We start from the raw sequence: 56,627 nt of genomic DNA, 5'->3' as shown, positions 1-56,627 counted from the left end.
GCAGGAGCCTGGCAGCGGCTGATCGACGGCACTGGCGATGGCCGCGACAGCATCGGCATGCAACTGATCGACGCGCTGATCGAACAACGCCCGCTGCTGGAGCTGGAAGTACGCCTGCCGGCGCCGCTGGGCGGCGAGTTGCATCTGTGGCTGATGGCACGCCTGCCGCAGCAGCGCCGCGACTACCAGGCGGTCATTCTCAGCATCAGCGACATCACCAGCCGCAAGCAGGTGGAACTGTCGCTGCTGGAGCGTGAAAGCTTCTGGTCGGATGTGGTGCGCACCGTCCCCGACCAGTTGTACGTGCAGGACGTGCACAGCCAGCGGATGATCTTCAGCAATCGCCACCTTGGCCAGACCCTGGGTTACGACCGTACCGAGCTTGCGCAAATGGGCGACCGCTTCTGGGAGTTGCTGCTGCACCCCGAAGACGCCGCGCACTATCAGGCCTTGCGCCAGCAACAGCGTGACAGCGGCCATGACCAACCGCTGCACTGCCAGTTGCGCTTCCGCCACCATGATGGCGGCTGGCGCTGCTATGACATCCGCGAGCAGGTGCTGACCCGTGATGCCGAAGGCCTGGTAACGCGCATCATCGGCGTGGGCAAGGACGTGACCGTGCAGATCGAGGCCAGCCAGTCGCTGCGCGACAGCGAACAGCGCTACCGGATGCTCGCCGAAAGCATCAGCGACGTGATCTTCTCCACCGACAGCCTGCTCAGGCTCAACTATGTCAGCCCTTCGGTGCAGAGCGTGCTGGGCTACCGGGCTGACTGGATTTTCGCCAACGGCTGGCAGTCGATCGTCGCCAACCCGGCCCAGCTCACCGGCATCTACAGCCTGATGGAACGCGTGAGCAAGGCCATGGGCGACCCGGTTCAACTGGCCCAGCTGCGCAGCCAGCTGCCGACCCAGCTGTTCGTGTTCGACTGCCTGCGCGGCGATGGTCGCAAGATCCCCATCGAACTGCGCCTGGTGCTGGTGTGGGACGATGACCAGCGCTTCGAAGGCGTGCTTGGGGTGGGCCGTGACATCAGCCAGCAACGGCGTGCCGAAAAAGACCTGCGCATGGCCGCAACGGTATTCGAGCATTCCACTTCGGCCATCCTCATCACCGACCCGGCCGGCTATATCGTGCAGGCCAACGAGGCGTTCAGCCGCGTCAGTGGTTATGCCGTCAGTGAAGTGCTCGACCAGTTACCGGGCATGCTCACCGTCGACGAACAGCAGGAAGGGCACCTGCGCTATGTGGTCAAGCAACTGCACCAGCGCGGCAGCTGGGAGGGCGAGGTGTGGCTCAAGCGCCGTGACGGCGACCACTACCCGGCATGGGTCGGCATTACTGCGGTACTGGACGACGAGGGCGACCTGGCCAGCTACGTGTGCTTCTTCACCGACATCAGCGAGCGCAAGGCCAGCGAACAGCGCATTCACCGCCTGGCCTACTACGACGCCCTCACCCACCTGCCCAACCGCACCCTGTTCCAGGACCGCCTGTACAACGCCCTGCAGCAGGCGGAGCGGCAGAAGGCCTGGGTGGTACTGATGTTCCTCGACCTGGACCGTTTCAAGCCGATCAACGACTCCCTCGGCCATGCCGCGGGCGATCGCATGCTCAAGGACATGGCCCTGCGCCTGCTGGCCTGCGTGGATGACGACGACACTGTGGCGCGCATGGGCGGCGACGAATTTACCCTGTTGCTGCAACCGCGCCCCAGCCGCGAGCTGGCACTGAACCGCGCCATCCACGTGGCCGAGAACATCCTCGGCAGCCTGGTGCGGCCATTCGTGCTGGAAAACCGCGAGTTCTTCGTCACTGCCAGTATCGGCATCGCCCTCAGCCCGCAGGATGGCAGCGAGCTGAGCCAGCTGATGAAAAACGCCGACACCGCCATGTACCACGCCAAGGAACGCGGCAAGAACAACTTCCAGTTCTACCAGGCCGAGATGAACGCCAGCGCCCTGGAGCGGCTGGAGCTGGAAAGCGACCTGCGCCACGCTATGGAGCAGAACGAATTCATCCTCTACTACCAGCCGCAGTTCAGTGGCGACGGCAAACGCCTGACCGGTGCTGAAGCACTGCTGCGCTGGCGCCACCCAACCCGTGGCCTGGTACCGCCAGGCGACTTTATCCCGGTGATCGAGGAACTGGGCCTGGTCGTGGACGTGGGCGACTGGGTCCTGCGCGAGGCTAGCCGCCAACTCAAGGCCTGGCACAAGGCCAAGGTGCGGGTGCCGAAAGTGTCGGTGAACATTTCGGCGCGGCAGTTCTCCGACGGCCAGCTGGGCACGCGGATTGCCAACATTCTTGAAGAAAGCGGCCTGCCGCCGGCCTGCCTGGAGCTGGAGCTGACCGAAAGCATTCTGATGCGCGAGGTGAGCGAGGCGCTGCAGATTCTTGCCAGCCTGAAAAACCTGGGCCTGAGCATTGCGGTGGACGACTTCGGCACCGGCTACTCATCGCTCAACTACCTCAAGCAGTTCCCCATCGACGTGCTCAAGATCGACCGCACCTTCGTCGACGGCCTGCCCGAGGGCGAGCAGGACGCGCAGATTGCCCGGGCGATCATCGCCATGGCCCACAGCCTCAACCTGGCGGTAATCGCCGAGGGCGTGGAAACCCACGAGCAGCTGGAGTTCCTGCGCGAACATGGCTGCGACGAAGTGCAGGGCTACCTGTTCGGCCGACCGATGCCGGCACACCAGTTCGAGGCGCAGTTCTCCAACGAAACGCTGTTCATGTTCCATTGATGCGGTACCTGCACTGGCCTCATCGCCGGCAAGCCAGCGCCCACAAGTGATGCATCAGCCTCAAGGCCAGCGCAAATCCTGTGGGGGCCGGCTTGCCGGCGATGGGGCCATATGCGCCCCAAAAAACGGACCTGAAAGTCAACTCGGACGCCCGCCCAGCCCAGACACGGCGCGGGATGCAACATGAGCCCCATTGGTCCGCGACTTGATGCCACTTCATATGCCAGCCGCGAATCAATCGGTTAGAATGCCCCCCCAAACTACCCCGATCCTTGAGGACCGCCATGTTCAGCCGTGATTTGACCATTGCCAAGTACGACGCCGAGCTCTTCGAAGCCATGCAGCAAGAAGCCCTGCGCCAGGAAGAGCATATCGAGCTGATCGCTTCGGAAAACTACACCAGCCCGGCAGTCATGGAAGCTCAGGGCTCGGTCCTGACCAACAAGTACGCCGAAGGCTACCCAGGCAAGCGTTACTACGGTGGTTGCGAGTACGTCGACATCGTCGAGCAACTGGCCATCGACCGTGCCAAGGAACTGTTCGGCGCCGATTACGCCAACGTCCAGCCGCACGCTGGTTCCCAGGCCAACGCAGCTGTCTACCTGGCCCTGCTGTCGGCCGGTGACACCATTCTGGGCATGAGCCTGGCCCACGGTGGCCACCTGACCCACGGTGCTTCGGTAAGCTCGTCGGGCAAGCTGTACAACGCCATCCAGTACGGCATCGACGGCAACGGGCTGATCGACTACGACGAAGTCGAGCGCCTGGCGGTCGAGCACAAGCCGAAAATGATCGTTGCCGGCTTCTCGGCCTACTCGCAGGTTCTGGACTTCGCCCGCTTCCGCGCCATCGCCGACAAGGTCGGTGCCTACCTGTTCGTCGACATGGCCCACGTTGCCGGCCTGGTTGCCGCTGGCGTGTACCCGAACCCTGTTCCGTTCGCCGACGTGGTCACCACCACCACCCACAAGACCCTGCGCGGTCCACGTGGCGGCCTGATCCTGGCCCGTGCCAACGCCGACATCGAGAAGAAGCTGAACTCGGCTGTATTCCCGGGCGCCCAAGGCGGCCCGCTGGAGCACGTGATCGCCGCCAAGGCCATCTGCTTCAAGGAAGCCCTGCAGCCTGAGTTCAAGGCTTACCAGCAACAGGTCGTGAAAAACGCCCAGGCCATGGCCAGCGTGTTCATCGAGCGTGGTTTCGACGTGGTGTCCGGTGGCACCCAGAACCACCTGTTCCTGCTGTCGCTGATCAAGCAGGAAATCTCCGGCAAGGACGCTGACGCCGCCTTGGGCAAAGCCTTCATCACCGTCAACAAGAACTCGGTACCGAACGACCCACGTTCGCCGTTCGTCACCTCGGGCCTGCGTTTCGGCACCCCAGCCGTCACTACCCGTGGTTTCAAGGAAGCCGAGTGCAAGGAACTGGCTGGCTGGATCTGCGACATCCTGGCTGACCTGAACAACGAAGCGGTGATCGACGCCGTACGTGAGAAGGTCAAGGCCATCTGCAAGAAGCTGCCGGTATACGGCAACTGATTGGCATTAGCCTGATGTGAAAAGCCCGGCCTCTGTGCCGGGCTTTTTCATGTCTATCGGAAACAGGGCCAAATGGGCATCCCGCTGAGGCTGCCCTAGCCTGCGGTCTCCTTACTACGCCCATCTGGAGCCCGCAATGGCCGATCATCAAGCGCTGTCCTTCACCGCTACCTTGTTAGTCAACGGTCACCCTCTGACCATCCTGAGCGAAGCCACCGAAGGCACCATCAGGGTTGCCCACCCCGACACTAACCTGGGGTTGATGGACGTGACCCATGCACTGGGCGTGCTTAGCACACCCGATGACGCTTGGGACGATGCCCGAGAAGCAGGGCATGTCGATTTTCACGTCACAGGCGACGTGGCGCCCGTGCTGTTCTACTTCCGTCACACCCCTGAAGGCTACCGCCTGTACATCAGGGGCGGCGAGCATGACGGCCAAGGCGTGTTCAAAAGCAAATATGGCGTTGCCATGGTCAGCCCTATTGAGGGCAGCGACCCGACCCCGTGGCAGATGCGCAATCCCCACACCCAGCACCCCCTCGACCTTGCAGGCATGGCTGTCGACTTTTCCATCATCAACCTGGCGTGCGCTGCGTCCGGGCAAAGCTTGGCCACCCATTTGATTGCCAATGGCGAAGGGGGCTATCTGATCACCCTGCGTTCCAAGCCTGCCACCAGCTTACGGCTGAACATTACCGAGCGCGGAGTGGACTGGGCGCGGCGCTGAGTCGCTTGCCCCACATGCGCAAACAGTGCCGGGGCTTTCGCATCAGGGAACGATCACCCGCTGCGGCGGTGTGGGAGGCGACTCTTAAGATCGCCTCTTTCCACAGCAAGGGTCATCACCATGTATAGCCACCGGCAACAATCATTCATCGCCCAGCTCAGTGCCCCAGGTGCGCACCTGAACTTCCTGGATGTGCTGCTGGGGCAGCCAGCCAGAATCCTGCTCGCAGGTAGCGGTGGTGGTGTTTTCAGTGGCAGGTTCAGCGAGCGGGATGACTCGCACCTGTTAGGCCACCTGCCCGTTGAAAACGCGCCGCCCCCTCCGACGCTGTACTTTCGCCACTCCGAAGAAGGTTACTACTTGTATGTAAGAACGCCTGGCAACCATTTCGGCAAAGGCATCAGCCGAGGCAGGCATGGGGAAATCGGTGCCTACCCAACCCAAACTCTCGCCCCCGCCTGCTTCGAGCTGCTCGGCCCTAACGGCGCGCTGATACTCTCGGACATTCCTGTGAACGCCTTCCACTGCGTGTTACGTGAGCGTGCCTCCGGTATGTGCCTGCATCGCCACAAGCGTTTCGACGCTGCGCACACCTATGTATTTGCCAAGCGCGATGAGAGGATGCGCCTGACCCTCAACATTCTGGAGCGTAACGCCGCATGGTTGAGCGACCCGGATGAGATATAGGTAGCTGGGGGGCCAAGGCCGCAAGAGCAATGATTCAGGCGAGCACCCAATGCCGCCAACGATTACCCTGTGCTCTTTAGCTTTTGAGCACAGGCCTCCTCTTGACCAGAGAACAACTCGAAACCCATCAGACCCTGATCTACTTCGCCGCAGTGTTTGCCGCCATCGCCTTCGGCTTGCTGGCCAGTGACAGCGCCCGCCACCTGGAGGCACTGGTCACCCCCGCCATCGCCGTGCTGATGTACGCAATGTTCCTGCAGATCCCTTTTCTCGACCTGCGCCAGGGCCTGGGCAACCGCCGGTTCATCGCTGCCCTGCTGGTCGCCAACTTCATCCTCGTGCCGCTACTGGTCTGGGGCATCACCCGCGGGCTGGTCGAACACCCGGCGTTGCTCATCGGCGCCCTGCTGGTACTGCTCACACCCTGCATCGACTACGTGGTGGTGTTCACCCACATCGGCGAAGGCGACTCGCGCCTGACTTTGGCCGCCACCCCCGTGCTGCTGCTGGTGCAACTGGTGCTGCTGCCGGTGTATCTGGCATTGATGCTGGGCGACAGCAGCCAGGTGGCCATCTCCATCACCCCGTTCGTGGAAGCCTTCGTGCTACTGATCGTGATGCCAATGGCCCTTGCGGTGCTGACCAGCGCCGGTGCCCGCCACTCGCGTAAAGTCGCAACCTGGAATGACGCCTGGGCGTGGTTACCCGTACCGGCGATGGCCTTGGTACTGATGGTTGTGATCGCTTCGCAAATTGCCGTGGTGCTACGTGATTTCGACCGCTTGCTGCCGGTGATCCCGGTGTACATCGGTTTCATGCTGCTGGCGCCAGCGCTCGGGTTCGTTTCGGCCCGTCTGCTGCGCCTGCCAGCCACCGAGGCGCGTTCGGTGATGTTCAGCGCATCGACCCGCAATTCGCTGGTGGTGTTGCCGCTGGCACTGGCCTTGCCCGAGCATTTGCGCACCCTGGCAGCAGCTGCCGTGATCACGCAGACGCTGGTGGAGCTGGTGTGCGAGCTGGGTTACGTGCGGGCCATACCTCGCCTGACCCGCACGTAAGGGGCTCAACTGACCACGTGCAGGTAGTGCAGGTGGCGCTCGTACTGGTCCAGGATGTCGCCAATCACATCTTCGCGGCTCCAGCCCATCACGTCGTAGTCCTGCCCGCCCTCACGCAGATACACCTCGGCGCGGAAATACTTGCGAGCATCGTTGTTATCGTCAGATTCGCGAAGGACGAAGCTGGGGGTATTGTACGCACGCGGCCGAACTTCATATTTGAAGCGGCCCTCGCCCGCGTGGGAAAGCTCGAGCGCGACCCGGCCATCGTCGCGTTCCTCAACCGTAACCTCGTAACCTTGCTTGCGCAGCTCCTGGGCCACTTCGTCGCAGGCGGGCTTGACCACATCATTGATAAAGCGGGTAACGTGGGCCCTGCGCGGCATCATGGCGATGTTGCGCAGGCGCCGTTGCCAGCCACCGTGATTCTGCCGGTGCTGGCGCTGGCCTGGCAGCGACTGGGTGCGCAGGCCACGACGGGTGGCATCCAGGCCCAAGGCCTTGAACAGGCCCCAGATCGCCACCAGCAGGATGACCGCGAATGGCAAGGCACTGGCGATGGTGGCTGCCTGCAGCGCTTTCAGGCCGTTGGCCAGCAACAAGGCAATGGCAACTGCGCCCATGGTCACCGACCAGAACACCCGCTGCCACAGCGGCGATTGGCCTTTGCCCGAGGAGGCAAGCATGTCTACCACCAGCGCCCCGGAGTCCGCGGAGGTGACAAAGAACACCACCACCATCAGCACCGCCACTAACGATACCGTTGTCGACCACGGGAAGTGTTCGAGAAACGCGAATAACGCAAGCGAACTGTCCTGATCGACAACCGCCGCCAGCTCCCTCACGCCCCCGTGCAGGATCATGTGAATGGCGGTGTCGCCGAACACAGTCATCCACAGCAGGGTAAAACCTGCCGGTACGAACAACACGCCGCAGACGAATTCGCGAATGGTGCGACCACGGGAAATACGCGCGATAAACAGCCCTACGAAAGGCGACCAGGACAGCCACCAGCCCCAGTACAGCAGGGTCCAGCCACCGATCCAGTCGGTGGGTTCGTAGGCGAACAGGTTGAATGTCTTGTTGACGATATCGGACAGGTACGCGCCGGTGTTCTGAACATAGGCCTGCAGCAGGAACACGGTCGGGCCAACGACCAGCACGAACAGCATCAATATCACTGCCAGGCCAAGGTTGAGCTCGGAGAGAATGCGAATGCCTTTATCCAGCCCGCTGGCCACCGACAGCGTGGCAAGGGCACAGGTGGCGGCGATGAGAACGACTTGCACAGTGGTGCTGACGGGCAAACCGAACAGCTGGTGCAGGCCGCTGTTGATCTGCAGCACGCCGTAGCCAAGCGAAGTGGCCACGCCAAATACCGTCCCCAGAATGGCAAAGATATCCACAGCATGCCCGATCGGGCCGTAGATGCGCTCGCCAATCAAAGGATACAGCGCCGAACGCAGCGTCAATGGCAGCCCGTTGCGGAAACTGAAGTAAGCCAGGATCAGCGCGACGATGGCGTAGATGGCCCAGGCATGCAGGCCCCAGTGGAAGAACGTGATGTTCATGGCTTCACGTGCTGCCGCGATGGTATTTGGCTCACCGACCGGGGGGTTGATGAAATGCATCACAGGCTCGGCTACGCCGAAGAACATCAGGCCGATACCCATGCCTGCCGAGAACAGCATGGCGAACCAGCTCTTGTTGGGGTAGTCCGGCTCGCTGTGGTCCGGGCCCAGCTTGATATCGCCGTAGCGGCTGACCGCCAGGAACACCACGCTGATCAGTACCAATGCCACGGTAAGGATGTAGAACCAGCTGGCGTTGGTGATGATCCATTGCTGCACGTCTTCGAACACACGCTGAGCGTGCTCCTGGAAAACCGTGGCGTACAGCACCAACAGCAGCACCAGAATGGCACTGGTAAAGAAAACGGGAGGGTTGATGGTGCTCCTGCGTTTTTGCTCTGCATTCATAGGCAGTATGACTCCTGGTGTTCAGCGCTGCGCATCAGGTGAGAGCGGTCAAGACTCGACCACCCTCGCCGCGTGGTGAATGAGAGATGCCCAAACCTTAGCGTCAGTTCAGGCATTTCCCAAAAATTACCGCTGCGCTTTCCTGCCAGCCCCGCGCTGAAACATCAGCCCAGGTTACGTTTGAGCTCGGCAATGTGCTCCGGGCCGATACCACAGCAGCCGCCTACCAGACTGGCGCCGCGCTCACGCCAGTCGGTGGCCCAGGCCAGGTAACCAGGTGGATCGAGGTCTTCGCGCAGCTCATCCAGGCCATCGTTGGCGGTGGCTTCCTTGGGCTGTGGCGGGAAGGCGTTGGCATAGGCACCGATTGCGATGTCGGCGTTGTGCTGCTGGGTGAGCTCGCGGGCGACATCGATTGCAGCACCAATCACTTCCGGCTGGCTGCAGTTGAACAGCACCGCCGCAGCACCCAGGCCGATCACGGCCTCGATGGCATCGGCTACCGGCTCGCCGGAGCGCAGCCGAGGCACAGCGTCCACCTCTTCATCCTGCAAGGTGAACGACACCCAGAACGGCCGGCCGTCTTCAGGCAGGTGCTGATGAATGGCCCGCACTTCGGCAATCGAGCTTTGGGTTTCTGCCAGCCACAAGTCCACATGAGGGGCCAGGCCTTGGAGCAGGGGGAGCAATACCTCGGCCACGCGCTCAGGCTGGAACAGGTCCGGGCGGTAAGAACCGAAAAGCGGTGGCAAGGAACCTGCCACCCTTACCGGGTGCGCGCCGGTATCGGCCGCATGCCGCGCGAGCTGGCCGGCGATATTGGCCAGTTGCTGCCCTTCCTTGGCAAAGCGCTCCTCGCCGATGTGGAAGGGCACTACCGCATAACTGTTGCTGGTGATGACTTGTGCACCGGCGGCGATAAACGCTGCGTGCACGCCAACCACCGCCTCCGGCGCCTCGCTCAGCGCCAGTGCCGACCATTCGGGCTGGCGGAATGGCGCCCCACTGCGCTGCAGTTCACGGCCCATGCCGCCGTCGAGAATGACCATCGCTCGCTGTTTCATATAACTTCTCTGCAGGTTCTTATGAATAAAATTCATTAGTTCATGAACGTTTATAACTATTAAATACCCTATCACTCCTTTGCCCAACATATCAGGTATGTACATGCGATTTTCTACCGTGCTCGGTGCGGGCCTCGTGCTGCTCGCCACTGCTTCCCAGGCCTTTGCTGGCGCCACGCTGGAGCGGGTTGAATCGCGCAAGGAACTGGTCAACGTGCTGATGGAAAGCTACCCGCCGTTCTCCTTCCTCAACGACCAGAACCAGCTGGACGGTTTCGATGTGGACGTGGCCAAGGCCGTGGCTGACAAGCTGGGCGTCAAGCTGCGCCTGGAAACCCCGTCCTGGGACGTGATCGCCGCTGGCCGCTGGAGCGGCCGCTACGACATCTGCATCTGCTCGATGACCCCGAGCAAGGCCCGCGCCGAAGTGTTCGACTTCCCGGTGGAGTACTACGCCTCACCGGCGGTGATCGTGGTCAATGCCAAGGATGAGCGCATCCATGGCGCCAAGGACCTGGAGGGCCGCAAGGTGGGCCTGACCAGTGCATCGAGCTACGAGAGCTACCTGAACAAAAATCTGGTCATTGAAGGCGACGAAGACAAGAAGCTCGAATACCCCTTCGACTTCGTGCAGATAGCGCCCTACGACACCGACAACGTCGCCTTCCAGGACCTGGGCCTGGGGGCTGGGGTGCGCCTGGATGCCATCCTCACCAACCTGGTGACCGCGCAGCCGCGCCTGAGCCAGGACAAGCGCTTCAAGCTGGCCGGCGCACCGCTGTATGAGGAGCCGAACTCGGTAGCCATCGAAAAAGGCGACCCTGAGTGGGACGCCAAGGTGCGCCAGGTATTTGCCGAGCTGAAGGCTGATGGCACCCTGGCCAAGCTGTCGCAAAAATGGATTGGCGCCGATATCAGCAAATGAGCAGCTTCCCCCCCTCCCCCAAGCCCGTGGTCAAGCCGGCGGGCGCCGGCCTGTTCAGCTTCCGTACCCGGTTACTGCTGACCTGGCTGGCGCTGTTCGGCCTGTTTGTGGCGTTTTTCCTCAGCTTTGACCTGAAGTTCTCGATCATTCTGGAGAAGTTTCCGAACCTCGCCGGCTTCAAGCTGGGGCCTAACGGCTTTCTCCAGGGCGCGGCGCTCACCTTGTTCCTGTGCCTGTGCTCAATGGTGGTCTCGGTGCTGCTGGGCTTTGCCGCCGCGCTGGCGCGGTTGTCGAACAGCGCCGTGCTGGTGGGTGTTGCCAGCTTCTACACCTCGTTCTTCCGCGGCACACCGCTGCTGATCCAGATCTTGCTGATCTACCTGGGCCTCCCGCAACTGGGCCTGGTACCGGGCGCCATCAGTGCCGGCATCATCGCGTTGTCGCTGAACTATGGGGCCTACCTGAGCGAGATCTTCCGTGCCGGTATCCTCGGGGTCGCGCGCGGGCAACGTGAAGCGGCGCTGGCCCTGGGCATGCGCACGCGGCAGATCTTCTGCCACGTCATCCTGCCCCAGGCCATGCGGGTGATCATTCCGCCCACGGCCAACCAGTTCATCTCGATGCTCAAGGACTCCTCGCTGATTTCGGTGATGGGCGTGTGGGAGGTCATGTTCCTTGCGCAATCCTACGGGCGGTCGAGCTATCGTTACCTGGAGATGCTGACCACGGCGGCGGTGATCTACTGGGTGCTGTCGATCCTGCTGGAGCTGGTGCAGGCACGGCTGGAGCGGCATTTCGGCAAGGCTTACCAGCGGTAGCGCCAGCGTTTGCCGCGCAGGGGCTGCCAGGCAGCCCCTCACGGCCATCGCTCAAAGCGTCTTCATCTCGGCAATATCCCGCGCCACCTGATCCGCAGAATGGTCGAACATCGCCTGTTCCTGCGCATCCAGTGGCAACTCGATCACCCGCGCCAGCCCTTGGTCTGACAGTACACAGGGCACACCCATGGCAATATCCGTGCGTCCGTACTCGCCCTCCAGAATCGCCACAGCCGGCAAGATACGGTTTCGCCCATTGGCGATGGCATCCACCATCTGCGCAATGGCCACGCCCGGCGCATCGCAGGCGCTGCCCAGCTTCTTCAAGCCCAGAATCTCGCCGCCGCCCTTGCGCGTGCGCTCCACGATCCGCTCTATCTGGTCATCGGACAGGAAGTGCGACAGCGGCACCGAGCCGATCTGGCAGTAGCGCATCAGCGGCACCATGCTGTCGCCATGCCCGCCGAGCACCAGCGCCGTGATATCCCGAGCGGAAAACCCGGTCTGCTCGGCAATGAAGCACTTCATGCGCGCGGTATCCAGCACCCCTGCCTGGCCAAATACCTTGGCGCGCCCAAGGCCGCTGAGGCTCCAGGCCCGATAAGTCAGCACATCGACCGGGTTGGACACCACCAGCACCGTGGCTGTCGGCGCATGGTGTTGGATGTCGGCCATGATGCTATCGAGAATGGGCAGGTTGATACTCAGCACATCCTGGCGCGACTGCCCGGGCTTGCGCGGCACGCCTGCGGTAATCACCACCAGCTCGGAACCGTCGAGCATTTCGGCTTGGGCACCACCGTAGACCCGGGTATCGGAACCAGACTCCACAGCGGCCTGCCACACATCCAGCGCCTTGCCCTGCGCCAGCTCGCCCTGTACATCCATCAACACCAGTTCACGGCACAACTCATCCCGGGCGATGATCTGCGCCGCCGCCTCGCCGACCAGGCCGGCACCCACGATTGTTAGCTTGTTCACCTGACACCTCCCAGCGGCGCGCGCCACCAGGAACACGCCTGCGTATACAGGGAAGTATTGACCGCTGAAGCGAAAAGACCACCCAAGGTGATGCCTGGCTTAATCCATGAAGCAGCGCCCCACACGATGCGCGAGTAGAGCCCGGCTCCCGCCGCTGCGCGGAACCAGTTCCGGATGGGTGTGCCATTCAGGTCAGCTTAGCCTGTCCGTCTTGCTCACCAACCGGAAACGCACCATGACCGATCACAAGAAACTTTCTTTCACCGCAACCCTGCAAATTGCCGGCTGCCCCCTGAATACCCTGGACAGCATGTGCACAGGGCCAATTATTCTCAGCAGTCCCATCAACAATTTGAATCCTGTCATGGATGGCGGCCGTGCCATTGGCATGTTCAATTGCTCAGACGAAGACTGGCACCTAGGTAGGGACAGCGGGCTGATTACCTTTGACAGGGGTGCCAGTGCGCAATCGCTGGTGCTGTATTTCCGCCATTTTGATGGCGGCTATCGGCTTTACCTACGCAGCGGCGAGCATCTGGGCGAAGGCGTATTCACCAATGCCAATGGCGTGGTAGATGTCCAGCCCATAAAAGCCAGCGATCCTTCCCTATGGAAAATTGTCGATGCCCAAACCGGTCAACCTTTCGACCTGACGCAGTGCGAAGGCCCTGATTGTGATATCAAGCTTACAAGCGCCGACGGGCACCCAGTCGAATCTCATTACCTCTACCCGGTCGGCGCATTCCTGGCTTGTTACCCCGCTGCACATCAAGGTGACCTGAGGTTGATCATTCAGGAGCGGGAAGTCGACTGGCTCAATGCAGACTGATCTATACCTGCGCACCAAACACCGGGCGTACGAGCAACTGCCCTGCTCAACAGCTAGCCGGCGGCGCACTGCGCGGGAAGCGCCAAACAGCAAAGCCCCACCCTGACCAGCCGGGGCCTGACCACTCTGCTCCATGGCGGGCCTCCGATTGGACGGAGACGAAGCGGGATTGGCTGACATTGAAGTCGCTAATGACCGCACAAAAAAAGCGCCTGCGATGAAGACTGGGGGCTGATGCGCCTTTCGATTCCGACCGGCCAAGGTCGCGTCGCTGATTCGGCGACTGAGGGTCTTTATTGCTGGGTGGCTGTTTTCGCAAGTTTTCGAGGGTACGAATGTACTGCGTATTTCGTAGAAAATTGCTCGCCACAAGCAACGCACACACACCAGGCCATATGCGGTCCGTGTAGGAGCTGGCTTGCCTGCGATGGGCTGCGCAGCAGCCCCATACCCCGCCCTGGCAGGAATAACCCACCATCGGCCTCAACAGAGGAGCCAGCTGCAACCCCCACATCTGGCCCCCACTCATCAACGACCTCCTCTAACCCTCCAACTCATGGCCGTTCCGCTCCATCACCTTCCCACACTGCTCACTGGCCAACCGGCTGATGATCCGAATCGCCTGATGGATACCGGCCGTGTTGCGAAAGCTCAATTGCGGGTTGTGTTCGCATTCCAGCATTTCATCGTGCTGGACCAGGGCCTCGCCTAGCAGTTCGAGGGTCCAGGCGTAGCTTTGGATGGTGGAGAGGCGCTCTTGGTCAGTCATGGCCGCACCTCCGAATGACCGGGGACGGAGTGGGATTGGCTGGGGGGGAAGTAGCTGATGGCCGTCGAAGCACGACGGTGGAGAACGAATGCGAGGGTCCTGCTTGGACTTGAGGTAAGCATGCATGAGGCTCCAAGTTTTGGTTGGAGCTGCCACGATCCTTCCTACGGGATTGGGTGGCAGCTGTGTGCGGGGTAGGAATACCGGGAAACTTGGAAACCCGGCCAGGCCGAAGCCTGCCCACACACAGCCGCCATGACACAGCACGGCAGACACAAAAAAGCGCCAGCTGTGGTGCAGGGGCGCCTAGTGCATGCGCCAAGTTTACCAACGGGTTCCTACGCCCGGTCACGGGATTTACCGTGACGCAGAGATTTAGCCTCACATTGCTTGGCGGGGCAAGTATGGAAGTTGTAGGAAAAGTCTCTGAATAATGTACGAACGGCGCCGAAGCAGCTGTCTTCGCGTCGGTGACAAATCCTTATAGGAAAATGAGATGAGACTTTATTTGCATCCCACATCAATCTCACTTTTCCTGACTGCTTTTCCGTGCCCGTGGCGATGGCGGCCTCGACACTGCCTTCTTCGCTTTGACCGCTGCAGGGCTTTTCCCTCTTTTCGGTCCGGCCACCACGTGGGAACCAGCCAGCGGCGCGGCCACAGCGATTGGCCCACCCGCCTGCAACTGGCCAGCATTGTTGCCGACGAGCGTTGCAGTGGGCTTATCTATAGCCGTCATCACCATACCCATCCGCACGCCAAAGAGGCGCAGCACGGCATCCAAAGTGCTGAGCTTCGGATTCGACTTCCCGCTTTCCAATTCATACAGGCTTTTCGTGGAAATCTTGCACATGGCCGCGAAGGTCTCTTGGTCAAGCCCGGTGACTTCGAGCCGCAGACGGCGGATGGATGCCCCAATGGGATCGAGCCCCGCCGCGTTGCGCTTGACGATATCCTCTACGAGCTGGGCGCGCTCTTCAGGCTGTAGTTTTTTCATCGCAGTCCCCACTCCACGAGTCGCTTATCCAGATTATTCACGGCGTACTCAAGAAGTTCGTTCGTCCTGTCCACGACCTCAGCTTGCGCGAAAGCCTAGTTCCGACTTGGCTGAAGGCCTGCCAACGACTCCTTGATGCGCAGATGCCCAATAGGGGCCGGCGTGAAGCGTTCTAGAAGATACAGAAACCGGCATTACTTTGCTGATTATCAGCTTCAGAACGGGTAAAACCGGCACCACACTGCCGATTATGGATTCACAGCGCGCGGAAAAGTGCTAGAGGTAGTTGCTGCACCCTGGGGAGCAGGAGCTGCCTGTGGTTTGGCCTTTGGGTTATAGGACCATGTTTAGTTGCGTTGGGTCAGGTGGTGGATGGCACGGGCTTCGCCCGTGTTCACGGTACAAGCCCGCTCTCACAGTGATTGTGCAGGCCTTCGGAGTCTGGGCAATACAATTGATACACAGTATGAGTCGTGCAAGCTCTTAGATCTGGAGCAAGGCAGTTGCTCGAGGGAAGCCGACAATCAGCTGTTCAAGATCAGCATGGGCTCGGAACCAGGCTTTCCATACTGATCTGGTATTGGTACTGGGTGGATCAAGCTCAGCCTGAGCGATCGATTGCGCTGAAGCCCGCTCATCGTGGTGCAACTGCCTGCCGAGCCATCCGCGCGTATCAGCGGAGCAAGCTACGAACCACCACAAACAGCACTACCAGGCTCATAAGCCCAGAAGCAACCAGCCAGCCTGTCGAGGCCATCGCTGGGAAAAAACCTGGGAAGAACAGATTCCTTCCAAACTTGACCAGCGCCAGACAAAGCCATGGCACCAGGATGATGTAAAGCAGTGGGATATAAACAATGGCCTGAATGACTACCGTCACTCCATCGCCCACTCATTCCAGCGAGGTGTGGACATGGTGATTTCCTTTTCTTGAATGGGACAGGGAGTCGTCCCTTCCTGGATGCCTCAGGCTTCGCTGTCGAGGCCGGAATACCAAAGGCAAAACGCGCCAGACAGAAACCACAAAGCCCGCGCCTGGCGGGCTTTGTGGTGCGTCTCATAGACAGTCATAGACTGCTGGAAACGGTTTACTGGTGCCGGAGACAGGAATCGTATTTTTACGGAAGTCTTTGAATTTAATAGCTATTATTCCTCAGATTAAGGATCTCTATCCCTAGAGTTATCCTTAAGCAATCTCTAGGTTGCAGACCGTCGTGATAAAAGCCCTAGTGGAATTATGCAGAGCCGCCAAAGGGCTTTGCCACCGATGCATAAAAGCCGCCTCAGACGCCTCTCGCGGATGGCAGCTATCGACCCGAAGCGGAAGTAGTCAACTCCGAGAGTTTTCCAAGCGGCGAGTCACGCGTTCACTGATGAAGGAGCAAGCTCTATTACCCTAGTGCGGCGGCGAATGCTTCGGGCGTCGGGCTCTCCTGCCATTGCGCGATAGTCGCCGGCAGCACCAGCCATGGCTGCTTGCGTCGTGTCCAGATATGCGCAACTGGCTTTAAACGTTCAGAGCCATCCAGGATGCCGGCGCGTACCACACGCATGCCGGGGGCTGCCGTGGTCTCGTTGAACAGCCGGGTATGACATGTGCCGCAGGCATGTTGGGTAGACGTTTGACCTTGGTGTTCATGCTCAAAGATCGCCGTTTCGCCCACCGTCTGAACAGCCGAAGCCGCGCTCAACATGTGCAGACCAAACGCACTGCCGCTCCAGCGCTGGCAGTTCAAACAGTGGCAGGCATACAGCGGCGGCAATTGCTGCGCCACGATCTCGAGGGTGACTTGCCCACATCGGCACTGACCGGTGATTCTCATGCGTTGGTTCCTTACAATGACGCCCGGAAATATGTGGGCGAATGATCGCTATTCACGGGCTCGAGCAGAAGATCAATTTAGGAGCAACTGTTGGCCAAGAATGTATGAGCGGTATTGAATGGGAAAGCCAGCGTGTATTTCTCGCCGTGTTGCGCTCTGGCAGCCTAAGCGGCGCGGCGAAGTTGCTGGGTATCGCCCAGGCCACTGCGCGCCGGCGCCTTGACCATCTTGAACACGCTCTCGGTGTGAGTCTGTTCACCCGCACACCTCAAGGGCTGACGCCTACTGCCGGAGCGCAGCGCCTGATCGAGCATGTGGAGGCCATGGATCTGGCTGCGCAAACCTTCAACCGCATGGCCAGCTCTGAAGCGTCGATGGATCACGGTACAGTCCGGCTGACCTGTGGCGAGTTGCTTGGCGTCGAGGTATTGCCTAGCCTGCTGCGCCCTTTCCATTACGAACACGCCGGGCTCAAACTTGAGTTGAGCATAAGCGACGCGCTTGAAGACATCGCCAGGCTGCAATCGGATATTGCGGTGCGGCTGATGCGGCCCAACGAAGCTGATATCACGGTGCGGCGTGTCGGCAGTTTGCGGATTGGCATCCATGCCAGTGCCAGGTGCCTGGAGCGCTACGGTAATCCAGCCTCCCTGCTGTCGCTGCGCCAGCGGCCCCTGATCGGGCCGGACAGACGCTCAGCGGATTTGCGTCGTTTTGTCGAAGCCGGTCTGTGCGATGCCGACCAGCATTTCGCCATCGCCTCTGATCATCACCTCGCTCAGCTGGCCGCTCTGAAAGCGGGCTTAGGCTTCGGACTTTGCCCGACGCAAATAGCAAAATCGCACGACCTCATACACGTGCTGCCACACGATTTCGGCTTTGAGGTAGACGTGTGGATCGCAATGCACAACGACCTGCGCAAAATTAACAGGATCGCTCAGGCGTTCGAGGTTCTGGGAGAGCAGTTGCATCAGTATCTATGCTTGGCCGATCAGTGAGCAGCGTAGGCCGTGGCATGCACTGCTTGGTCTAAACGGCTGCAATGGGTCGAAAGCGGTCAGTCGGTCGCGACCGGCTGCTGTCGACCCAGCGCTGCCCTCCGTCGAGGACAGCAGCCGTCCCTGTTCGTGTTGAGCCCGCTGACATAGAGAGAGTTTGAACATATCGCCAGGAAATGTTGCTTGAGGCAGGAGGTATAGGATAGCTGTTGAATGCGTACGTTCATCACCTGGGTAGTGAACGTGCCAGCTAACGGCTTGGGGAGTACACCAAAAATCATTGCCGGGGGCTTTCAGGGCTCGTACCACAGGGTCGCAGACGAAAATTGTATTGGCACTGTTTTTATACGTGCGTACGGCAGGTCAGTATCTCGGTGCATGGCACGGTCTCCAGCCGTGTTCGCGGGCAAGCCCTAACACCAGTCAGTTAACGTTTTCTGGCTTAATTGGGGCTGCTTTGCAGCCATTCGCGGGCTTGCCCGCTCCCACAGGGATCGCGCTAGCTTTTAGAAATTGAGCAAGACAGTTGGCTCAAACAGGTACGGGGCAATGCTCCGGGTAGCGATACCTGTTCGACTGCCCGGCTGCGCATGCTTTGTAAAGCTGTTCCGAAGTATCTTGAAAGGATTTCGTGGAGAGAGGGAACTGTGTTGCAGGGCACAGTTCAGCGGTGGAACAAGAAATTGCCGGGCCGCCTTGCGGCTCTTTCGCGACACACAGGACGTGGGATATTCGAGCATCGTGCTTACATTCGGGCCTTAATGTTCACGAAATGAGACAAATTCAAGCTGAATTAGTGCCGACCTTGCGATTATTCAAGGCCTGTCGAGTGGCTCTGGAATGAACCCCTGCTCCCTCAGTGCCTTGATGACCCCACGCACCAGATAATTGTTGGAAAAGCCAAGGGTGTATTGCCTCGAACCTGGGTTGATTGGCAGAAGCATGCCTTGCTCTACCAGGTTCTTGATCTGATAAGTCCGTTGGTTAGCCGTGAGCGCGGGGAGTGCCTGAGCAATGTCACTCGATTTCACGACCTTCATCTTTATGACGCTGACCAGAATCTGTTCCTCGGTCGCGGTAATCCACTCCCGACTGCGTGCAAAACTCACCGCCGGCAGCAGAATGCACTTCGTGAGGTAGCCATAGTCGGTGAGCTTGTCCACCTTCTCCAATTCGTCGCGGATACCCTGCAGCACATAGGTACACCATGCCTCCAGCCCTGCTGTGGTGCCAGTATCGGCAAGCCCCAGCATGGTGTAGTACTTGTCCCGGTCATTGCAGAACACCGCTGTGGGGTTGAGTACCCGACCACCCGTGTTCACGTTGAAGCCGTACTTCATCAACAGCGCATAGGTCAGCAGCCTTACCACCCGCCCATTTCCATTGCCGAATGGGTGAATCCAACCGAAACGGTGGTGCGCCAGGGCGACCTTCATCAGCGCGTATTTAGGGGAATCGTCGCGATTGATGAAACTGACCAACTCCTGCATGTACTGCGCCACCAGCACACCGTCCGGAGGCACATGCTCCGCCTGGGCGATCCTGACCGCCCCTTCCCGGTAGGCGCCTGGCGTTCTATCGCCTTCACGCCGTAACCCCAGTACGGTCATGGCGTGCAATTCTCGGATCGTATGCTCTGTCAGGTCTGCACCGGGCTTGATCACCTCTTCGATGTAATCCATCGCCTTCTCGATGTTGGCAATTTCCAGCAACTGATCGGTGCTCTCGGCCTTCCCTTCGACCTTGCTGTCGATGTAGTCGGCCAGTGTGGTGTGGTTGCCCTCGATTCGAGCAGAGCCCAGGCTCTCCAGCGTGTGGAACAGCGCCTTCAACTGAAAGAACACCTGAGGTGGGGTGTCCCCTTCCAGCCTCAGCCTGCGCAGAAATTCGAGCTCGGCCAGAACGTCAACCAGCGGCGAGTCGAAGGATGGGTTCAGTAGCTGCAGGTCGTGGTGAGAAAACGAGGGCATCTCAAAATTATCTCTAAACGGCAAAATCATTATCTAGAAAAAATTCGGCTCTAACCCCGTAAACACTGGCAAGAACCTGATCGACAGCTAACCATTATCTAAAAATACGCGCAACCCTAAGTGGAAAACTGCGGACCATAAAGTCAAAAACACGCAGATCCGTGGGGAAAAAAGCGGGAACAAAAAAGCCCGCACAAGGCGGGCTTCTATTGGTGCCAGGTAGCGAGAAGTCGCCATAGGCCAACTGATTCTGGTGCCGGAGACAGGAATCGAACCTGCGACCTTCGCGTTACGAGTGCGCTGCTCTACCGACTGAGCTACACCGGCGTGTAGCGCAACGTACCACTGCTCACACCCGCAACGCAAACCCCTGTTTCCGCTAGTTTATTGCCCTGCCCTCAAGCCCCCTTGCACCCCTTGGGCGCCAGGTCTTCCTCGATGTCGGTGGTGCACGCCCAGCCGCTGGCGGAACGCGTCAGGGTCAGTGCCTTGCCCAGCACGTTTGCCGGCGCATCCACCAGCGTGCAAGCAATGCTGCCGCTGCCATCTGCGGCCTTGCCGCTAGCGGTAATCGCACAATGCGCCGTTGCCGGCTGGCCACCCAGTTCGGCCACGGCCGCTACGTCTTTCCCGTCATTCAACCGCAAATCCATCGCCGTCTTCAGCGCGCTGATTTCCAGCAGCCCGGCCGCGGCCTTGGAGCGTGCCTGGTGGTTGGTGTACATCGGTAAGGCGATGGTCGCCAGAATGCCGATGATCGCGACAACGATCATCAGTTCGATCAGGGTGATACCGCGTTGCCCTTTCATGAACATCTTTCCTTTTTGATTCGCTTACACATTGAGGTGGGTTGCGCCCCAACCGGCAGCGGCGCAGTAGGCCTGAACAGACACCTTTTGTCACCCCTGCCCGCTTGGGCGTCATCTTCGCTGAACTACTCTAGTGAGCATCATGGACGCGCGCCCTGGCATGGACGCGGCAAGCTGTTTCCAGGCTTGTCGCCGGGGCTGAAAAAGGACCTTTGCATGACGTCAACTTCACTGCTCTACAGCTGGCACGGCACAGACGCGAACGGCACGCCGGTCAGCGGCCAAACACCTGGGCGCAGCCCGGCTTATGTGCGTGCCGGGCTGATTCGCCAGGGCATCACGGTGGCCAGTTTGCGGCCAGTCAGCGGGCTGACATTCAGTTTGCCGAAGCGGCGGGCGAAGGCGGACCCGGCGGGTTTCAGCCGGCAGTTGGCGACCTTGCTCAAGGCCGGGGTGCCGCTGCTGCAGGCATTCGAAGTGATGGGGCGCAGTGGTTGCGATGCGGCACAGGCGGCGTTGCTGGATAGATTGAAACAGGATGTGGCCTCGGGCCTTGGGCTGGCAGATGCGTTGCAGCGCCACCCGGCGTGGTTTGACCCGCTGTACTGCAACCTGGTGCGTGTGGGTGAGCAGTCGGGCACGCTTGACCGGCAGCTGGAACAACTGGCGGGCATGCTGGAACAGCGCCGGGCGCTGCACAAGAAGGTGCGCAAGGCGATGGTCTATCCGCTGCTGCTGTTGCTGACCGGGCTGGGGGTGTCGGCGATCTTGTTGCTGGAGGTTATCCCGAAATTTGAAAGCATGTTCTCGGGCATGGGCGCGGCGTTGCCAGCATTTACCCAGTGGGTGATCGACTTGTCCTCAGGGCTGAGCCGGTTTGCGCCGCTGTTGCTGGTGATGGGGGTGGTGCTGGGTTTGGCCGTGCGCCAGCTGTACCGGCAGCATGCGCCAGCGCGCCTGTGGATATCTCGGCGGGTGCTGGGCTTGCCGGTGTTCGGCAAGTTGCTGAGGGAGGCGGCGCTGGCGCGGTTTGCGCGTAGCCTGGCAACGTCGTACGGCGCCGGGGTGCCGTTGCTGGATGCGCTGGGCACGGTGGCCAGGGTGACCGGGGGCGAGCTGCATGAGCAGGCGGTGCTGCGGCTGCGCCAGGGCATGGCCAATGGGCAAGGGCTGAACCAGGCGATGGCAGGCGAGATGCTGTTTCCACCGTTGCTGGTGCAGCTGACGGCCATCGGTGAGTCCAGCGGCACTCTGGACCAGATGCTGGAAAAAGCCGCCAGCCATTACGAGGAACAGGTCAGCCAGGCGCTGGACCAGTTGACCAGCCTGCTGGAGCCGGCCATCGTGCTGATACTGGGCCTACTGGTGGGTGGCCTGGTGGTGGCGATGTACCTGCCGATCTTCCAGTTGGGTAGCCTGATCTGAACATGACTCTATGGACTTTGCTGGCTGAGCAGCCGGCGTACTTCCTTACCCTGGCCATGGTGCTCGGCCTCCTGGTGGGCAGCTTTCTCAACGTGCTGGTGTATCGCCTGCCGATCATGCTGGGGCGACAATGGCAGCGTGAGGCGCAAGAGGTATTGGGGCTGCCGCTTGCGCGACACGAACGCTTCGACCTGTGCCTGCCGGCATCCCGCTGCCCGCATTGCGCGCATCAGATTCGCGCGTGGGAGAACATTCCGGTACTCAGCTACCTGGCCTTGCGCGGGCGTTGCTCAGCCTGCAAGGCCCGTATCAGCCCGCGCTACCCGCTGGTCGAGATAGCCAGCGCGCTGCTGTCGCTGGTGGTGGCCTGGCGCTTTGGTGCTTCGGCCGAGGCGTTGCTGGCACTGCCGCTCACTTGGTGCCTGCTAGCCCTGAGCCTGATCGATGCGGACCACCAATTGCTGCCGGATGTGCTGGTGCTGCCGATGCTGTGGCTTGGGCTAATCGTGAACGCCTTCGGCCTGTATGTGCCACTGGCTGACGCGTTGTGGGGCGCGGTGGCCGGGTATCTTAGCCTGTGGACGGTGTACTGGGTGTTCAAGCTGGTCACCGGCAAGGAAGGCATGGGCTATGGCGACTTCAAGCTGATGGCGCTGATCGGGGCCTGGGGCGGCTGGCAGGTGCTGCCGTTGACGCTGCTGCTGTCGTCGGTGGTGGGGGCGCTGGTAGGCGTGTGCCTGCTGCGTTTGCGCCGGCATGCGCTGAGTACGGCGATCCCCTTTGGCCCTTATCTGGCGATTGCGGGGTGGATTGCTGTGCTCTGGGGTGATGAAATATACGCCTCTTACATGCAACTGCTTGGATACTGATGGCCACTGCAGCCTTTACCCCCTGGATTCTCGGCCTGACCGGCGGCATTGGTAGCGGCAAGAGCGCCGCTGCCGAGCGTTTTGTCGAACTTGGCGTGCACCTGGTCGATGCCGACCAGGCGGCGCGCTGGGTTGTCGAACCTGGCCGCCCGGCCCTGGCCAGCATCGTCGAGCGCTTCGGCCCGGGTGTGTTGCAGGCTGACGGCCAGCTTGATCGCGCCGCCCTGCGCCAGCTGATCTTCGCCGACCCGGCGCAGCGCAAATGGCTGGAGCAACTGCTGCACCCGCTGATCGGGCAGGAGATTTTCAGCTACCTGGCCAAGGCGCAGTCACCGTATGCGGTGTATGTGTCGCCGTTGCTGATCGAATCGGGGCAGTACCACAAGACCCAGCGCGTGCTGGTGATCGATGCGCCGCAGGAACTGCAAATAGCCCGTACCTTGGCGCGGGACAACACCAGTGCCGAACAGGTGCAGGCGATTCTGCAGGCCCAACTGGCCCGTGAGGAACGCCTGCGCCATGCCGATGATGTGGTGGTCAACGACGGCGACCTGGCCGCGCTGCATGAGCAGATTGACCGCCTGCACCACTTTTACCTGACTTTGAAAGGAGGCCAGCCATGAGCCAGCCATTGACCGTCGATTGCCCGACCTGTGGCGCACCTGTGGAATGGAACGAGAAAAGTGCGTTCCGGCCGTTTTGTTCGGACCGTTGCAAGCTGATCGACCTGGGGGCCTGGGCGGCCGAAGAGCACAAGATTCCGGGGGCAGAAGAGTCCGAGGATGAGCTGTATTCGGGAGACCTGGAGCCGCGGCATTGAGCTGATCCACACATACAACGTGGGCCCACAACCCGCGCGGTACCTGTGGGAGCGGGCAAGCCCGCGAAGCAGGCGGCGCAGGGGATGGCACGGGCTTCGCCCGTGTTCACGGGCATGCCCGCTCCCACAGTGAGAGTGCAACCTCTGAGTGCTGTGCAGTACCTGTGGGAGCGGGTTTACCCGCGAAGAGGCCGGCGCAGCCACCATACATTCACCGCTCATCTTCCTTCCAGGGCGCCTGCAGGTACCGCGTGCGGTTGAAGGTTTCCAGCCACTCCGGGCAAAACACCACCAGCGCACTGATCACCATGCCGTTGATGAACGCCTCGGGGAACATCATCAGCCACAGATAGCCGACAAAGTCGCTGAGCCACTCCGGCAGGGCAAAACGCCCGTCCAGCCACAACAAGCCTAGCGCTGCGGGCACGCAAACCAGCACGGTCAGTGCTGCCGGGAAGAACCCCGAACAGAAGATATACACGAACAGGTTTCGCGGCTGTGCACGCTCGACCAGTATCGCGCACACCTCGGTAATCAGCACCGGCAAGCCAACCAGCAACAAGCCATTCACCCCCAGCGCCGCCAGGTCCTGGCGCCCCAGCGCCAGCAAGCCGAGCTGGGCCATGAACCCGCCCAGCACCGCCAGCGGCCAGTCCAGCAACAGGGTGACCGCCGTCATGCCAATGAAGTGGTACGACACCCCGGTATCGAAATCGCGCCTCACCAACCACAGCGCAAACAGGCAGAACACCGTGCCAAACAGCAGATGCTGGCGGCGCCGGTCGGTGAACAGTTCAACCCAGCGAACCCGGCTTACCGCCCAGATCAGCAATGGCACATAACCCAGCCAGCCAAGGCTTAACGTGTTACCGGACAACACCTGCGCGCTGATCACCTGAACAATACCCATTGCAGCCATGTGGATAAAACCGAGTCTACACCCATTCTCCCTTTCCTTCGGCTGCGGTAGGCTGGCGGCCTCGTTCGATGCAGGAAGCATTGGTCATGCCGGAAGGACTCAACCCTGCCCTGCTGCTGGCAGCGGCACTCAACGCCATCATCGGCGTACTTCATCTCGTCATCATCGCCGTAGGCCCGCCTTGGTACCGTTTGTTCGGGGCTGGCGAGCGTATGGCGGTGGCAGCCGAAAAGGGTCGCTGGTACCCGGGGCTGATCACCGCCGCCATCGCCTGCGTGTTACTGGCCTGGTCGGCTTATGCGCTGTCGGCGGCAGGGGCAATCGGCAGGCTGCCGTTGCTGCTGCCAATCCTCTGCCTGATCACCCTGGTGTACCTGCTACGCGGCGTGCTGGGGCCAAGATTGCTGGCGGGCACCGGGCGTTCGCAGCGTTTTATCGTAGTCAGTTCGCTGATCTGCCTGGGCTTCGGCCTGGTCCACCTGGTCGGGCTCGTGCAGCAGTGGCCAGTATTGAGCTGATTCCCACGCTTAAACAGCATCTTACCGTCATCGATTAGCGGCTAAGCTTGTCTGCATGGATGACTCAGACTACCTGCGCCTGCTTACCATCCAGGCCGAACAAGCTAACGCCTTTCTCTCCAACGCCCGCAAGTGGGAGCGGGAGCGTTGGGTGTGCCAGCGACTGTTGCAGGGGTTGAATATCCCCTACCGCAGCGAAGACTTCACCCCGGCCGGGCAAGAGCCGCCCGATGTGCTGTTCCGCGACGCGGCCTTCGAGGTGTTTTTTGTGCTCGACGAGGGGCGTCGGCTGAACGATGAGTGGCGCGAAGAGCTGCAGCGCCGGCGCAGTGCGTTTTCCCTGGCACAGCTGGTGCGCCGTGAAGCGCGCCCGCGGCGCATCAGTGCCACCGAGCTGCTGGGGCGCCTGGCGCCGACCTTGCGCAAGAAGGCGCACAACTACCGGGAACGCGGGCTGGAGCTGAACGAGCTGGACATCATCGCCTTCGCCAGCCTCAAGCGCGAAGTGCTCGACCTGAACACCCACTTCCCGCCGCCCACCGAATACCTGCGCCAGGGCTGGCGCTCGCTGTCGCTGGTGGGGCCGACCTTTGCCCGGGTGCTGTTCGCCCACCCCGATGCACCAGACTTCCTGCGCGGCAACCTGGGCCGCAGCATTGTCTTCGACGTGGGCATCAGTCTTTGATCCAGTGCAGCGAGTGTTTGCGATGGCGTACACTCGGCGCCAGGGATAGAAAGCATTATCATTTGTTTCAAGCGCCTGCACGAACGCTGTAGCGTTTGCGCAGTCACAGACGTCTACCTGACGAGGCCCACCATGACCAGCCGCCTGAACCCGGAAGATCAGCGTCGTGTCGATGAGTATCTGCGAGCCCCCCAGCATCAAGTCGAGCGCAGGCCTTTCCGGCCGTGGCTGCTCCTTGTGCTAGTGGTAGCCGTGACCATCGGGTTGGGTCTCATCAGCCGCCTGCTGAGTGGACTGGTGCTATGAGCTGCCTCGCGCTCGCCCTCCCCTCGTGCAGTTTGCGGCCGGCCCCCCGGGCCACGAATTCCGTAAACCTTATGAGATATCCCCATGACTCATCGCATCGTGATTGTCGGCGGTGGCGCCGGCGGCCTGGAACTGGCGACCCGCCTGGGTAAAAGCCTGGGCAAGCGCAAGCAAGCCGAGATCACCCTGGTCGACACCAACCTGACGCACATCTGGAAGCCACTGCTGCACGAAGTGGCCGCCGGCTCGCTGAACTCCTCGGAAGACGAACTCAACTACGTGGCGCAGGCCAAGTGGAACCACTTCAACTTCCAGCTGGGGCGTATGAGCGGCCTGGACCGCGAGGGCAAGCAGATTCAACTGGCCGCCACCCTCGATGATGAGGGCCGCGAACTGCTGCCTGCGCGCACCCTGGGCTATGACACCCTGGTCATTGCCGTGGGTTCCAATACCAACGACTTCGGCACCTTGGGCGCGGCGCAGCATTGCCTGTTCCTCGACACGCGCAAGCAGGCCGAGCGTTTCCACCAGCAATTGCTCAACCACTACCTGCGCGCCCACGCCGGCGACGTGGCCAGCGAGCAGATCAGCGTAGCCATCGTCGGCGCCGGTGCCACCGGCGTGGAGCTGGCGGCCGAACTGCACCATGCCGCCCACGAACTGGCGGCCTATGGCCTGGACCGCATCCAGCCAAAGGACATGCACATCACCCTCATCGAGGCAGGCCCGCGCGTGCTGCCGGCGCTGCCAGAGCGCATCAGCGTGCCGGTGCACAAGACCCTGGAAAAGCTCGGGGTGAAGGTGTTGACCAACGCTGCCGTCAGTGAAGTGACCGAGGACGGCCTGAAGACCAAGGACGGCGAAGTGATCCAGGCCAGCCTGAAAGTGTGGGCGGCCGGTATCCGTGCGCCTGGCTTCCTCAAAGACATCGATGGCCTGGAAACCAACCGTATCAACCAACTGGTGGTGCGCCCTACCCTGCAGACTACCCGCGACGACAACATCTTCGCCTTCGGCGACTGCGCCGCCTGCCCGCAACCGGGCAGCGACCGCAACGTGCCGCCCCGGGCCCAGGCCGCGCACCAACAGGCGTCGATGCTCGCGCAGAGCCTGAAGGCGCGGCTGGAGAACAAGGCGCTGCCGACTTACGAGTACAAAGACTACGGCTCGCTGGTGTCGCTGTCGCGCTTCTCGGCGGTGGGCAACCTGATGGGTAACCTGATGGGCAGCGTAAAGCTGGAAGGCTGGCTGGCGCGGATGTTCTACGTGTCGCTGTACCGCATGCACCAGATGGCGTTGTACGGGTTCTTCCGCACGGCGTTGATGATGCTGGGTAGCAAGATTGGCCGGGGTACCGAGCCGCGCCTGAAGCTGCACTGACAGGCACCCGCTCCTGCAGGCCATGCGCTGACCTGTAGGAGCAGCCTTGTGCTGCGAAGAGGCCATTACCCGCAGAGAAAATCTTTTGCCGTACCGGCCCTTTCGCAGCACAAGGCTGCTCCCACAAGGGCCCGTGTTGCGGTAAGAGGTGGGTTAAATCTGAGCAAAAGAAAAAGGGCATCTCTTTCGAGATGCCCTTTATTCATGGTGGGTCGTGTAGGATTCGAACCTACGACCAATTGGTTAAAAGCCAACTGCTCTACCAACTGAGCTAACGACCCAAAAATGGTCGGGGTGAGGGGATTCGAACTCCTGACATCCTGCTCCCAAAGCAGGCGCGCTACCGGACTGCGCTACACCCCGGGTCTTTCAAAAAAAAGGGCATCTCTTTGAGATGCCCTTCTTTACATGGTGGGTCGTGTAGGATTCGAACCTACGACCAATTGGTTAAAAGCCAACTGCTCTACCAACTGAGCTAACGACCCGGAAAATGGTCGGGGTGAGGGGATTCGAACTCCTGACATCCTGCTCCCAAAGCAGGCGCGCTACCGGACTGCGCTACACCCCGAGATTGGCTCCGCGACCTGGACTCGAACCAGGGACCCAATGATTAACAGTCATTTGCTCTACCGACTGAGCTATCGCGGAACTAAATTTCGGTACAACTACCGATTACTACTCCGAAGACTGTGTTCGCTTCGGACTCTTTAGCTTCTTAGCTTTCGCTTTGTCGCTGCTGAGGCCGGCTATTCTACATTCTTCGTTTTGCTTGTCAACCACTTTTTTTCATTCAACTTACTGATTTGTAAGTTGTTTTGCGGTCACCGATGTTGCTGGTGATTCGCTTAGTGCCTGACAACGCGGCGTATATTAGGGTCACCCGAATCTTGATGCAAGCAAAAATTTCAAAAATTTCAGCAAGTTAACCTGAATTCCCCGAAAGCCCCGGTTTTACTGGGCTGCACCGGCCTCTTCGCGGGTAAACCCGCTCCCACAGGGGCCCCACAGCGGTGTGGGAAAGCAAAAAAAAGCCCCGCAGAAGCGGGGCTCATGGTGCAACGCATTAGCCAAAGACGATTTCGTCGCCTTCCACCGTGGCGGTAATCGACGTACCCGGCACAAACTGGCCTGCCAGGATCAGCTGCGCCAGCGGGTTTTCGATCCAGCGCTGGATAGCCCGCTTCAGCGGCCGTGCGCCGTACACCGGGTCGTAACCCACGGCAATCAGCTTGTCCAACGCCTCCGGGCTCAGGCTCAGCGACAGTTCGCGCTCCAGCAGACGGCTGCGCAGGCGGCCCAGCTGGATCTCGGTAATGCCGGCAATCTGCTCGCGGCCCAGTGGCTCGAACACCACCACTTCGTCGATACGGTTGATGAACTCCGGACGGAAGTGCGCGCCCACTGCATCCATCACCGCCGCACGCTGTGCCTCGCGGTCGCCTACCAGTTCCTGGATCTGCGCCGAGCCCAGGTTGGAAGTCATCACGATCACCGTGTTGCGGAAGTCCACGGTGCGCCCGTGGCTGTCGGTCAGGCGGCCGTCTTCCAGCACCTGCAGCAGCACGTTGAACACATCCGGGTGGGCTTTCTCCACCTCATCCAGCAGCACCACCGAGTATGGCTTGCGCCGTACGGCCTCGGTCAGGTAACCGCCCTCTTCATACCCTACATACCCTGGTGGTGCACCGATCAGGCGAGCCACGGAGTGTTTCTCCATGAACTCGGACATGTCGATGCGTACCATCGCCTCTTCGGTGTCGAACAGGAACTCGGCCAGCGCCTTGCACAGCTCGGTCTTGCCCACACCGGTGGGGCCAAGGAACAGGAACGAACCGCTTGGCCGGCTCGGGTCAGACAGCCCCGCACGCGAGCGACGTACTGCGTTGGCGACGGCGGTCACCGCTTCGTCCTGGCCAATCACACGCTGGTGCAGCAATGCTTCCATTTTCAGCAGCTTATCGCGCTCACCTTCGAGCATCTTCGACACGGGAATACCGGTCCACTTCGACACCACCTCGGCAATTTCTTCCTCGGTCACCTTGTTGCGCAGCAACTGGTTCTCGGTCTTGCCGTGCTGGTCGACCATCTGCAGGCTGCGCTCCAAGTCGGGGATCACCCCGTACTGCAGCTCGGCCATGCGGCTCAGGTCGCCTTTACGACGGGCGGCTTCCAGCTCTTGGCGGGCCTGCTCGATCTTTTGCTGGATCTGCGCCGAGCCCTGCACTTCCGCCTTCTCCGATGCCCAGATTTCTTCCAGGTCGGAATATTCACGCTCCAGCCGCTCGATTTCTTCGGTCAGCTTCTCAAGGCGTTTTTTCGCGGCTTCGTCTTCTTCCTTCTTCAGCGCCTGCGATTCCACCTTCAGCTGGATCAGGCGGCGATCAAGGCGATCGAGCACTTCCGGCTTGGAGTCGATCTCCATGCGGATACGGCTGGCCGCTTCGTCGATCAGGTCAATAGCCTTGTCCGGCAGCTGGCGGTCGGTGATGTAGCGGTGGCTGAGCTTGGCCGCAGCGATAATGGCACCGTCGGTGATGGCCACTTTGTGGTGCACTTCATAGCGCTCTTTCAGACCACGCAGGATAGCGATGGTATCTTCCTCGCTCGGCTCCTCCACCAGCACCTTCTGGAAGCGGCGCTCCAGGGCGGCGTCCTTCTCGATGAACTGGCGGTACTCGTTCAGCGTGGTGGCACCGACGCAGTGCAATTCGCCACGGGCCAAGGCAGGCTTGAGCATGTTGCCCGCGTCCATGGCGCCCTCGCCTTTGCCGGCGCCGACCATGGTGTGCAGTTCGTCGATGAACAGGATGATCTGGCCTTCCTGCTTGGACAGCTCGTTCAGCAGGGATTTCAGGCGCTCTTCGAACTCGCCACGGTATTTGGCACCGGCAATCAGCGCCCCCATGTCCAGCGCCAGCAGGCGCTTGCCCTTGAGGCCGTCAGGCACTTCACCATTGATGATGCGCTGGGCCAGGCCTTCGGCGATGGCGGTTTTACCCACACCAGGCTCACCGATCAGCACCGGGTTGTTCTTGGTACGGCGTTGCAGCACCTGCACGGTACGGCGGATTTCATCGTCACGGCCGATTACCGGGTCCAGCTTGCCTTCTTCGGCGCGCTTGGTCAGGTCGACGGTGTACTTGTCCAGCGCCTGGCGCGACTCTTCGGCGTTGGCGTCATTGACTGCGGCACCACCGCGCAGGTTGTTGATGGCATTTTCCAGAGCCTTTTTGCTCACGCCCTGGCTCAGCAGCAGCTTGCCGAGCTTGCTGTTCTCGTCCATGGCGGCCAGCAGCACCAGTTCGCTGGAAATGAACTGGTCGCCTTTCTGCTGGGCCAGGCGGTCGGCCTGGTTGAGCAGGCGCGCCAGGTCCTGCGACATGTTCACGTCGCCGGTCGGGTTCTGGATTTTTGGTAGCTGGTCGAGTTCTTTCACCAGCGCCTGGCGCAGGCTGTTGATGTCGAAGCCAACCTGCATCAGCAGCGGCTTGATCGAACCGCCCTGCTGTTCGAGCAGTGCCTGCATCAGGTGCACGGGCTCGATGGCTGGGTGGTCCATGCCAACGGCCAGGGATTGAGCATCGGATATTGCGAGTTGCAGCTTGCTGGTCAAACGGTCTATTCGCATGGTGTACCTTCCTTTAAAGGGCAGGTCGGAGCGATGGACAGCGCCTGTTTATGAAGAAACCTGCCTGAGATGAACTTATAGATAAGGCTGATTCTGGAAGATTCAAGCGTAGCGGGGTTGACCGAAGTCAACCTGTTGAATTAACGGTGGCCATTCGCGGGCATGCCCGCTCCCACAGGTACACCAACAGTTTCAAAAGGTGTGGATTCCTGTGGGAGCGGGCGAGCCCGCGAAGAGGCCAGTACAGGCTAGCGGGGTTGCAGCCACACCAGTGATGCGAAGCGCCCACCCTGCGGGGTACGGCGATAGGAGAAGAACCGCGCATCACTGACCGTGCACAGGCCGCCGCCATACACGGCAGTTACGCCACGGGCAGCCAGACGAATGCGCGCCAGCTCGTAGATATCCGCCATCAGCTTGCCTGGCCGTTCGCCCTCGACGAATGCCCGAGCAGCTTGCGGGTGCACGGCGGTAAAGGCATCACGCACTTCCAGCCCCACTTCGAAAGCCTGTGGGCCAATGGCTGGCCCCAGCCACACCAGCACTTCTTCAGGCGGCAGTGCCAGGCGGTCCAGGGTGGCTTCCAGCACGCCGCCCGCCAACCCGCGCCAGCCAGCATGCGCCGCCGCCACGCGAGTACCGGCCCGGTCGCAGAACAGCGCGGGCAGGCAATCGGCGGTCATCACGGTACAGGCAATACCAGGCTGGTCGGTCCAGCTGGCGTCGGCTTCGGCCACCACGGCAGGGTCGGCATCCGCCACCACCAGCCCATGCACCTGCTTCAGCCAGGCAGGGCGGATGGCGAACGCGTCGCTCAGGCGGCGGCGGTTCTCGGCAACGGCAGCAGGGTCATCCCCTACGTGGTCGCCAAGGTTGAAAGTTTCGTAGGGCGGCAGGCTGATGCCGCCCTGACGGGTGGTGACACAGGCGCGAACCGAGGCCGGGGCGGGCCAGTCGGGAAACAACAGCGACTGCGTCAGGCCACTCATCCGATAAAGCTCTCGCGGTCCTGGTTGAGCAGCGACAGCAACCACACGAAATCATCGGGCAGTGGCGATTCCCACTTCATGATTTCACCGGTAATCGGGTGGGCCAAGGCCAGGAAACGCGCGTGCAGCGCCTGGCGCGGGAAGGTCTTGACCGCCTCGACCATGGTTGGGCTGGCAGCCGGCGGAATGCGGAAGCGCCCACCGTACGTCTGGTCGCCGACCAGCGGGAAACCAACATGGGCCATGTGCACACGAATCTGGTGAGTACGGCCGGTTTCCAGCTTGACCCGCACGTGGGTGTGCGAGCGGAAGCGCTTGAGCACGCGGTAGTGGCTGACCGCCGGCTTGCCGCCGTCGGTGACTGCCATGCGCTGGCGCATGCCGCCGTGGCGACCGATCGGGGCATCGATCTTGCCACCGGAAGTAACCACGCCGATCACGATGCATTCATAAATGCGGCTGACCTTGCGCGCCTGCATCTGCTCGACCAGCCTGGTCTGCGCCTGCAAGGTCTTGGCCACCACCATCAAGCCGGTGGTGTCTTTATCCAGCCGGTGAACGATGCCGGCGCGCGGTACGTTGACGATGTCTGGCACGTGGTGGAGCAGCGCATTGAGCAACGTACCACTGGCATGACCGGCAGCCGGATGCACGACCAGCCCGGCAGGCTTGTTGATTACCATGATATGGTCGTCTTCGTAGACGATATCCAGTTCGATATCTTCTGGGATCCACTCGCCCTGGGCCTCTTGTTCGGCCTGCAGTGCTAGCAGCGAGCCACCATAGACGGTGTCTCGAGGGCGCACAACGGCGCCATCGACCGTCAGGCGGCCCTCTTTGATCCACGAAGTAAGCCGCGAACGCGAGTACTCAGCGAACAATTGGGCGGCGACCTGGTCGAGGCGTTGGCCGCCCAGTTCGGACGGTACCTCTGCGCTAAGTTGAATGATCTCGGACATGCTCGATTCGGCGGGCGCACAGCCTTTGGTTTCGGCTGCGAGCTTGTGGTTAAATACGGCTTCTTTTGTCCCGGGGTTGGCCGGGGCGCTCATCATAACAGGACGGCACCGCCCAAGACAGCGGCCGTCAAAGGGACGCAAGCCGCCATGCAAGTGAAACACCTGCTGCTGATCGCCATCCTCGGGCTTACCGCGGCCTGTTCCTCTAATAAAGAGGTCATTGACGAGAACCTCAGCGAAGCCGAGCTGTACCAGCAGGCGCAAGCTGATCTGGACAACTCCAGCTACACCAGCGCCGTAAACAAGCTCAAGGCCCTGGAATCGCGCTACCCGTTCGGCCGCTATGCCGATCAGGCGCAGCTCGAGCTGATCTACGCCAACTACAAGAACTCCGAGCCCGAGGCTGCCAAGTCGGCCGCCGAGCGCTTCATTCGTCTGCACCCGCAGCACCCGAACGTCGACTACGCCTACTACCTGAAAGGCCTGACCTCGTTCGACCAGGACCGTGGCCTGCTGGCCCGTTTCCTGCCGCTGGACATGACCAAGCGTGACCCGGGTGCCGCCCGCGACTCGTACAACGAGTTCGCCCAGCTGACCAGCCGCTTCCCCAACAGCCGCTACTCGCCCGACGCCAAGCAGCGCATGATCTACCTGCGCAACCTGCTGGCTTCGTATGAAATCCACGTGGCCGACTACTACCTGAGCCGCCAGGCTTATGTGGCCGCCGCCAACCGTGGCCGCTACGTGGTAGAAAACTTCCAGGAAACCCCATCGGTCGGCGACGGCTTGGCAGTAATGGTCGAGTCGTACCAGAAGATGCACCTGGACGAATTGGCCGCCAGCAGCCTGGAAACCCTCAAGCTCAACTACCCTGACCACCCGAGCCTGGCCGATGGCGAGTTCCAGCCCAAGCAGACCGAGTCTGACGGGCGCGGCTGGCTGTCCAAGGCCACCCTGGGCCTGATCGAAACCGATACGCCGCTGCCGCCGGGCGAAACCCGCGCGAACCAGGACGTGGTCAAGCAGTTCCAGGACGCGCGTGACGAGATGCCGCAAGAGCTGCTGCCGAAAGACGAAAACGGCGACCCGATCGTGCCGGAAGGCCCGAAACAAGCAGAAAAAGACCGCTCCTGGTTCAGCTACATGACCTTTGGTCTGTTCGACTGATACACAGCGGTACATGAAAGGGAGGCCTTGGGCCTCCCTTTTTTATTGGCCGCATCCTAGACTGTCAGCTTCTTCAACCGACAAGCTGGACACCATGGTTCGCCTACTTTTCTGGATCGCCCTGATCGCCGCCGCGTTCTGGCTGTGGCGCAAGTTCAAAGTCAGCCAACAGTCGCACCCCGAGGCGAAACTGGATGCGCCACTGCAGATGGTGCGCTGCGCCCATTGCGGCGTACACCTGCCCAACGACCGGGCGCTGCAGCAGGGCAAAGAGTGGTATTGCAGCCAGGCGCACCTGCAACAGGGGCCTGGCCGACAGGGCTGAACACAACACCTGTAGAAGATTGCCCAGCCCCTTGGGCTGCGCTGTCACGCAGAAAACAGTGATCACTGTGGGGGCGGGCTTGCCCCGCGAATGGGGCCACGCGGTGCCTGACACCGGCCTCGCCGGTGTTTGCGGGAAAAGCCCGCTTCCACAGGGTTTTCATGGTCTTCAAGGGCTGTGCTTGACCGTAGAAGCCCTCAGCCCAACCGCGTTGCCGGTGCATACGGCGCCGGGTCGATGATTGGCTCGGCACCGGTCAGCAAGTCGCTAAACAACTGGCACGACGCTGGCGCCAGCACCAACCCGTTGCGATAGTGCCCGCAGTTCAGCCACAACCCCTCGTGCCCTGGCACCGGCCCAATGTAGGGAATGCCCTCTGGCGAGCCTGGCCGCAGCCCGGCCCAGTGCCCCACCACCGTGGCCCCTTCGAGCCCAGGCAGCAACTCCACCGCCGATGCCTTCAGGCTTTCCAGCGCATCTTCGGTCGGGGTCTTGTCATACCCGGCATGCTCCAGCGTGCTACCCACCAGAATGTGCCCATCCCGCCGCGGGATCGCATAGCGCCCCTTGGCCAGCACCATGCTCGGCAAAAAGTCCTCAGCGCATTTAAACAGGATCATCTGGCCCTTCACCGGCTCTACCGGCAGCTCAAGGCCCAGGGTACGCAACAGGTCGCCACTCCAGGCCCCGGCACTGAGCACCACCTCATCCGCCGCCAGCACACCTTCAGCGGTCTGCACCCCGGTCACGCGCCCGCCCTGCTGAACGAAGCCGGTGATCTGGCAATTTTCGCGCAAGGTGACGTTGGGCAGCGCCAGCAGCGCCGCCTTCAGCGATTTCACCAGGCGCGGGTTGCGCACGTTGGCCACGCCAGCCATGTAGATCGCGCGCTTGAAACCCGGGCCCAGCACCGGCACTGCGTCGTAGGCCACCGTGATATCCACGGCACTCAGCGGCCGCTGCTCACGCTCGGCCCAGGCCAGCGCTTCGGCTTCGTCATCCAGGTCGAGCCAGTACAGTCCCGTGGTGTGCACTTCGGGATCGACACCGGTGCTGGCGAACAAACGCTCGCCCAGCTGCGGATAATAGTCCTGCGACCAGTGCGCCAGGGCGGTCACAGCCGGGCTGTAGCGCCAAGGGTACAGCGGCGAAACGATGCCACCACCGGCCCACGACGACTCACGCCCGACCTCACCCTGGTCACATACCACCACCTGCCCGACCTTGGCCGCCAGGTTGAACGCCGTCAGCAGGCCGATCACCCCGCCGCCGACCACCACTACTTGCTTGCTCATCTGTCGATCCAACACCTGAAGTAAAACCGCGATGCACCGGGCATCATTCAACCTTCAGCTTCCCCAGCAGTGCTCGCTGCCGCCAACGGCACCCGGATTGCGCTGCGCGCCGGCCTGGTCGAGCTGGAAGTCGCCACAGCGATCCTGCGCCATCAGCCCACTGGGCAGCCGCCGTGCGCGCAGCGTGAAGGTGTCGCTGTCGCGCTGGGCCAGCAGGCTGTAATAGCGGGTACCGTCGGGCAAGGCCGGGTCACCCTCGGCATATTGGCCGGTGCGCACGCGGTGGCGCTCCAGGCGCAGGGCGGCATCATGCAGCAGGCCAACCACTTCGCTGCGTGCGGCTCGCCGAAGCTGGTCGCTGTAACTGGGGTAGGCAATGGCTGCCAGAATGCCGGTCACGGCCAGCACAATCAACAACTCGATCAGGCTCAAGCCTTGCTGCATGTCAGTCTCCTCTCAGTCTTTGCCGCCAGCTGATACGCCGGGTGGTGTCGCCAGCCATGGCATAGACGGCTTCCAGCACATGCCGTGACTGGGTTTGCTTGCTGACTCCAGTTATGCGGAACAGGGTAACCAGCTGCTCGTCTGGCAGGTGCGCAGCGCGAGTGCTCGTGCCCAGGTTCTGTATATGGAAGTAACCGTTGTGGGTGCCCTGCCACTGCCCTGCCAGATCGTGCGGTCGGGCTGGTGGCAGGCACGCGCCACAAGGGTCAGGAGGTGCCCGCTCAAGTTCGTGTTTCCCTGCCTGCAGCGCAGCCTCGGCTTCTTCGAACGCTCGCAGACCATCGCTCAGGTATCCCGTCATTCGCGTTTCCACCAGGGCGTCGCGCAGGGCAGATGCTGCAAGCAGACCCAGCAGCATGCTCAGGACCAGGGCCAACAGAAGAACCACACCACGCTGGCGGCTCATGAAGCGGGTACCGGGTTGCGGAGTGCCACGCTCAGCGAGTGATGCTGCTCAAGCTGCAAGCTGGGTTCGTACAATGTGAGTAGAAGATCGACCCGCTCACCAGGTACATACCCCACTCGCAGCACCCGTACATGATCGACCAGTGGCTGATTAATGTGACCCCGCTTGAAGAAAAGCGTGGTGCCACTGTGCACATAATGATGGCGACTGACGGGCACAGCCATCAGCTTTTCATCGCCTTGTACTCGATGCTTATGAACCCTCACTTCGTCGATACAGTTCGTCACCACGGTCCACTCCGGGTCGCCCGCATACCCTGGCAGCTCGGCGACAACCAGGCTCAAGCTTGACCTATCGGCCTGCAGTGGCCGGGCAAAGGCAGGCTGCGCAGCCACGTCCAGGAAGTCGCCAGGTTTGAGGCGCATACAGCCGAACATTCCGGCCATGCGCACGTCCTGCGCCATGCGCAACAATGCCTGCCGCGCCTCATCATTCATGCGCACCGCGGTACTTTGCAGGCGCCAGGCCTGGTGAGCTGATGTAAAGACCTGGCTAACCGCCGCCAGTAATACCAAGCCGATACCTAGCCCCAGCATCAACTCAAGCAAACCAAAACCACTTTGGGCGCGCCTCATCGACGCCCCCGTTCACGCTCACTGTGCGTCGCCATTACCGCCTGCCCATCACGGCGCGCGCTGTCCGCAGCCTGCAATGCCTGCAACTGTATCGCTGCCGCTGCGAACATGCCCACGGCCACCACCACGACTGCCAACAACACTTCCAGCAGCGTCATGCCCCGATGCTTTGTGTGCATCCCTGCACTCCTGCGAATTTTCCTGCAACAGTCCTGAACCTGGCCGACTAGACCGCTTGGCCAGCCAACGTGAAGCTATAGCCAAGCACTTTCACGGAGGAATGCACGGTGAAGCAACGAGGCGTAACACTGATACAAATGTTGTCGGCCTTGGCAGTGACCGTTTTGCTGACACAGCTCGGTATGCCGGCCTACGCCAGGATGAGCGACGACCTACACCGGGCAGCCGCTGCCCGTGATTTGGCACAGGCACTGCGCAGCGCACGCAGCCACGCCATGCTGCAAAGCCAGCCGGTGCTGGTGCAGGCGCTGGACGGTAATTGGGGGAACGGTTGGCAGGTAATGCTGGAGCATAACCAGCAGCTGTTGCGCGAGCAGCGCCTTTCGAGGCCGCTCAAGATTACGAGCAATCGCGGGGAGCGGTTCAAGTTCAGTGCGTTGGGGGTTCCAATGACGCTGAACAACAGCTGGTTGGGAACAACGCTGGAAGTGTGTGAACGCTCATCTGCCAGCAGCCGATACCAAGTGGTGCTGGCATCGAGCGGCAGAGTCAGATTGCTTGCAGAGGACCGAAACAATACTCGCTGTGCAAGCACATAGCCTTGAGCCGAGCTTGCCGGCCCTATCGCCGGCAAGCCAGATCCCACTGGATACCACTGCCTTCAAGGCTTGTGCAGTACCTGTGGGAGCTGGCTTGCCAGCGATGAGGCCAGTACAGGCTTCAGTCAGATCAGCGAGCGAACCCGCAGCTCTTTTGGCATCGAGAAGGTGATGTTCTCTTCACGCCCGTCCAGCTCTTCAGCGCCGGTAGCGCCCCAGGCCTTGAGCTGCTCGATCACGCCACGCACCAGCACTTCGGGGGCCGAAGCGCCAGCGGTTATGCCAATGCGTGCTGCCTGTTCAAACCAGCCCTGCTGCAGGTCCTCGGCACCGTCGATCAGGTAAGCCGGGGTGCCCATGCGCTCGGCCAGCTCACGCAGGCGGTTGGAGTTGGAGCTGTTCGGGCTGCCGACCACCAGCACCACGTCGCACTCACCGGCCAACTGCTTGACGGCGTCCTGGCGGTTCTGGGTGGCGTAGCAGATATCGTCCTTGCGCGGGCCACCGATGTTCGGGAAGCGCGCACGCAGGGCGTCGATGACGCGGCTGGTGTCGTCCATCGACAACGTGGTCTGGGTTACGAAGGCCAGGTGATCAGGGTCGCGCACCTGCAATCTGGCAACATCTTCCTCGTCCTCGACAAGGTAGATGGCGCCACCATTGCTGGCGTCGTACTGGCCCATGGTGCCTTCGACTTCCGGGTGCCCTTCATGGCCGATGAGAATGCACTCTCGGCCGTCACGGCTGTACTTCGCCACCTCGATGTGCACCTTGGTGACCAGCGGGCAGGTGGCATCGAACACTTTCAGGCCACGGCCAGCGGCTTCCTGGCGCACGGCCTGGGACACACCATGGGCGCTGAAGATGACGATGACATCGTCCGGCACCTGGTCCAGCTCTTCGACGAAGATGGCACCGCGATTGCGCAGGTCTTCCACCACGAACTTGTTGTGCACCACTTCGTGACGCACGTAGATCGGCGGGCCGAAGACTTCCAGCGCACGGTTGACGATCTCGATCGCCCGGTCGACCCCCGCGCAGAAGCCGCGAGGGTTGGCGAGTTTGATTTGCATGCTCGGCTCCAGGCTTACAGGGCCTTCACCTCGAGGATCTCCACCTCGAAGGTCAGGGTCTTGCCAGCCAGTGGGTGATTGAAGTCGATGGTCACCTGGTCGTCATCGAACGCTTTGACCACGCCCGGCAGCTCGGCGTTGGCGGCATCGTTGAAGATGATCAGCAGCCCTTCGGACAGCTCCATGCCCTCGAAGTTGGACCGCGGCATGACTTGCACGTTTTGCGGGTTGGGCTGGCCGAAGGCGTTCTCTGGGGCCACTACCAGAGTACGCTTGTCACCGGCCTTGAAGCCAAACAGCGCGCTCTCGAAGCCCGGCAACAAGTTGCCATCGCCCACCTTGAAGGTGGCCGGGGCTTTGTCGAACGTGCTGTCGACGGTGTCGCCGTTTTCCAGGTGCAGCGCGAAGTGCAGGGTGACTTCGGTGTTCTGGCCGATACGGGTGTCAGTCATGGACCGGATCCTCGGACTTCTTGCTCTTGAACATATCCAGCGCCAGCATCACCGCACCAACGGTGATGGCGCTGTCGGCCACGTTGAAGGCCGGGAAGTAATGGCGGTTCTGCCAGTGCACCAGGATGAAGTCGACCACATGGCCCAGCACGATGCGATCGTACAGGTTGCCAATGGCACCACCCAGCACCAGCGCCAGCGCCACGGCCAGCCAGGTCTCGTTGCGCCCCAGGCGCTTGAGCCACACCACCAGTACGGCACTGACCACCACCGCGATCAGGGCGAACAACCAGCGCTGCCAGCCAGCGCCATCAGCAAGGAAGCTGAAAGCGGCGCCGGTGTTATAGGCCAGGGTCCAGCTGAAGTAGTCAGGAATCACCACAATTTGCTGGTACATGGTCAGGGCGTTGTTGAAATACAGCTTGGTGGCCTGGTCGAGGACCAGCACCAGCAAGCTCAGCCAAAGCCATGCAAGGCGCCCGAAGCGCCCCACTGCCGGGTTAGGCATAGTGACGCACCTCGCCCGAGCCGGTCAGGTTGTCGACGCAACGGCTGCAGATTTCCGGGTGCTCCGGGTGGTTGCCGACGTCGGCGCGGAAGTGCCAGCAACGGCCGCACTTGGCGTGGCCGGACTTGACCACTTTCAGCTTGAGGCCTTCGACTTCGGTGGCCACGGCGTCTGCCGGTGCCTGCACGAACGGCACCACGCTGGCGGCCGAGGTGATCAGCACGAAGCGCAGCTCGTCGCCCAGCTTGCCCAGGTCGGCGCTCAGGCCTTCGTCGGCGTACAGGGTGACTTCGGCCTGCAGGTTGCCGCCAATGACCTTGGCGGTCCGCTGGTTTTCCAGCTCCTTGTTGACCGATGCCTTCACCGCCATCACGCGGTCCCAGTAGGCGCGGTCCAGCTCGGTGCCTTCCGGCAGCTCGCTCAGGCCCTGGTACCAGCCGTTGAGCATCACCGACTCGTTGCGCTCGCCCGGCAGGTATTGCCAGATTTCGTCGGCGGTAAACGCCAGGATTGGCGCAATCCAGCGCACCAGCGCTTCGCTGATGTGGTACAGCGCAGTCTGGCAGGAACGGCGGGCAACACTGTTGGCGCCGGTGGTGTACTGGCGGTCCTTGATGATGTCGAGGTAGAAGCCGCCCAGCTCCTGTACGCAGAAGTTGTGCACCTTGGAGTAGACGTTCCAGAAACGGTACTCGCTGTAGTGCTCTTCCAGCTCGCGCTGCAGCAGCAGGGTGCGGTCCACGGCCCAGCGGTCAAGTGCCAGCATGTCTTCAGGGGCCAGCAGGTCGCGGGCCGGGTCGAAACCGGACAGGTTGGACAGCAGGAAGCGTGCGGTATTGCGGATACGGCGGTAGGCGTCGGCGCTGCGCTGCAGGATCTGCTCGGAAACCGCCATTTCACCGGAATAGTCGGTGGCCGAAACCCACAGGCGCAGGATGTCGGCACCCAGGGTGTTGTTGACCTTCTCCGGCTCGATGGTGTTGCCCAGCGACTTGGACATCTTGCGGCCGTTTTCGTCCACAGTGAAACCGTGGGTCAGCAGCTCGCGATACGGCGCGTGGTTGTCGATGGCGCAACCGGTGAGCAGCGACGAGTGGAACCAGCCACGGTGCTGGTCGGAGCCTTCCAGGTACAGGTCGGCAACGGGGCCGGTGGCGTGGCCGATGTCGTGCGAGCCACGCAGCACGTGCCAGTGGGTGGTGCCGGAGTCGAACCACACGTCCAGGGTATCGGTGATCTTGTCATACTGAGCCGCTTCTTCACCCAGCAGTTCGACGGCATCCAGCTTGAACCAGGCCTCGATACCTTCTTGCTCGACGCGCTTGGCCACCGCTTCCATCAGCTCGACGGTACGTGGGTGCAGCTCGCCGGTCTGCTTGTGCAGGAAGAACGGGATCGGCACACCCCAGTTACGTTGACGCGAGATGCACCAGTCCGGACGGTTGGCGATCATCGAATGCAGGCGCGCCTGGCCCCAGGCCGGCACGAACTTGGTCTCTTCGATGGCCTTGAGGGCGCGCTCACGCAGCGGCTCGCCGGTGCTCGGCTGCTTGTCCATGCCCACGAACCACTGCGCGGTGGCGCGGTAGATCAGCGGGGTCTTGTGGCGCCAGCAGTGCATGTAGCTGTGGCTGATGGTTTCGGTGTGCATCAGCGCACCGACTTCGCTCAGCTTCTCGACGATGGCCGGGTTGGCCTTCCAGATGAACTGGCCGCCGAAGAATGGCAGCGACTCGACATACACGCCATTGCTCTGCACCGGAGTGAGGATGTCATCGTTGACCATGCCGTAGCGCTTGCAGGTGACGAAGTCGTCTTCGCCGTAGGCCGGCGAGGAGTGCACAACGCCGGTACCGGCGCCCAGTTCGACGTAGTCGGCCAGGTAGACTGGCGACAGGCGGTCGTAGAACGGGTGCCGGAAGTTGATCAGCTCCAGTGCCGAACCTTGGGCTGTGGCGATGACCGAGCCTTCCAGGTTGTAGCGCTTGAGGCACGACTCGACCAGCTCTTCAGCCAGCACCAGCAGACGCTCACCGGTGTCGACCAGGGCGTACTTGAACTCCGGGTGGATGTTCAGCGCCTGGTTGGCCGGGATGGTCCAGGGGGTGGTGGTCCAGATCACGATGGCGGCTGGCTTGGTCAGCGCATCCAGCCCAAAGGCGGCAGCCAGCTTGGCCTCGTCGGCAACCGGGAAGGCCACGTCGATGGTCTGGGATTTCTTGTCGGCGTACTCGACTTCGGCCTCCGCCAGCGCCGAACCGCAGTCGAAGCACCAGTTCACAGGCTTGAGGCCCTTGAACACGAAGCCCTGCTTGACCATCTCGGCCAGGGCGCGGATTTCACCGGCCTCGTTGGCGAAGTTCATGGTCTTGTAGGGGTTGTCCCAGTCACCCAGCACACCCAGGCGAATGAACTCGGTCTTCTGCCCTTCGATCTGCTCGGCGGCGTACTCGCGGCACAGCTCACGGGTGCGATCGGCAGACAGGTGCTTGCCGTGGGTCACCTCGACCTTGTGTTCGATCGGCAGGCCATGGCAGTCCCAGCCCGGGACATACGGTGCATCGTAGCCGGCCAGGGTCTTGGAGCGGACGATCATGTCCTTGAGGATTTTGTTCAGCGCATGACCGATGTGAATTTTGCCGTTGGCATAGGGCGGGCCGTCGTGCAGGACGAACTTGGGACGATCCTTGCCAATTTCGCGCAGCTTCTGGTACAGGCCAATGCTGTCCCAGCGCTGCAGGATCTGCGGTTCGCGCTGAGGCAGGCCGGCCTTCATGGGGAAGGCGGTGTCCGGAAGGTTAAGCGTGGCTTTGTAGTCGGTCATTTCAGGCTCTTCGTTAGCGGTTGAGCGTGCCAATGTGCACGTGCGGCGGCGATATCCGCATCGATCGCCGACTTCAGCGCCTCCAGGGAGGCGAATCGCTGCTCTTCACGCAGCTTGTGGTGGAACTCCACCGTCAGACGCCGGCCATACAGGTCGCCGGCAAAATCCAGAAGATGAATTTCCAGGTGCGGGCGCCCATCACCGGCAACGGTGGGACGCACGCCAATATTGCCCACACCCGGCCAGGCCTTGCCGTCGATTTCGATGCTGGCCAGGTAGACCCCGGACAGCGGCACGCGGCGGCGCTTGAGCTGGATGTTGGCGGTAGGTGTACCGAGCTGGCGGGCCAGCTTCTGGCCATGCAGCACGCGGCCGGTGACGCTGTACGGGCGGCCCAGCAGGTGCTCGGCCAGCTCGAAATTGCCTTCGGACAAGGCCTTGCGCACTTCGGTACTGCTGACGCGCAGACCGTCCTGGATCACCGTATTGGCGGCCTCGACGGTGAAGCCGTACTGCTTGCCGGCTTCGATCAGGAAGGCGAAGTCGCCGGCGCGGTCGCAGCCAAAGCGGAAGTCATCACCCACTTCGAGGTGGCGCACGCCCAGGCCGTCGACCAGGATGGCCTTGACGAAAGCGTCGGCGCTGAGCTGGCTCAGGCGCTGGTTGAACGCCAGGCACAGCACCCGGTCGATGCCCTCGGCGGCCAGCAGTTCGACCTTGTCACGCAGACGGGCCAGGCGCGCCGGCGCGGTATCGGGGGCAAAGTACTCGCGTGGTTGAGGTTCGAAAATCACCACGCAGGTCGGCAGGCCCAAGGCCTGGCCGCGCTCGCGCAGGCGCGCCAGGATTGCCTGGTGGCCGCGGTGAACCCCGTCGAAGTTGCCAATGGTGGCGACACAGCCCCGGTGCTCGGGGCGCAGGTTGTGAAGACCTCGAACCAGCTGCATAACGCGCTTCTTGCTCATAAAGTGGCCGATTATAACCACACCCGGGCGCCGGTGACAGGCAGCAACGCCCAAGGGCGGCGTGGAATGCGAAAAACCGACGCCTGACCCACCTGAAGCCTCAGTGCAAGGCCTTGCGGGCGAAATGCCGGGGCCGGAAGCCGCACAGGTACAGGCAGCCGAAATACGTCACGACACCAGCCAGGATCAGTGCGCCAAGCCGCATGAAGCGCTCAAGCATGATGCCCTGCTCCCAGGCCGGCATATAGTGCATGCCCGCCAACAGGACCGCCGACATCAACGCCACTGCCAGAACAAGCTTGAGCAGAAACACTGCCCAGCCTGGCTGAGGCTCGAACAACTGCTGACTGCGCAGCTTCCAGAACAGCAAGCCGGCATTCAGGCACGCACCGAGACTGATCGCCAGCGCCAGGCCGGCATGCGCAAGCGGGCCGACCAGGGCGAGGTTGAACAGCTGGGTACAGAACAGGGTGAAAATCGCGATCTTCACCGGTGTGCGGATATTCTGCTGCGCATAGAAGCCGGGTGCCAGTACCTTGACCAGAATGATCGCCAGCAAGCCTACGGAATAGGCCATTAGCGCCCGCTGGGTCATGGCCGCATCAAACGCGCTGAACTTGCCATATTGAAAGAGCGCAACGGTCAGCGGCTCGGCAAGAATGGCCAACGCCAGGGTGCACGGCAGCACCAGCAGGAAGCACAGGCGCAGGCCCCAGTCGAGGATCCGCGAGTATTCCTCGCGGTCCTTGTTGGCGTAGGTCTTGGCCAGGGTCGGCAGCAGGATGGTGCCCAGGGCCACGCCCAGCACGCCCGACGGCAGCTCCATGAGGCGGTCGGCGTAATACATCCACGACACCGAGCCGGCCACCAGGAAGGAGGCAAAGATGGTGTTGATGATCAGCGAGATCTGGCTCACCGATACCCCAAGAATCGCCGGCAGCATTTGCTTCAGCACCCGCCACACTCCCGCGTCCTTGAGATTCAGACGCGGCAGCACGAGCATGCCGATTTTCTTCAATGCCGGCAGCTGGTACAACAACTGCGCCAGGCCACCCGCCAGCACACCCCAGGCCAGGGCCATGATTGGCGGGTTGAAGTACCGCGTCAGCAGCACGGCAAAGGCGATCATCGCCACGTTCAGCAGGGTCGGGGTGAAGGCCGGTACCGAAAAACGGTTCCAGGTATTGAGGATTGCGCCGGCCAGGGAAGAAAGCGAAATCAGCAATATATAAGGAAAGGTCACCCGCAACAGGGCGGTGGTCAGCTCGTACTTTTCCGCGTTGTCGACAAAACCGGGGGCTGTTGCCCATACCACCCATGGCGCCGCCAGGATACCGATGGCAGTCACCAGGGCGAGGACCAGGGTCAGCAGGCCGCTGACGTAGGCGATGAAGGTACGCGTCGCTTCCTCGCCCTGCTGGGTCTTGTACTCGGCCAGGATCGGCACAAAGGCTTGGGAAAACGCACCCTCGGCGAAAATGCGCCGCAGCAGGTTGGGCAATTTGAACGCGATAAAGAAGGCGTCAGTGGCAACACCGGCACCAAAGATGCGAGCCAGGATGGTGTCACGCACGAAGCCCAGCACCCGGGAAACCATGGTGATCGAGCTTACTGCAGCCAGGGATTTGAGCAGGTTCATCGAAAAGATTCACGCCAAGGGCAGAGGACGCTGCCAGACAGCGTCCGAATGTGCGATACTCCCGCGCCTTCGCAGGGGAGCCAAAAATTCCCGAGTGTACAGGTCGCGCAGCAGAAAGGAATCTTTCCCTCTTGTTGGCGCACCGCTCGGCGGAACCTTGCAGGTGGCCTTGACAATCGATCTACTGATCGGCATGATTCGCGGCCTATTTTGTTTGCTATTTACCTAAAGTCTTTCGAGGAGCTCGACGGTGGCCAACACACCTTCCGCCAAGAAACGTGCAAAACAGGCTGAGAAGCGTCGCAGCCACAACGCCAGCCTGCGTTCCATGGTCCGCACCTACATCAAGAATGTAGTTAAAGCCATTGACGCAAAAGACGCCGACAAAGCGCAAGCCGCTTACGTTCTGGCTGTACCTGTAATCGACCGTATGGCCGACAAAGGTATCATCCACAAGAACAAAGCTGCTCGTCACAAAGGCCGTCTGAATGGCCACATCAAGGCGCTGAAAGAAGCTGCAGCTGCCTAAGCGACGCGCTATTCGAAAAACCGACCCTAGGGTCGGTTTTTTGTTGCCTGCGATTTATGCTTGCGGGCACGGCTCCATGTGGAGCTCGGTCTCTGCAGGAGCGGCCTTGCGTCGCGAAAGGGCTGCGGAGCAGCCCCGGCAATCTCAGCTTCTGCGCTGAGACCGAGGGGCCGCTACGCGCCCCTTTCGCGACACAAGGCCGCTCCCACAAAAAAGCAGGGCCGCAGTTGGCGACCCTGCTTTTACATTACTTGGCTATCTGAATCTTCGGCGCCCACTGCAGCCATTCATCCTCGGCCTTGTCGAACAAGGCAAAGGTCTGCTGCGGCCGGGCCGGGTTGCCCATCTGCTCGCCATCCGGCGTCGCAAAAGCGATACCGCCATCGATCAGGGTTTCCACCGACTCGGTACGCACCGTAGCCCCCTTGAACAGCCCCCAGTCGAAACCGAAGCCACTGCTGTTCCAGAAGCGGCTACCACTGCGTACCAGTGCCGCATAGCGTGGCTCGATGAGGATATGGATCAGCACGCGGTCAGCGCTCTGCCCCAACTCGAAGCCTGTCACCTTGCCGACCGCCACCTCACGGTATGTCACTGGCACACCCGGCTTGATCGATCCACGGCGCGGGGCGCTGAGGGTCAAGGGCAAGCCGACCTCCGGCCCCGTCACTTGCGGGGCATCGGCCAAAGCGATGAAATCGCGCTGAGGGCCACGGTCCTTGGTTGCTGGCTGTACCTCCAGGTACTGCCCGCCGATCAGGGTGTCGAGGTTCTCGGTGCGCACCAGGCCCAATGCCGGCTTGACCACCCAGAACTGCGTACCGGCACGGGCAATACGGTCCGCCGCTTCGGTGATACGTGCCCGCAGCAGCACTGCCTGCAAGTCATTGGTCAGGTCAACGCTTTCGATACTGCCCACATCCAGGCCACGGAAGCGGATCGGCGTACCCGGCTTCAGGCCATCTGCACGGTCTACACGGACGGTGATCAAAGTACCCGCGCGGTTTACCGCCTCCTGGCTGTCATGCAGGCGGAAGCGTGGAATGCGGCGTTTCAGCGCCACATCCGGGCGCGGCGTGTCGAACGCAATACCGCCGGCCATCAGCGTTTGCAGCGACTCACTCTTGATCTTGATGCCCGAGAGGCCGCCCGTCAGGGTGATGCCACTGACGTTCCAGAAGCGCGACGAACCGTTAACCAGTTTTTCGTATTCCTTTTCAATATGCACACCGATCAGGATGCGGTTGCTGTTACGCGCAAACTGATAGCTCTGCACGCTACCCACCTTGACCTGGCGGTACATCACCGGGCTGCCGATCTCCAGCGACCCCAAGGTATCGGCAAACAACACCATGTGCAGCCCCGGCGCCTTGAGGTCGAGCGGCGGCGCCTTGGCGCGGGCCTCGAACTCACGCTCGGGTCGCTCACCCTTCTCCCCCGGGCGTATGGCGATGTAGTTGCCTTTGACCAGCGCTTCCAGGCCAGTGATACCTGCAAGGGAAATGGACGGTTTGACCACCCAGAACTGTGTGCCCTCGACCAGGTAGTCTTCGGTCAGCGGGTCCAGCGTCAGCTCGGCCGATGCGCTGGACAGGTTGTCTTCCATTTTCAGGGCTTTCAGCGAGCCCACCTGGATGCCCTTGTACATGACCGGCGTGCGGCCTGCCTGCAGGCCCTCGTAATCGCTCAGCTTCACCTTGACCCGGATACCTGCCTGGGCTGCATCGAAGTCTTCGTACAGGCGGAACGGCAGGCTCGGATCGGTGGGCGGGCTGTCCTTGCGGTACTCCGGCGTAGCAAATGCGATACCACCGGCCACGATGCTCGACAGCGATTCGCTGCGCACCTTCACACCCGACAGCGACGCATCAATACTGACGCCGCTGGCGTTCCAGAAACGCGTGTGCTTGCGCACCAGGCTGGCGTAGGCAGGCTCGATGAACACCTTGACCTCGACGGTGCTCTGGTCCTCGGACAGGCGATAGCTCTTCACCCGACCCACCTGGATCTGCTTGTAGAATATCGGGCTGTCACGGTTGAGCGAGCCGAGCCTTTCGGCTTTGAGGGTCAAATGCAGGCCTGGCTCCGAATCCGAGAGCGGCGGCGCCACCTTCAACGCGGTAAAGCGCTTGGTACGCTCCCCCTCGCCCGGGCTGACGGCGATGTAGTTACCCGACACCAGGGTTTCAAGGCCGGTGATACCCGCCAGACTCACACTCGGTTTCACCAGCCAGAAGCGTGTGCCCTTGGTGAGGTGAGGCTCGGCGGCCTTGTTCATCTCGATGGTGGCGATCACCCCCTGGTTGTCGCCCTCGGCATCGAGTACCAGGCTCTTCACTTTGCCTACCGGCATGCCCTTGTAGATGACTTCGGTCTTGTTGGCGACGATACCTTCACCCGACTCGAAGCGGACTTCAATTTCCACGCCGGCCGCGCTGTAGGCCTGCCATGCGAGCCAGCCCCCGATCATCAGGGCGATCAAGGGCAGGATCCAGATGGCCGACCAGTTTGAGGCTGGGCGGGTTTTAGCCGTTGGCAGGTCACTCATGGTCGTCATCCGACTCCGTGTTATCCCAAATCAGTCGGGGATCGAAAGTTAAAGCGGCAAGCATTGTCAGGATCACCACAGTTGCGAAGGCGACAGCGCCCAGGTTGGCTTCGACACTGGCGATTCGGCCGAAATTCACCACTGCCACCAGAATGGCGATGACGAAGATATCGAGCATGGACCAGCGCCCAATGAATTCAATGAAGCGATACATCATTATCCGTTGCCGAGCCGAAAGCGGCTGGTGACGCTGAACGGAGTACAACAGCAAGCCAATGCCCACCAGCTTGAACGTGGGCACCAGGATACTGGCAATGAACACCACGGCGGCAATGGGCACCATACCGTGCTTGAGCAGGGTGATGACGCCGGACATGATCGTGTCCGGGCTGCCCTGCCCGAGTGTACTCACGGTCATGATAGGGAGCAGGTTGGCCGGGATGTACAGGATCGACGCAGCAACCAGCAGCGCCCAGGTGCGCACGATACTGTTAGGGCGGCGAGCATGCACAATGGCGCCGCAGCGCGTGCAGTGCTGCGAAGTGCTATCTGGCACTTGCTTGTTCAGTTCATGACATTCATTGCAGACAAGAATGCCTGCATCAATCGCCCGCATGCAGGTCCTCCCCCGATAGCGCACTCCAGATCTGGTGCGCAGACATCACCACTTCAAGCCACACCTGGACCAATAACAGACTGATGAAACAGAACAACCCCAGGCCCACGGTCAGTTCGGCCAGGTCCACCAGCTTGACGATGGCCACCAGCACCCCCATGAAATAGACCTCGAGCATGCCCCAGTCACGCAAGTGGTGATAGATGCGATAGAACAGCAGGCCGAAGTTACGGCCCATGTTCAAGCGAATACTCAGTAATACCGCCAGCTGGCAGAGCAGTTTTGCCAGGGGGATGGCCATGCTGCAGAGGAACACGACCACCGCTACACCACGCATCTGCGAATTGTACAGGCCGAGTACGCCGCTCCAGACAGTATCGTCCGAGGTCTGGCCAAGCAGGTGCAGCTGCATGATCGGTAGAAAATTGGCAGGTACGAACAGTAACAACGCGGTCAGTACCAGAGCCAGGCTGCGGTTGACTACATTATGCCGATGGGCATAGAGCTCGTAGCCGCAACGTGGGCATTGGGCTTTTTCATCGGGCTTGAGCACAGGCTTACGGAGCAGCAGGTCGCATTCGTGGCAGGCGACAAGCTCGTCCAGCGGCAATTGGGCCAAGGCTTCGTGTTCGTCAGGGTTGGGCATATGGCGCTTCTGGAAAGGTGCGTGGGCCTATTCTAGTGTTCTGGCTCAAATTGTGGGAGGCGACTTACCACAGACCCCTGTAGGAGCAGCCTTGTGCTGCGAAGAGGCCGGTAAGGCTAAAGATTATCTTCGGCTGCAATGGCCTCTTCGCAGCACAAGGCTGCTCCTACAGGGGTTCGGGCAGGGCTGAATTTTTTGCCCACAAAGACAAAACCCCTACCTGCATGCGCAGATAGGGGTTTTGCGAAATGAATCTTGACGATGACCTACTCTCACATGGGGAAACCCCACACTACCATCGGCGATGCATCGTTTCACTGCTGAGTTCGGGATGGGATCAGGTGGTTCCAATGCTCTATGGTCGTCAAGAAATTCTGTAGCCAGAATGTCCAGATGGACAGCCCAGCGAATCCGGATATGTGATGTTTATGGTTCGTTGCGAACTTTCGGTTCGTATCATCTTCACCACCGCAATCTGCGTCAGCAAATTGCTTGGGTGTTATATGGTCAAGCCTCACGGGCAATTAGTATTGGTTAGCTCAACGCCTCACAGCGCTTACACACCCAACCTATCAACGTCGTAGTCTTCGACGGCCCTTTAGGGGATTCAAGATCCCAGTGAGATCTCATCTTGAGGCAAGTTTCCCGCTTAGATGCTTTCAGCGGTTATCTCTTCCGAACATAGCTACCCGGCAATGCCACTGGCGTGACAACCGGAACACCAGAGGTTCGTCCACTCCGGTCCTCTCGTACTAGGAGCAGCCCCTCTCAAATCTCAAACGTCCACGGCAGATAGGGACCGAACTGTCTCACGACGTTCTAAACCCAGCTCGCGTACCACTTTAAATGGCGAACAGCCATACCCTTGGGACCGGCTTCAGCCCCAGGATGTGATGAGCCGACATCGAGGTGCCAAACACCGCCGTCGATATGAACTCTTGGGCGGTATCAGCCTGTTATCCCCGGAGTACCTTTTATCCGTTGAGCGATGGCCCTTCCATACAGAACCACCGGATCACTAAGACCTACTTTCGTACCTGCTCGACGTGTTTGTCTCGCAGTCAAGCGCGCTTTTGCCTTTATACTCTACGACCGATTTCCGACCGGTCTGAGCGCACCTTCGTACTCCTCCGTTACTCTTTGGGAGGAGACCGCCCCAGTCAAACTACCCACCATACACTGTCCTCGATCCGGATAACGGACCTGAGTTAGAACCTCAAAGTTGCCAGGGTGGTATTTCAAGGATGGCTCCATGAGAACTGGCGTCCCCACTTCAAAGCCTCCCACCTATCCTACACAAGCAAATTCAAAGTCCAGTGCAAAGCTATAGTAAAGGTTCACGGGGTCTTTCCGTCTAGCCGCGGATACACTGCATCTTCACAGCGATTTCAATTTCACTGAGTCTCGGGTGGAGACAGCGCCGCCATCGTTACGCCATTCGTGCAGGTCGGAACTTACCCGACAAGGAATTTCGCTACCTTAGGACCGTTATAGTTACGGCCGCCGTTTACCGGGGCTTCGATCAAGAGCTTCGCTTGCGCTAACCCCATCAATTAACCTTCCGGCACCGGGCAGGCGTCACACCCTATACGTCCACTTTCGTGTTTGCAGAGTGCTGTGTTTTTAATAAACAGTCGCAGCGGCCTGGTATCTTCGACCGGCATGGGCTTACGGAGCAAGTCCTTGACCCTCGCCGGCGCACCTTCTCCCGAAGTTACGGTGCCATTTTGCCTAGTTCCTTCACCCGAGTTCTCTCAAGCGCCTTGGTATTCTCTACCTAACCACCTGTGTCGGTTTGGGGTACGGTTCCCAGTTATCTGAAGCTTAGGAGCTTTTCTTGGAAGCATGGTATCAACCACTTCGTCGCCTAAAGGCAACTCGTCATCAGCTCTCGGCCTTGAAATCCCGGATTTGCCTAAGATTTCAGCCTACCACCTTAAACCTGGACAACCAACGCCAGGCTGGCCTAACCTTCTCCGTCCCTCCATCGCAATAACTGGAAGTACAGGAATATTAACCTGTTTTCCATCGACTACGCTTTTCAGCCTCGCCTTAGGGACCGACTAACCCTGCGTCGATTAACGTTGCGCAGGAAACCTTGGTCTTTCGGCGTGCGAGTTTTTCACTCGCATTGTCGTTACTCATGTCAGCATTCGCACTTCTGATACCTCCAGCAAGCTTCTCAACTCACCTTCACAGGCTTACAGAACGCTCCTCTACCGCATCATCATAAGATGATACCCGTAGCTTCGGTGCATGGTTTGAGCCCCGTTACATCTTCCGCGCAGGCCGACTCGACTAGTGAGCTATTACGCTTTCTTTAAAGGGTGGCTGCTTCTAAGCCAACCTCCTAGCTGTCTAAGCCTTCCCACATCGTTTCCCACTTAACCATGACTTTGGGACCTTAGCTGACGGTCTGGGTTGTTTCCCTTTTCACGACGGACGTTAGCACCCGCCGTGTGTCTCCCATGCTCGGCACTTGTAGGTATTCGGAGTTTGCATCGGTTTGGTAAGTCGGGATGACCCCCTAGCCGAAACAGTGCTCTACCCCCTACAGTGATACATGAGGCGCTACCTAAATAGCTTTCGAGGAGAACCAGCTATCTCCGAGCTTGATTAGCCTTTCACTCCGATCCACAGGTCATCCGCTAACTTTTCAACGGTAGTCGGTTCGGTCCTCCAGTCAGTGTTACCTAACCTTCAACCTGCCCATGGATAGATCGCCCGGTTTCGGGTCTATACCCAGCGACTAAACGCCCTATTAAGACTCGCTTTCGCTACGCCTCCCCTATTCGGTTAAGCTCGCCACTGAATATAAGTCGCTGACCCATTATACAAAAGGTACGCAGTCACCTAACAAGTAGGCTCCCACTGCTTGTACGCATACGGTTTCAGGATCTATTTCACTCCCCTCTCCGGGGTTCTTTTCGCCTTTCCCTCACGGTACTAGTTCACTATCGGTCAGTCAGTAGTATTTAGCCTTGGAGGATGGTCCCCCCATATTCAGACAAAGTTTCTCGTGCTCCGTCCTACTCGATTTCATTGATAAGAGATTTTCGTGTACGGGGCTATCACCCACTATGGCCGCACTTTCCAGAGCGTTCCACTAATCTCAAACCAACTTAAGGGCTGGTCCCCGTTCGCTCGCCACTACTAAGGGAATCTCGGTTGATTTCTTTTCCTCAGGGTACTTAGATGTTTCAGTTCCCCTGGTTCGCCTCTTGCACCTATGTATTCAGTACAAGATAACCAGCTTGTGCTGGCTGGGTTCCCCCATTCAGAGATCTCTGGATCACAGTCTGTTTGCCGACTCCCCAAAGCTTTTCGCAGGCTACCACGTCTTTCATCGCCTCTGACTGCCAAGGCATCCACCGTATGCGCTTCTTCACTTGACCATATAACCCCAAGCAATCTGGTTATACTGTGAAGACGACATTCGCCGAAAATTCGCACGTCGCTCTTTCGAGCAGAACTCACAAATTTTACCTTAGCCTGATCCACCAGCAGTGAAACTGGTGTTCAGTCTATTTCTATCACATATCCGAATTTTTAAAGAACGATCTGACAAAAGTCAGAAATCAACATTCATCTACGAATGTTCATTTCTAAGTTCTGATCAAGTAAAGCGAGTGGTGGAGCCAAGCGGGATCGAACCGCTGACCTCCTGCGTGCAAGGCAGGCGCTCTCCCAGCTGAGCTATGGCCCCGCATATTGGTAGGTCTGGGCAGATTTGAACTGCCGACCTCACCCTTATCAGGGGTGCGCTCTAACCAACTGAGCTACAGACCTATATAGGGTCTTGATCGTCTTCGACAATGAATCAAGCAATTCGTGTGGGAGCTCATCAGCAGGCTGATGTCGTCGATTAAGGAGGTGATCCAGCCGCAGGTTCCCCTACGGCTACCTTGTTACGACTTCACCCCAGTCATGAATCACACCGTGGTAACCGTCCTCCCGAGGGTTAGACTAGCTACTTCTGGTGCAACCCACTCCCATGGTGTGACGGGCGGTGTGTACAAGGCCCGGGAACGTATTCACCGCGACATTCTGATTCGCGATTACTAGCGATTCCGACTTCACGCAGTCGAGTTGCAGACTGCGATCCGGACTACGATCGGTTTTGTGAGATTAGCTCCACCTCGCGGCTTGGCAACCCTCTGTACCGACCATTGTAGCACGTGTGTAGCCCAGGCCGTAAGGGCCATGATGACTTGACGTCATCCCCACCTTCCTCCGGTTTGTCACCGGCAGTCTCCTTAGAGTGCCCACCATAATGTGCTGGTAACTAAGGACAAGGGTTGCGCTCGTTACGGGACTTAACCCAACATCTCACGACACGAGCTGACGACAGCCATGCAGCACCTGTGTCAGAGTTCCCGAAGGCACCAATCCATCTCTGGAAAGTTCTCTGCATGTCAAGGCCTGGTAAGGTTCTTCGCGTTGCTTCGAATTAAACCACATGCTCCACCGCTTGTGCGGGCCCCCGTCAATTCATTTGAGTTTTAACCTTGCGGCCGTACTCCCCAGGCGGTCAACTTAATGCGTTAGCTGCGCCACTAAAATCTCAAGGATTCCAACGGCTAGTTGACATCGTTTACGGCGTGGACTACCAGGGTATCTAATCCTGTTTGCTCCCCACGCTTTCGCACCTCAGTGTCAGTATCAGTCCAGGTGGTCGCCTTCGCCACTGGTGTTCCTTCCTATATCTACGCATTTCACCGCTACACAGGAAATTCCACCACCCTCTACCGTACTCTAGCTTGCCAGTTTTGGATGCAGTTCCCAGGTTGAGCCCGGGGCTTTCACATCCAACTTAACAAACCACCTACGCGCGCTTTACGCCCAGTAATTCCGATTAACGCTTGCACCCTCTGTATTACCGCGGCTGCTGGCACAGAGTTAGCCGGTGCTTATTCTGTCGGTAACGTCAAAACACTAACGTATTAGGTTAATGCCCTTCCTCCCAACTTAAAGTGCTTTACAATCCGAAGACCTTCTTCACACACGCGGCATGGCTGGATCAGGCTTTCGCCCATTGTCCAATATTCCCCACTGCTGCCTCCCGTAGGAGTCTGGACCGTGTCTCAGTTCCAGTGTGACTGATCATCCTCTCAGACCAGTTACGGATCGTCGCCTTGGTGAGCCATTACCTCACCAACTAGCTAATCCGACCTAGGCTCATCTGATAGCGCAAGGCCCGAAGGTCCCCTGCTTTCTCCCGTAGGACGTATGCGGTATTAGCGTTCCTTTCGAAACGTTGTCCCCCACTACCAGGCAGATTCCTAGGCATTACTCACCCGTCCGCCGCTGAATCGAAGAGCAAGCTCTTCTCATCCGCTCGACTTGCATGTGTTAGGCCTGCCGCCAGCGTTCAATCTGAGCCATGATCAAACTCTTCAGTTCAATACTGCTTGGGTTTTTAAGAAACCCTAAACTTGGCTCAGCAATCTCAAATGACTATGTGATTTCTCGCATGGTCACTTGTGATGCTGATAATCTTTTTGACTATCAGTCCGTACTCACAAGCACCCACACGAATTGCTTGATTCGATTTGTTAAAGAGCGTTTGGCTAAGAGCTTTTCGTCTCAACCGAGGCGCGCATTCTACGCTTTCCTCAGAGCCTGTCAAGCGTTTATTTTGAAGTTTTTTGCGAGAAACTCGTTTATCTTCAAACACTTAACTCGCTGCGATCTCTCGTAGCGGGAGGTGAATCATACAGCGTTTAGAAGCGCTGTCAACCACCATTTCAACCGCTTGCGATCTTTCGATCGTAGCCCTTTCAACGCCACCTTAACTACTTAACTCATTGAATCTCAAGGAGTTTGTCGTTCCGATGTCGCTGGAAGTGGGGCGCATTATAAGGGGATTCAGAAGGGCGTCAACCTTTAATTTCAAGAAACCCTGATATTGCTGAAAAACAAAGCGGGGAGGCCTTTCGGCCTCCCCGCGTTATTGACCTACCTTAAAGGCTAGGGAATGCAAACTGCGACGCTTCATGGCTGGAACGCTGCGGCCAGCGCTGGGTAATCGCTTTGCGACGGGTATAGAAGCGCACCCCATCCGGCCCATAAGCATGCAGATCACCGAACAGCGAACGCTTCCAGCCGCCAAAGCTGTGATAGGCCACCGGGACCGGCAGCGGCACGTTTACACCGACCATGCCCACTTCGATCTCGTCGCAGAACAGGCGCGCCGCTTCACCGTCACGGGTAAAGATGCAGGTACCGTTGCCGTACTCGTGATCATTGATCAGCTGCATGGCCTGCTCCAGGCTGTTCACACGCACTACACACAGCACCGGGCCAAAGATCTCTTCTTTATAGATGCGCATCTGCGGGGTCACCTTGTCGAACAGGGTGCCACCCACGAAGTAGCCATCTTCATTGCCGGCCACACGCAAACCACGGCCATCTACCACCAGCTTGGCACCAGCAGCAACACCGTCATCGATATAACCCACTACCTTGTCACGGGCAGCAGCAGTCACCAGA

The 56,627-nt window shown here is 60.2% G+C and carries 49 protein-coding genes, 8 tRNA genes and 3 rRNA genes (2 of these 60 running past the window's edge); 21 read left to right on the top strand and 39 right to left on the bottom strand.

Translation table 11 applies throughout. The features are described 5' to 3' along the window. From OZ911_RS03510 to OZ911_RS03490, 5 genes are all read left to right on the top strand, one after another. A protein-coding gene (locus tag OZ911_RS03510) for a sensor domain-containing protein (protein ID WP_016484817.1) crosses the window boundary here: on the top strand, positions 1 to 2,751 show its 3' portion. It extends 1,080 nt beyond the left edge of the window; only the last 2,751 of its 3,831 coding nucleotides appear in the window; its start codon lies beyond the left edge, outside the window; it ends in the stop codon at positions 2,749 to 2,751. Between the two features lie 284 nt (positions 2,752 to 3,035). Then, on the top strand, positions 3,036 to 4,289 hold the full coding sequence (glyA, locus tag OZ911_RS03505; protein WP_012270418.1) for a serine hydroxymethyltransferase: 1,254 nt from the start codon (positions 3,036 to 3,038) through the stop codon (positions 4,287 to 4,289). 136 nt (positions 4,290 to 4,425) lie between these two features. Then, entirely contained in the window at positions 4,426 to 5,019 is a 594-nt protein-coding gene (locus OZ911_RS03500) for a hypothetical protein (protein ID WP_016484816.1), read from the top strand. Positions 5,020 to 5,139: 120 nt separating this feature from the next. Then, entirely contained in the window at positions 5,140 to 5,706 is a 567-nt protein-coding gene (locus tag OZ911_RS03495; protein WP_023047460.1) for a hypothetical protein, read from the top strand. A gap of 101 nt (positions 5,707 to 5,807) precedes the next feature. Further along, a complete protein-coding gene (locus OZ911_RS03490) occupies positions 5,808 to 6,764 on the top strand; it encodes an arsenic resistance protein (RefSeq protein WP_023047459.1) in 957 nt (318 codons plus the stop codon). 5 nt (positions 6,765 to 6,769) lie between these two features. Here OZ911_RS03490 and OZ911_RS03485 read toward each other — a convergent pair whose 3' ends face one another. Both OZ911_RS03485 and OZ911_RS03480 read right to left on the bottom strand, forming a co-directional pair. Continuing rightward, the gene (locus OZ911_RS03485; RefSeq protein WP_023047458.1) at positions 6,770 to 8,743 is read right to left on the bottom strand and encodes a BCCT family transporter; all 1,974 of its coding nucleotides are present in this window, start codon (positions 8,741 to 8,743) and stop codon (positions 6,770 to 6,772) included. 164 nt (positions 8,744 to 8,907) lie between these two features. Further along, positions 8,908 to 9,792 (bottom strand): homocysteine S-methyltransferase family protein, encoded by an 885-nt coding sequence (locus tag OZ911_RS03480; protein WP_016484812.1) that lies wholly within the window; start codon positions 9,790 to 9,792, stop codon positions 8,908 to 8,910. 118 nt (positions 9,793 to 9,910) lie between these two features. Here OZ911_RS03480 and OZ911_RS03475 point away from each other — a divergent pair, with 118 nt between their 5' ends. Further along, positions 9,911 to 10,732: an ABC transporter substrate-binding protein gene (locus tag OZ911_RS03475; RefSeq protein WP_023047457.1), complete on the top strand. Its 822-nt coding sequence runs from the start codon at positions 9,911 to 9,913 to the stop codon at positions 10,730 to 10,732. After that, positions 10,729 to 11,550, top strand: a complete 822-nt coding sequence (locus OZ911_RS03470) for an amino acid ABC transporter permease (protein WP_023047456.1) — start codon at positions 10,729 to 10,731, stop codon at positions 11,548 to 11,550. Before OZ911_RS03475 ends, OZ911_RS03470 begins: the two co-directional genes overlap by 4 nt. A 51-nt stretch (positions 11,551 to 11,601) precedes the next feature. On the opposite strand, the gene OZ911_RS03465 is transcribed toward OZ911_RS03470, so the two are convergent. Continuing rightward, positions 11,602 to 12,531: a malate dehydrogenase gene (locus OZ911_RS03465; protein ID WP_031311834.1), complete on the bottom strand. Its 930-nt coding sequence runs from the start codon at positions 12,529 to 12,531 to the stop codon at positions 11,602 to 11,604. Between the two features lie 235 nt (positions 12,532 to 12,766). On the opposite strand from OZ911_RS03465, the gene OZ911_RS03460 reads away from it, so the two are divergent. Next, positions 12,767 to 13,360, top strand: a complete 594-nt coding sequence (locus tag OZ911_RS03460; protein ID WP_023047454.1) for a hypothetical protein — start codon at positions 12,767 to 12,769, stop codon at positions 13,358 to 13,360. A 541-nt stretch (positions 13,361 to 13,901) separates the two neighbouring features. Here OZ911_RS03460 and OZ911_RS03455 read toward each other — a convergent pair. The 4 genes from OZ911_RS03455 to OZ911_RS03440 form a co-directional block, all read right to left on the bottom strand. Further along, positions 13,902 to 14,129 carry a hypothetical protein gene (locus OZ911_RS03455; protein WP_019471225.1) on the bottom strand — a complete coding sequence of 76 codons (228 nt, stop codon included), beginning with the start codon at positions 14,127 to 14,129 and terminating at the stop codon, positions 13,902 to 13,904. A 526-nt stretch (positions 14,130 to 14,655) separates the two neighbouring features. Further along, positions 14,656 to 15,126 carry a helix-turn-helix domain-containing protein gene (locus tag OZ911_RS03450; RefSeq protein WP_023047453.1) on the bottom strand — a complete coding sequence of 157 codons (471 nt, stop codon included), beginning with the start codon at positions 15,124 to 15,126 and terminating at the stop codon, positions 14,656 to 14,658. Between the two features lie 673 nt (positions 15,127 to 15,799). Beyond that, positions 15,800 to 16,006, bottom strand: a complete 207-nt coding sequence (locus tag OZ911_RS03445; RefSeq protein ID WP_016484805.1) for a hypothetical protein — start codon at positions 16,004 to 16,006, stop codon at positions 15,800 to 15,802. A 511-nt stretch (positions 16,007 to 16,517) separates the two neighbouring features. Continuing rightward, entirely contained in the window at positions 16,518 to 16,949 is a 432-nt protein-coding gene (locus OZ911_RS03440; RefSeq protein WP_016484804.1) for a GFA family protein, read from the bottom strand. Positions 16,950 to 16,990: 41 nt separating this feature from the next. On the opposite strand from OZ911_RS03440, the gene OZ911_RS03435 reads away from it, so the two are divergent. Further along, entirely contained in the window at positions 16,991 to 17,947 is a 957-nt protein-coding gene (locus OZ911_RS03435; protein ID WP_023047452.1) for a LysR family transcriptional regulator, read from the top strand. Between the two features lie 815 nt (positions 17,948 to 18,762). Here OZ911_RS03435 and OZ911_RS03430 read toward each other — a convergent pair. From OZ911_RS03430 to OZ911_RS03420, 3 genes are all read right to left on the bottom strand, one after another. Beyond that, positions 18,763 to 19,917: a Fic family protein gene (locus tag OZ911_RS03430; RefSeq protein ID WP_023047451.1), complete on the bottom strand. Its 1,155-nt coding sequence runs from the start codon at positions 19,915 to 19,917 to the stop codon at positions 18,763 to 18,765. 251 nt (positions 19,918 to 20,168) lie between these two features. Continuing rightward, positions 20,169 to 20,244, bottom strand: a tRNA-Thr gene (locus OZ911_RS03425). A 71-nt stretch (positions 20,245 to 20,315) separates the two neighbouring features. Further along, positions 20,316 to 20,726: a pilin gene (locus OZ911_RS03420; protein WP_016484801.1), complete on the bottom strand. Its 411-nt coding sequence runs from the start codon at positions 20,724 to 20,726 to the stop codon at positions 20,316 to 20,318. Positions 20,727 to 20,942: 216 nt separating this feature from the next. Between OZ911_RS03420 and OZ911_RS03415 the strand changes: the two genes are divergently transcribed. The 4 genes from OZ911_RS03415 to yacG are packed head-to-tail and all read left to right on the top strand — an operon-like array spanning position 20,943 to position 23,840. Continuing rightward, entirely contained in the window at positions 20,943 to 22,151 is a 1,209-nt protein-coding gene (locus OZ911_RS03415) for a type II secretion system F family protein (RefSeq protein ID WP_070086710.1), read from the top strand. A 2-nt stretch (positions 22,152 to 22,153) separates the two neighbouring features. Then, the gene (locus OZ911_RS03410) at positions 22,154 to 23,020 is read left to right on the top strand and encodes a prepilin peptidase (protein WP_070086709.1); all 867 of its coding nucleotides are present in this window, start codon (positions 22,154 to 22,156) and stop codon (positions 23,018 to 23,020) included. Further along, positions 23,020 to 23,643 carry a dephospho-CoA kinase gene (gene coaE / locus OZ911_RS03405; RefSeq protein ID WP_016484798.1) on the top strand — a complete coding sequence of 208 codons (624 nt, stop codon included), beginning with the start codon at positions 23,020 to 23,022 and terminating at the stop codon, positions 23,641 to 23,643. Before OZ911_RS03410 ends, coaE begins: the two co-directional genes overlap by 1 nt. Further along, positions 23,640 to 23,840: a DNA gyrase inhibitor YacG gene (gene yacG, locus OZ911_RS03400; RefSeq protein WP_016484797.1), complete on the top strand. Its 201-nt coding sequence runs from the start codon at positions 23,640 to 23,642 to the stop codon at positions 23,838 to 23,840. Before coaE ends, yacG begins: the two co-directional genes overlap by 4 nt. 211 nt (positions 23,841 to 24,051) lie before the next feature. Here yacG and OZ911_RS03395 read toward each other — a convergent pair whose 3' ends face one another. After that, complete coding sequence (locus tag OZ911_RS03395) at positions 24,052 to 24,759, bottom strand: energy-coupling factor ABC transporter permease (RefSeq protein ID WP_023047450.1); 708 nt, start codon at positions 24,757 to 24,759, stop codon at positions 24,052 to 24,054. Between the two features lie 86 nt (positions 24,760 to 24,845). Between OZ911_RS03395 and OZ911_RS03390 the strand changes: the two genes are divergently transcribed. The 4 genes from OZ911_RS03390 to OZ911_RS03375 all read left to right on the top strand — a co-directional run bounded on the left by OZ911_RS03390 (position 24,846) and on the right by OZ911_RS03375 (position 27,648). Continuing rightward, positions 24,846 to 25,277, top strand: a complete 432-nt coding sequence (locus OZ911_RS03390) for a hypothetical protein (protein WP_016484795.1) — start codon at positions 24,846 to 24,848, stop codon at positions 25,275 to 25,277. Between the two features lie 55 nt (positions 25,278 to 25,332). Continuing rightward, positions 25,333 to 25,962 carry a DUF1780 domain-containing protein gene (locus OZ911_RS03385; RefSeq protein WP_013970766.1) on the top strand — a complete coding sequence of 210 codons (630 nt, stop codon included), beginning with the start codon at positions 25,333 to 25,335 and terminating at the stop codon, positions 25,960 to 25,962. A 132-nt stretch (positions 25,963 to 26,094) separates the two neighbouring features. After that, a complete protein-coding gene (locus tag OZ911_RS03380) occupies positions 26,095 to 26,268 on the top strand; it encodes a DUF3094 family protein (RefSeq protein WP_013970765.1) in 174 nt (57 codons plus the stop codon). An 84-nt stretch (positions 26,269 to 26,352) separates the two neighbouring features. Then, positions 26,353 to 27,648, top strand: a complete 1,296-nt coding sequence (locus OZ911_RS03375; RefSeq protein WP_016484794.1) for an NAD(P)/FAD-dependent oxidoreductase — start codon at positions 26,353 to 26,355, stop codon at positions 27,646 to 27,648. A gap of 205 nt (positions 27,649 to 27,853) precedes the next feature. Here OZ911_RS03375 and OZ911_RS03370 read toward each other — a convergent pair. The 8 genes from OZ911_RS03370 to rluD all read right to left on the bottom strand — a co-directional run bounded on the left by OZ911_RS03370 (position 27,854) and on the right by rluD (position 33,224). Then, positions 27,854 to 27,929: transfer RNA gene (locus tag OZ911_RS03370), tRNA-Lys, on the bottom strand. A 5-nt stretch (positions 27,930 to 27,934) separates the two neighbouring features. Continuing rightward, positions 27,935 to 28,011, bottom strand: a tRNA-Pro gene (locus tag OZ911_RS03365). 46 nt (positions 28,012 to 28,057) lie between these two features. After that, positions 28,058 to 28,133: transfer RNA gene (locus OZ911_RS03360), tRNA-Lys, on the bottom strand. Positions 28,134 to 28,139: 6 nt separating this feature from the next. Further along, a tRNA-Pro gene (locus tag OZ911_RS03355) sits at positions 28,140 to 28,216 on the bottom strand. Between the two features lie 4 nt (positions 28,217 to 28,220). After that, positions 28,221 to 28,296 (bottom strand) — tRNA-Asn (locus OZ911_RS03350). 415 nt (positions 28,297 to 28,711) lie between these two features. Then, entirely contained in the window at positions 28,712 to 31,276 is a 2,565-nt protein-coding gene (gene clpB / locus OZ911_RS03345; RefSeq protein ID WP_016484793.1) for an ATP-dependent chaperone ClpB, read from the bottom strand. Positions 31,277 to 31,524: 248 nt separating this feature from the next. Next, the gene (gene pgeF / locus OZ911_RS03340) at positions 31,525 to 32,265 is read right to left on the bottom strand and encodes a peptidoglycan editing factor PgeF (protein WP_016484792.1); all 741 of its coding nucleotides are present in this window, start codon (positions 32,263 to 32,265) and stop codon (positions 31,525 to 31,527) included. Further along, complete coding sequence (rluD, locus tag OZ911_RS03335) at positions 32,262 to 33,224, bottom strand: 23S rRNA pseudouridine(1911/1915/1917) synthase RluD (protein WP_024718082.1); 963 nt, start codon at positions 33,222 to 33,224, stop codon at positions 32,262 to 32,264. Before rluD ends, pgeF begins: the two co-directional genes overlap by 4 nt. A 147-nt stretch (positions 33,225 to 33,371) precedes the next feature. Between rluD and OZ911_RS03330 the strand changes: the two genes are divergently transcribed. Together OZ911_RS03330 and OZ911_RS03325 are read left to right on the top strand one after the other, a co-directional pair. Next, entirely contained in the window at positions 33,372 to 34,391 is a 1,020-nt protein-coding gene (locus OZ911_RS03330) for an outer membrane protein assembly factor BamD (protein ID WP_016484790.1), read from the top strand. 94 nt (positions 34,392 to 34,485) lie between these two features. After that, positions 34,486 to 34,716, top strand: a complete 231-nt coding sequence (locus tag OZ911_RS03325; protein WP_016484789.1) for a PP0621 family protein — start codon at positions 34,486 to 34,488, stop codon at positions 34,714 to 34,716. A 197-nt stretch (positions 34,717 to 34,913) separates the two neighbouring features. On the opposite strand, the gene thiO is transcribed toward OZ911_RS03325, so the two are convergent. The 5 genes from thiO to OZ911_RS03300 are packed head-to-tail and all read right to left on the bottom strand — an operon-like array spanning position 34,914 to position 37,735. After that, the gene (gene thiO, locus OZ911_RS03320) at positions 34,914 to 36,011 is read right to left on the bottom strand and encodes a glycine oxidase ThiO (RefSeq protein ID WP_070086708.1); all 1,098 of its coding nucleotides are present in this window, start codon (positions 36,009 to 36,011) and stop codon (positions 34,914 to 34,916) included. 54 nt (positions 36,012 to 36,065) lie between these two features. Further along, positions 36,066 to 36,455: a type IV pilin protein gene (locus OZ911_RS03315; protein ID WP_070086707.1), complete on the bottom strand. Its 390-nt coding sequence runs from the start codon at positions 36,453 to 36,455 to the stop codon at positions 36,066 to 36,068. Between the two features lies 1 nt (position 36,456). Continuing rightward, positions 36,457 to 36,921, bottom strand: coding sequence for a hypothetical protein (locus OZ911_RS03310; RefSeq protein ID WP_070086706.1), 465 nt, complete (start codon positions 36,919 to 36,921; stop codon positions 36,457 to 36,459). Further along, complete coding sequence (locus OZ911_RS03305; RefSeq protein WP_023048224.1) at positions 36,918 to 37,556, bottom strand: PilW family protein; 639 nt, start codon at positions 37,554 to 37,556, stop codon at positions 36,918 to 36,920. The genes OZ911_RS03310 and OZ911_RS03305 overlap by 4 nt, the downstream gene beginning before the upstream one ends. Then, positions 37,553 to 37,735 carry a prepilin-type N-terminal cleavage/methylation domain-containing protein gene (locus OZ911_RS03300; protein ID WP_016484784.1) on the bottom strand — a complete coding sequence of 61 codons (183 nt, stop codon included), beginning with the start codon at positions 37,733 to 37,735 and terminating at the stop codon, positions 37,553 to 37,555. The genes OZ911_RS03305 and OZ911_RS03300 overlap by 4 nt, the downstream gene beginning before the upstream one ends. Positions 37,736 to 37,843: 108 nt before the next feature. Between OZ911_RS03300 and OZ911_RS03295 the strand changes: the two genes are divergently transcribed. Continuing rightward, positions 37,844 to 38,335 (top strand): GspH/FimT family pseudopilin, encoded by a 492-nt coding sequence (locus OZ911_RS03295; protein ID WP_016484783.1) that lies wholly within the window; start codon positions 37,844 to 37,846, stop codon positions 38,333 to 38,335. Between the two features lie 125 nt (positions 38,336 to 38,460). Here the strand turns inward: OZ911_RS03295 and ispH are convergent, their stop codons facing one another. The 6 genes from ispH to murJ all read right to left on the bottom strand — a co-directional run bounded on the left by ispH (position 38,461) and on the right by murJ (position 45,796). Then, positions 38,461 to 39,408: a 4-hydroxy-3-methylbut-2-enyl diphosphate reductase gene (gene ispH, locus OZ911_RS03290; protein WP_016484782.1), complete on the bottom strand. Its 948-nt coding sequence runs from the start codon at positions 39,406 to 39,408 to the stop codon at positions 38,461 to 38,463. Between the two features lie 14 nt (positions 39,409 to 39,422). Continuing rightward, positions 39,423 to 39,860, bottom strand: a complete 438-nt coding sequence (gene fkpB / locus OZ911_RS03285) for an FKBP-type peptidyl-prolyl cis-trans isomerase (protein ID WP_016484781.1) — start codon at positions 39,858 to 39,860, stop codon at positions 39,423 to 39,425. Continuing rightward, the gene (gene lspA, locus OZ911_RS03280; protein WP_016484780.1) at positions 39,853 to 40,368 is read right to left on the bottom strand and encodes a signal peptidase II; all 516 of its coding nucleotides are present in this window, start codon (positions 40,366 to 40,368) and stop codon (positions 39,853 to 39,855) included. The genes fkpB and lspA overlap by 8 nt, the downstream gene beginning before the upstream one ends. After that, entirely contained in the window at positions 40,361 to 43,192 is a 2,832-nt protein-coding gene (ileS, locus tag OZ911_RS03275; protein WP_023048223.1) for an isoleucine--tRNA ligase, read from the bottom strand. Before ileS ends, lspA begins: the two co-directional genes overlap by 8 nt. Continuing rightward, on the bottom strand, positions 43,189 to 44,139 hold the full coding sequence (gene ribF, locus OZ911_RS03270; protein ID WP_031312033.1) for a bifunctional riboflavin kinase/FAD synthetase: 951 nt from the start codon (positions 44,137 to 44,139) through the stop codon (positions 43,189 to 43,191). Before ribF ends, ileS begins: the two co-directional genes overlap by 4 nt. A 118-nt stretch (positions 44,140 to 44,257) precedes the next feature. Next, on the bottom strand, positions 44,258 to 45,796 hold the full coding sequence (gene murJ / locus OZ911_RS03265) for a murein biosynthesis integral membrane protein MurJ (protein ID WP_023048221.1): 1,539 nt from the start codon (positions 45,794 to 45,796) through the stop codon (positions 44,258 to 44,260). Between the two features lie 250 nt (positions 45,797 to 46,046). Here murJ and rpsT point away from each other — a divergent pair, with 250 nt between their 5' ends. Beyond that, the gene (gene rpsT, locus OZ911_RS03260) at positions 46,047 to 46,325 is read left to right on the top strand and encodes a 30S ribosomal protein S20 (protein ID WP_016484776.1); all 279 of its coding nucleotides are present in this window, start codon (positions 46,047 to 46,049) and stop codon (positions 46,323 to 46,325) included. Between the two features lie 247 nt (positions 46,326 to 46,572). Here the strand turns inward: rpsT and OZ911_RS03255 are convergent, their stop codons facing one another. The 9 genes from OZ911_RS03255 to OZ911_RS03215 all read right to left on the bottom strand — a co-directional run. Next, a complete protein-coding gene (locus OZ911_RS03255; protein ID WP_024718079.1) occupies positions 46,573 to 48,873 on the bottom strand; it encodes a PqiB family protein in 2,301 nt (766 codons plus the stop codon). Beyond that, complete coding sequence (locus OZ911_RS03250) at positions 48,866 to 49,489, bottom strand: paraquat-inducible protein A (protein ID WP_016484774.1); 624 nt, start codon at positions 49,487 to 49,489, stop codon at positions 48,866 to 48,868. Before OZ911_RS03250 ends, OZ911_RS03255 begins: the two co-directional genes overlap by 8 nt. Further along, entirely contained in the window at positions 49,476 to 50,135 is a 660-nt protein-coding gene (locus OZ911_RS03245) for a paraquat-inducible protein A (protein WP_023048220.1), read from the bottom strand. The genes OZ911_RS03250 and OZ911_RS03245 overlap by 14 nt, the downstream gene beginning before the upstream one ends. Before the next feature lie 253 nt (positions 50,136 to 50,388). Next, positions 50,389 to 50,504 (bottom strand): 5S ribosomal RNA (gene rrf / locus OZ911_RS03240). Positions 50,505 to 50,638: 134 nt separating this feature from the next. Next, positions 50,639 to 53,530 (bottom strand): 23S ribosomal RNA (locus OZ911_RS03235). Between the two features lie 235 nt (positions 53,531 to 53,765). After that, positions 53,766 to 53,841, bottom strand: a tRNA-Ala gene (locus OZ911_RS03230). 6 nt (positions 53,842 to 53,847) lie between these two features. Further along, a tRNA-Ile gene (locus OZ911_RS03225) sits at positions 53,848 to 53,924 on the bottom strand. A gap of 77 nt (positions 53,925 to 54,001) precedes the next feature. Further along, a 16S ribosomal RNA gene (locus tag OZ911_RS03220) occupies positions 54,002 to 55,538 on the bottom strand. The 16S, 23S and 5S rRNA genes sit together here with 2 tRNA genes alongside, the layout of an rRNA operon. Positions 55,539 to 56,098: 560 nt before the next feature. Continuing rightward, on the bottom strand, positions 56,099 to 56,627 hold the 3' portion of the coding sequence (locus tag OZ911_RS03215) for a CoA-acylating methylmalonate-semialdehyde dehydrogenase (protein WP_016484772.1). Its footprint extends 965 nt past the window's final position; 529 of the gene's 1,494 nt are visible here — the last part of the coding sequence; the start codon falls outside the window, past its right edge; the stop codon is at positions 56,099 to 56,101.

This window comes from Pseudomonas fortuita (genome assembly GCF_026898135.2).
Classification (GTDB): Bacteria; Pseudomonadota; Gammaproteobacteria; order Pseudomonadales; family Pseudomonadaceae; genus Aquipseudomonas; species Aquipseudomonas fortuita.
The sequence above is the reverse complement of the archived record's forward strand: the minus strand, read 5'-3'. Positions and strand labels throughout refer to the sequence as shown.

Excerpts from the sequence above, each read along its gene's own strand:
- glyA (WP_012270418.1), top strand. The coding sequence starts at position 3,036 with ATGTTCAGCCGTGATTTGACCATTGCCAAGTACGACGCCGAGCTCTTC.
- OZ911_RS03500 (WP_016484816.1), top strand. The coding sequence starts at position 4,426 with ATGGCCGATCATCAAGCGCTGTCCTTCACCGCTACCTTGTTAGTCAAC.
- OZ911_RS03495 (WP_023047460.1), top strand. The coding sequence starts at position 5,140 with ATGTATAGCCACCGGCAACAATCATTCATCGCCCAGCTCAGTGCCCCA.
- OZ911_RS03485 (WP_023047458.1), bottom strand. The coding sequence starts at position 8,743 with ATGAATGCAGAGCAAAAACGCAGGAGCACCATCAACCCTCCCGTTTTC.
- OZ911_RS03480 (WP_016484812.1), bottom strand. The coding sequence starts at position 9,792 with ATGGTCATTCTCGACGGCGGCATGGGCCGTGAACTGCAGCGCAGTGGG.
- OZ911_RS03475 (WP_023047457.1), top strand. The coding sequence starts at position 9,911 with ATGCGATTTTCTACCGTGCTCGGTGCGGGCCTCGTGCTGCTCGCCACT.
- OZ911_RS03470 (WP_023047456.1), top strand. The coding sequence starts at position 10,729 with ATGAGCAGCTTCCCCCCCTCCCCCAAGCCCGTGGTCAAGCCGGCGGGC.
- OZ911_RS03460 (WP_023047454.1), top strand. The coding sequence starts at position 12,767 with ATGACCGATCACAAGAAACTTTCTTTCACCGCAACCCTGCAAATTGCC.
- OZ911_RS03455 (WP_019471225.1), bottom strand. The coding sequence starts at position 14,129 with ATGACTGACCAAGAGCGCCTCTCCACCATCCAAAGCTACGCCTGGACC.
- OZ911_RS03450 (WP_023047453.1), bottom strand. The coding sequence starts at position 15,126 with ATGAAAAAACTACAGCCTGAAGAGCGCGCCCAGCTCGTAGAGGATATC.
- OZ911_RS03440 (WP_016484804.1), bottom strand. The coding sequence starts at position 16,949 with ATGAGAATCACCGGTCAGTGCCGATGTGGGCAAGTCACCCTCGAGATC.
- OZ911_RS03435 (WP_023047452.1), top strand. The coding sequence starts at position 16,991 with ATGATCGCTATTCACGGGCTCGAGCAGAAGATCAATTTAGGAGCAACT.
- OZ911_RS03430 (WP_023047451.1), bottom strand. The coding sequence starts at position 19,917 with ATGCCCTCGTTTTCTCACCACGACCTGCAGCTACTGAACCCATCCTTC.
- OZ911_RS03420 (WP_016484801.1), bottom strand. The coding sequence starts at position 20,726 with ATGAAAGGGCAACGCGGTATCACCCTGATCGAACTGATGATCGTTGTC.
- OZ911_RS03415 (WP_070086710.1), top strand. The coding sequence starts at position 20,943 with ATGACGTCAACTTCACTGCTCTACAGCTGGCACGGCACAGACGCGAAC.
- OZ911_RS03410 (WP_070086709.1), top strand. The coding sequence starts at position 22,154 with ATGACTCTATGGACTTTGCTGGCTGAGCAGCCGGCGTACTTCCTTACC.
- coaE (WP_016484798.1), top strand. The coding sequence starts at position 23,020 with ATGGCCACTGCAGCCTTTACCCCCTGGATTCTCGGCCTGACCGGCGGC.
- yacG (WP_016484797.1), top strand. The coding sequence starts at position 23,640 with ATGAGCCAGCCATTGACCGTCGATTGCCCGACCTGTGGCGCACCTGTG.
- OZ911_RS03395 (WP_023047450.1), bottom strand. The coding sequence starts at position 24,759 with ATGGCTGCAATGGGTATTGTTCAGGTGATCAGCGCGCAGGTGTTGTCC.
- OZ911_RS03390 (WP_016484795.1), top strand. The coding sequence starts at position 24,846 with ATGCCGGAAGGACTCAACCCTGCCCTGCTGCTGGCAGCGGCACTCAAC.
- OZ911_RS03385 (WP_013970766.1), top strand. The coding sequence starts at position 25,333 with ATGGATGACTCAGACTACCTGCGCCTGCTTACCATCCAGGCCGAACAA.
- OZ911_RS03380 (WP_013970765.1), top strand. The coding sequence starts at position 26,095 with ATGACCAGCCGCCTGAACCCGGAAGATCAGCGTCGTGTCGATGAGTAT.
- OZ911_RS03375 (WP_016484794.1), top strand. The coding sequence starts at position 26,353 with ATGACTCATCGCATCGTGATTGTCGGCGGTGGCGCCGGCGGCCTGGAA.
- clpB (WP_016484793.1), bottom strand. The coding sequence starts at position 31,276 with ATGCGAATAGACCGTTTGACCAGCAAGCTGCAACTCGCAATATCCGAT.
- pgeF (WP_016484792.1), bottom strand. The coding sequence starts at position 32,265 with ATGAGTGGCCTGACGCAGTCGCTGTTGTTTCCCGACTGGCCCGCCCCG.
- rluD (WP_024718082.1), bottom strand. The coding sequence starts at position 33,224 with ATGTCCGAGATCATTCAACTTAGCGCAGAGGTACCGTCCGAACTGGGC.
- OZ911_RS03330 (WP_016484790.1), top strand. The coding sequence starts at position 33,372 with ATGCAAGTGAAACACCTGCTGCTGATCGCCATCCTCGGGCTTACCGCG.
- OZ911_RS03325 (WP_016484789.1), top strand. The coding sequence starts at position 34,486 with ATGGTTCGCCTACTTTTCTGGATCGCCCTGATCGCCGCCGCGTTCTGG.
- thiO (WP_070086708.1), bottom strand. The coding sequence starts at position 36,011 with ATGAGCAAGCAAGTAGTGGTGGTCGGCGGCGGGGTGATCGGCCTGCTG.
- OZ911_RS03315 (WP_070086707.1), bottom strand. The coding sequence starts at position 36,455 with ATGCAGCAAGGCTTGAGCCTGATCGAGTTGTTGATTGTGCTGGCCGTG.
- OZ911_RS03310 (WP_070086706.1), bottom strand. The coding sequence starts at position 36,921 with ATGAGCCGCCAGCGTGGTGTGGTTCTTCTGTTGGCCCTGGTCCTGAGC.
- OZ911_RS03305 (WP_023048224.1), bottom strand. The coding sequence starts at position 37,556 with ATGAGGCGCGCCCAAAGTGGTTTTGGTTTGCTTGAGTTGATGCTGGGG.
- OZ911_RS03300 (WP_016484784.1), bottom strand. The coding sequence starts at position 37,735 with ATGCACACAAAGCATCGGGGCATGACGCTGCTGGAAGTGTTGTTGGCA.
- ispH (WP_016484782.1), bottom strand. The coding sequence starts at position 39,408 with ATGCAAATCAAACTCGCCAACCCTCGCGGCTTCTGCGCGGGGGTCGAC.
- fkpB (WP_016484781.1), bottom strand. The coding sequence starts at position 39,860 with ATGACTGACACCCGTATCGGCCAGAACACCGAAGTCACCCTGCACTTC.
- lspA (WP_016484780.1), bottom strand. The coding sequence starts at position 40,368 with ATGCCTAACCCGGCAGTGGGGCGCTTCGGGCGCCTTGCATGGCTTTGG.
- ileS (WP_023048223.1), bottom strand. The coding sequence starts at position 43,192 with ATGACCGACTACAAAGCCACGCTTAACCTTCCGGACACCGCCTTCCCC.
- ribF (WP_031312033.1), bottom strand. The coding sequence starts at position 44,139 with ATGCAGCTGGTTCGAGGTCTTCACAACCTGCGCCCCGAGCACCGGGGC.
- murJ (WP_023048221.1), bottom strand. The coding sequence starts at position 45,796 with ATGAACCTGCTCAAATCCCTGGCTGCAGTAAGCTCGATCACCATGGTT.
- OZ911_RS03255 (WP_024718079.1), bottom strand. The coding sequence starts at position 48,873 with ATGAGTGACCTGCCAACGGCTAAAACCCGCCCAGCCTCAAACTGGTCG.
- OZ911_RS03250 (WP_016484774.1), bottom strand. The coding sequence starts at position 49,489 with ATGCGGGCGATTGATGCAGGCATTCTTGTCTGCAATGAATGTCATGAA.
- OZ911_RS03245 (WP_023048220.1), bottom strand. The coding sequence starts at position 50,135 with ATGCCCAACCCTGACGAACACGAAGCCTTGGCCCAATTGCCGCTGGAC.